Annotated in this window: 51 protein-coding genes; 34 read left to right on the top strand and 17 right to left on the bottom strand. The window is 62.2% G+C overall.

Annotated elements, in window-relative coordinates; all coding sequences use genetic code 11:
* Nucleotides 1-205 precede the first annotated feature (205 nt).
* From rhtA to B348_RS0103850, 4 genes are all read left to right on the top strand, one after another.
* A complete protein-coding gene (gene rhtA, locus B348_RS0103865; RefSeq protein WP_017734844.1) occupies nucleotides 206-1,093 on the top strand; it encodes a threonine/homoserine exporter RhtA in 888 nt (295 codons plus the stop codon).
* A 164-nt stretch (nucleotides 1,094-1,257) separates the two neighbouring features.
* Nucleotides 1,258-1,539: a hypothetical protein gene (locus tag B348_RS0103860; RefSeq protein ID WP_016980214.1), complete on the top strand. Its 282-nt coding sequence runs from the start codon at nucleotides 1,258-1,260 to the stop codon at nucleotides 1,537-1,539.
* Between the two features lie 111 nt (nucleotides 1,540-1,650).
* On the top strand, nucleotides 1,651-2,382 hold the full coding sequence (locus tag B348_RS0103855; RefSeq protein ID WP_017734843.1) for an SDR family oxidoreductase: 732 nt from the start codon (nucleotides 1,651-1,653) through the stop codon (nucleotides 2,380-2,382).
* 32 nt (nucleotides 2,383-2,414) lie between these two features.
* Complete coding sequence (locus B348_RS0103850; RefSeq protein WP_017734842.1) at nucleotides 2,415-3,008, top strand: 2-hydroxychromene-2-carboxylate isomerase; 594 nt, start codon at nucleotides 2,415-2,417, stop codon at nucleotides 3,006-3,008.
* Here the strand turns inward: B348_RS0103850 and B348_RS0103845 are convergent.
* From B348_RS0103845 to B348_RS0103835, 3 genes are all read right to left on the bottom strand, one after another.
* Nucleotides 3,001-4,809, bottom strand: a complete 1,809-nt coding sequence (locus tag B348_RS0103845) for an aminopeptidase P family protein (RefSeq protein WP_017734841.1) — start codon at nucleotides 4,807-4,809, stop codon at nucleotides 3,001-3,003. The two genes, B348_RS0103850 and B348_RS0103845, sit on opposite strands and share 8 nt — an antisense overlap.
* Nucleotides 4,810-4,858: 49 nt before the next feature.
* Nucleotides 4,859-6,019 carry a cysteine desulfurase family protein gene (locus B348_RS0103840; protein WP_026136531.1) on the bottom strand — a complete coding sequence of 387 codons (1,161 nt, stop codon included), beginning with the start codon at nucleotides 6,017-6,019 and terminating at the stop codon, nucleotides 4,859-4,861.
* A gap of 228 nt (nucleotides 6,020-6,247) precedes the next feature.
* Entirely contained in the window at nucleotides 6,248-6,517 is a 270-nt protein-coding gene (locus B348_RS0103835; protein WP_026136530.1) for a hypothetical protein, read from the bottom strand.
* 398 nt (nucleotides 6,518-6,915) lie between these two features.
* Here B348_RS0103835 and msuE point away from each other — a divergent pair, with 398 nt between their 5' ends.
* The 4 genes from msuE (at nucleotide 6,916) to B348_RS0103815 (ending at nucleotide 11,097) form a co-directional block, all read left to right on the top strand.
* Nucleotides 6,916-7,479: an FMN reductase gene (gene msuE, locus B348_RS0103830; protein WP_017734838.1), complete on the top strand. Its 564-nt coding sequence runs from the start codon at nucleotides 6,916-6,918 to the stop codon at nucleotides 7,477-7,479.
* A gap of 9 nt (nucleotides 7,480-7,488) precedes the next feature.
* Nucleotides 7,489-8,631, top strand: coding sequence for an FMNH2-dependent alkanesulfonate monooxygenase (ssuD, locus tag B348_RS0103825; protein WP_017734837.1), 1,143 nt, complete (start codon nucleotides 7,489-7,491; stop codon nucleotides 8,629-8,631).
* A 162-nt stretch (nucleotides 8,632-8,793) separates the two neighbouring features.
* Nucleotides 8,794-9,981 carry an acyl-CoA dehydrogenase family protein gene (locus B348_RS0103820; protein ID WP_017734836.1) on the top strand — a complete coding sequence of 396 codons (1,188 nt, stop codon included), beginning with the start codon at nucleotides 8,794-8,796 and terminating at the stop codon, nucleotides 9,979-9,981.
* Between the two features lie 12 nt (nucleotides 9,982-9,993).
* Entirely contained in the window at nucleotides 9,994-11,097 is a 1,104-nt protein-coding gene (locus B348_RS0103815) for a sigma-54-dependent Fis family transcriptional regulator (protein ID WP_017734835.1), read from the top strand.
* On the opposite strand, the gene B348_RS0103810 is transcribed toward B348_RS0103815, so the two are convergent.
* Nucleotides 11,086-11,451 (bottom strand): antibiotic biosynthesis monooxygenase, encoded by a 366-nt coding sequence (locus B348_RS0103810; protein WP_017734834.1) that lies wholly within the window; start codon nucleotides 11,449-11,451, stop codon nucleotides 11,086-11,088. The two genes, B348_RS0103815 and B348_RS0103810, sit on opposite strands and share 12 nt — an antisense overlap.
* Before the next feature lie 100 nt (nucleotides 11,452-11,551).
* Here B348_RS0103810 and soxR point away from each other — a divergent pair, with 100 nt between their 5' ends.
* From soxR to B348_RS0103790, 4 genes are all read left to right on the top strand, one after another.
* Entirely contained in the window at nucleotides 11,552-12,001 is a 450-nt protein-coding gene (soxR, locus tag B348_RS0103805; RefSeq protein ID WP_017734833.1) for a redox-sensitive transcriptional activator SoxR, read from the top strand.
* A gap of 74 nt (nucleotides 12,002-12,075) precedes the next feature.
* Entirely contained in the window at nucleotides 12,076-12,537 is a 462-nt protein-coding gene (locus B348_RS0103800) for a VOC family protein (RefSeq protein WP_017734832.1), read from the top strand.
* A gap of 247 nt (nucleotides 12,538-12,784) precedes the next feature.
* Nucleotides 12,785-13,660 (top strand): alpha/beta fold hydrolase, encoded by an 876-nt coding sequence (locus B348_RS0103795; RefSeq protein ID WP_017734831.1) that lies wholly within the window; start codon nucleotides 12,785-12,787, stop codon nucleotides 13,658-13,660.
* Between the two features lie 39 nt (nucleotides 13,661-13,699).
* Nucleotides 13,700-14,614 (top strand): LysR substrate-binding domain-containing protein, encoded by a 915-nt coding sequence (locus B348_RS0103790; protein WP_017734830.1) that lies wholly within the window; start codon nucleotides 13,700-13,702, stop codon nucleotides 14,612-14,614.
* A 135-nt stretch (nucleotides 14,615-14,749) separates the two neighbouring features.
* Here the strand turns inward: B348_RS0103790 and leuD are convergent, their stop codons facing one another.
* Together leuD and leuC are read right to left on the bottom strand one after the other, a co-directional pair.
* The gene (gene leuD / locus B348_RS0103785; RefSeq protein ID WP_017734829.1) at nucleotides 14,750-15,364 is read right to left on the bottom strand and encodes a 3-isopropylmalate dehydratase small subunit; all 615 of its coding nucleotides are present in this window, start codon (nucleotides 15,362-15,364) and stop codon (nucleotides 14,750-14,752) included.
* Entirely contained in the window at nucleotides 15,361-16,788 is a 1,428-nt protein-coding gene (leuC, locus tag B348_RS0103780) for a 3-isopropylmalate dehydratase large subunit (protein WP_017734828.1), read from the bottom strand. Before leuC ends, leuD begins: the two co-directional genes overlap by 4 nt.
* A gap of 253 nt (nucleotides 16,789-17,041) precedes the next feature.
* On the opposite strand from leuC, the gene B348_RS0103775 reads away from it, so the two are divergent.
* Genes B348_RS0103775 through B348_RS0103740 form a run of 8 tightly spaced genes read left to right on the top strand, consistent with a single transcriptional unit; the run spans nucleotide 17,042 to nucleotide 23,189 of the window.
* Entirely contained in the window at nucleotides 17,042-18,244 is a 1,203-nt protein-coding gene (locus tag B348_RS0103775) for a PepSY domain-containing protein (protein WP_017734827.1), read from the top strand.
* On the top strand, nucleotides 18,241-18,777 hold the full coding sequence (locus B348_RS0103770) for a hypothetical protein (RefSeq protein ID WP_017734826.1): 537 nt from the start codon (nucleotides 18,241-18,243) through the stop codon (nucleotides 18,775-18,777). The genes B348_RS0103775 and B348_RS0103770 overlap by 4 nt, the downstream gene beginning before the upstream one ends.
* Complete coding sequence (locus B348_RS0103765; RefSeq protein WP_017734825.1) at nucleotides 18,774-19,094, top strand: hypothetical protein; 321 nt, start codon at nucleotides 18,774-18,776, stop codon at nucleotides 19,092-19,094. Before B348_RS0103770 ends, B348_RS0103765 begins: the two co-directional genes overlap by 4 nt.
* Nucleotides 19,091-19,651 carry a DUF6162 family protein gene (locus B348_RS0103760; protein ID WP_017734824.1) on the top strand — a complete coding sequence of 187 codons (561 nt, stop codon included), beginning with the start codon at nucleotides 19,091-19,093 and terminating at the stop codon, nucleotides 19,649-19,651. The genes B348_RS0103765 and B348_RS0103760 overlap by 4 nt, the downstream gene beginning before the upstream one ends.
* Before the next feature lie 19 nt (nucleotides 19,652-19,670).
* Nucleotides 19,671-20,591: a metal ABC transporter substrate-binding protein gene (locus B348_RS0103755; protein WP_026136528.1), complete on the top strand. Its 921-nt coding sequence runs from the start codon at nucleotides 19,671-19,673 to the stop codon at nucleotides 20,589-20,591.
* Entirely contained in the window at nucleotides 20,588-21,334 is a 747-nt protein-coding gene (locus B348_RS0103750; RefSeq protein ID WP_017734822.1) for a metal ABC transporter ATP-binding protein, read from the top strand. Before B348_RS0103755 ends, B348_RS0103750 begins: the two co-directional genes overlap by 4 nt.
* Nucleotides 21,331-22,230 carry a metal ABC transporter permease gene (locus B348_RS0103745; RefSeq protein WP_017734821.1) on the top strand — a complete coding sequence of 300 codons (900 nt, stop codon included), beginning with the start codon at nucleotides 21,331-21,333 and terminating at the stop codon, nucleotides 22,228-22,230. The genes B348_RS0103750 and B348_RS0103745 overlap by 4 nt, the downstream gene beginning before the upstream one ends.
* Nucleotides 22,230-23,189 carry a metal ABC transporter solute-binding protein, Zn/Mn family gene (locus B348_RS0103740; protein WP_017734820.1) on the top strand — a complete coding sequence of 320 codons (960 nt, stop codon included), beginning with the start codon at nucleotides 22,230-22,232 and terminating at the stop codon, nucleotides 23,187-23,189. Before B348_RS0103745 ends, B348_RS0103740 begins: the two co-directional genes overlap by 1 nt.
* 16 nt (nucleotides 23,190-23,205) lie before the next feature.
* On the opposite strand, the gene B348_RS0103735 is transcribed toward B348_RS0103740, so the two are convergent.
* Nucleotides 23,206-23,919 carry a UTRA domain-containing protein gene (locus B348_RS0103735; protein WP_017734819.1) on the bottom strand — a complete coding sequence of 238 codons (714 nt, stop codon included), beginning with the start codon at nucleotides 23,917-23,919 and terminating at the stop codon, nucleotides 23,206-23,208.
* A gap of 352 nt (nucleotides 23,920-24,271) precedes the next feature.
* On the opposite strand from B348_RS0103735, the gene B348_RS0103730 reads away from it, so the two are divergent.
* The 6 genes from B348_RS0103730 to B348_RS0103705 all read left to right on the top strand — a co-directional run bounded on the left by B348_RS0103730 (nucleotide 24,272) and on the right by B348_RS0103705 (nucleotide 29,616).
* Nucleotides 24,272-25,348 carry an ABC transporter substrate-binding protein gene (locus B348_RS0103730; RefSeq protein WP_017734818.1) on the top strand — a complete coding sequence of 359 codons (1,077 nt, stop codon included), beginning with the start codon at nucleotides 24,272-24,274 and terminating at the stop codon, nucleotides 25,346-25,348.
* A 171-nt stretch (nucleotides 25,349-25,519) separates the two neighbouring features.
* Nucleotides 25,520-26,326, top strand: coding sequence for an alkaline phosphatase family protein (locus B348_RS0103725; protein ID WP_017734817.1), 807 nt, complete (start codon nucleotides 25,520-25,522; stop codon nucleotides 26,324-26,326).
* A complete protein-coding gene (locus tag B348_RS0103720) occupies nucleotides 26,323-27,159 on the top strand; it encodes an ABC transporter permease subunit (protein WP_017734816.1) in 837 nt (278 codons plus the stop codon). Before B348_RS0103725 ends, B348_RS0103720 begins: the two co-directional genes overlap by 4 nt.
* Complete coding sequence (locus B348_RS0103715; RefSeq protein WP_017734815.1) at nucleotides 27,146-27,946, top strand: ABC transporter permease; 801 nt, start codon at nucleotides 27,146-27,148, stop codon at nucleotides 27,944-27,946. The genes B348_RS0103720 and B348_RS0103715 overlap by 14 nt, the downstream gene beginning before the upstream one ends.
* On the top strand, nucleotides 27,943-28,932 hold the full coding sequence (locus tag B348_RS0103710; RefSeq protein ID WP_017734814.1) for an ABC transporter ATP-binding protein: 990 nt from the start codon (nucleotides 27,943-27,945) through the stop codon (nucleotides 28,930-28,932). The genes B348_RS0103715 and B348_RS0103710 overlap by 4 nt, the downstream gene beginning before the upstream one ends.
* A 30-nt stretch (nucleotides 28,933-28,962) precedes the next feature.
* Nucleotides 28,963-29,616: an HAD family phosphatase gene (locus tag B348_RS0103705; RefSeq protein ID WP_017734813.1), complete on the top strand. Its 654-nt coding sequence runs from the start codon at nucleotides 28,963-28,965 to the stop codon at nucleotides 29,614-29,616.
* Nucleotides 29,617-29,761: 145 nt separating this feature from the next.
* Here B348_RS0103705 and B348_RS0103700 read toward each other — a convergent pair whose 3' ends face one another.
* The gene (locus tag B348_RS0103700; protein ID WP_017734812.1) at nucleotides 29,762-30,724 is read right to left on the bottom strand and encodes a zinc-binding dehydrogenase; all 963 of its coding nucleotides are present in this window, start codon (nucleotides 30,722-30,724) and stop codon (nucleotides 29,762-29,764) included.
* 138 nt (nucleotides 30,725-30,862) lie between these two features.
* On the opposite strand from B348_RS0103700, the gene B348_RS0103695 reads away from it, so the two are divergent.
* Nucleotides 30,863-32,944 (top strand): carboxy terminal-processing peptidase, encoded by a 2,082-nt coding sequence (locus tag B348_RS0103695; RefSeq protein WP_177325310.1) that lies wholly within the window; start codon nucleotides 30,863-30,865, stop codon nucleotides 32,942-32,944.
* Nucleotides 32,945-33,062: 118 nt separating this feature from the next.
* A complete protein-coding gene (locus B348_RS0103690) occupies nucleotides 33,063-34,829 on the top strand; it encodes a bifunctional diguanylate cyclase/phosphodiesterase (protein WP_017734810.1) in 1,767 nt (588 codons plus the stop codon).
* Here B348_RS0103690 and B348_RS0103685 read toward each other — a convergent pair.
* The 4 genes from B348_RS0103685 to B348_RS0103670 all read right to left on the bottom strand — a co-directional run bounded on the left by B348_RS0103685 (nucleotide 34,826) and on the right by B348_RS0103670 (nucleotide 37,162).
* Nucleotides 34,826-35,197 (bottom strand): hypothetical protein, encoded by a 372-nt coding sequence (locus B348_RS0103685; protein ID WP_005786715.1) that lies wholly within the window; start codon nucleotides 35,195-35,197, stop codon nucleotides 34,826-34,828. The genes B348_RS0103690 and B348_RS0103685 overlap by 4 nt on opposite strands.
* Nucleotides 35,194-35,535, bottom strand: coding sequence for a helix-turn-helix transcriptional regulator (locus tag B348_RS0103680; protein ID WP_026136526.1), 342 nt, complete (start codon nucleotides 35,533-35,535; stop codon nucleotides 35,194-35,196). Before B348_RS0103680 ends, B348_RS0103685 begins: the two co-directional genes overlap by 4 nt.
* 93 nt (nucleotides 35,536-35,628) lie before the next feature.
* A complete protein-coding gene (locus B348_RS0103675; RefSeq protein ID WP_017734808.1) occupies nucleotides 35,629-36,087 on the bottom strand; it encodes a YkvA family protein in 459 nt (152 codons plus the stop codon).
* 334 nt (nucleotides 36,088-36,421) lie between these two features.
* Complete coding sequence (locus B348_RS0103670) at nucleotides 36,422-37,162, bottom strand: FKBP-type peptidyl-prolyl cis-trans isomerase (RefSeq protein ID WP_017734807.1); 741 nt, start codon at nucleotides 37,160-37,162, stop codon at nucleotides 36,422-36,424.
* Nucleotides 37,163-37,408: 246 nt separating this feature from the next.
* Here B348_RS0103670 and B348_RS0103665 point away from each other — a divergent pair, with 246 nt between their 5' ends.
* Both B348_RS0103665 and B348_RS0103660 read left to right on the top strand, forming a co-directional pair.
* Nucleotides 37,409-39,217, top strand: a complete 1,809-nt coding sequence (locus B348_RS0103665; RefSeq protein WP_017734806.1) for a di-heme-cytochrome C peroxidase — start codon at nucleotides 37,409-37,411, stop codon at nucleotides 39,215-39,217.
* Nucleotides 39,214-40,380 (top strand): catalase family protein, encoded by a 1,167-nt coding sequence (locus tag B348_RS0103660; RefSeq protein ID WP_017734805.1) that lies wholly within the window; start codon nucleotides 39,214-39,216, stop codon nucleotides 40,378-40,380. Before B348_RS0103665 ends, B348_RS0103660 begins: the two co-directional genes overlap by 4 nt.
* Here the strand turns inward: B348_RS0103660 and B348_RS0103655 are convergent.
* Nucleotides 40,377-41,270, bottom strand: coding sequence for a LysR family transcriptional regulator (locus tag B348_RS0103655; protein ID WP_017734804.1), 894 nt, complete (start codon nucleotides 41,268-41,270; stop codon nucleotides 40,377-40,379). The two genes, B348_RS0103660 and B348_RS0103655, sit on opposite strands and share 4 nt — an antisense overlap.
* Nucleotides 41,271-41,383: 113 nt before the next feature.
* Between B348_RS0103655 and B348_RS0103650 the strand changes: the two genes are divergently transcribed.
* On the top strand, nucleotides 41,384-42,886 hold the full coding sequence (locus B348_RS0103650) for an MFS transporter (RefSeq protein ID WP_017734803.1): 1,503 nt from the start codon (nucleotides 41,384-41,386) through the stop codon (nucleotides 42,884-42,886).
* Nucleotides 42,887-43,083: 197 nt separating this feature from the next.
* On the opposite strand, the gene B348_RS0103640 is transcribed toward B348_RS0103650, so the two are convergent.
* The 4 genes from B348_RS0103640 to B348_RS0103625 form a co-directional block, all read right to left on the bottom strand.
* Nucleotides 43,084-44,355: an MFS transporter gene (locus tag B348_RS0103640; RefSeq protein ID WP_017734801.1), complete on the bottom strand. Its 1,272-nt coding sequence runs from the start codon at nucleotides 44,353-44,355 to the stop codon at nucleotides 43,084-43,086.
* Complete coding sequence (locus tag B348_RS01000000129690) at nucleotides 44,352-45,296, bottom strand: LysR substrate-binding domain-containing protein (RefSeq protein ID WP_017734800.1); 945 nt, start codon at nucleotides 45,294-45,296, stop codon at nucleotides 44,352-44,354. The genes B348_RS0103640 and B348_RS01000000129690 overlap by 4 nt, the downstream gene beginning before the upstream one ends.
* An 83-nt stretch (nucleotides 45,297-45,379) precedes the next feature.
* Nucleotides 45,380-47,389 carry a CocE/NonD family hydrolase gene (locus B348_RS0103630; RefSeq protein ID WP_017734799.1) on the bottom strand — a complete coding sequence of 670 codons (2,010 nt, stop codon included), beginning with the start codon at nucleotides 47,387-47,389 and terminating at the stop codon, nucleotides 45,380-45,382.
* A gap of 84 nt (nucleotides 47,390-47,473) precedes the next feature.
* Nucleotides 47,474-49,057: a BCCT family transporter gene (locus B348_RS0103625; protein WP_017734798.1), complete on the bottom strand. Its 1,584-nt coding sequence runs from the start codon at nucleotides 49,055-49,057 to the stop codon at nucleotides 47,474-47,476.
* A 335-nt stretch (nucleotides 49,058-49,392) separates the two neighbouring features.
* On the opposite strand from B348_RS0103625, the gene B348_RS0103620 reads away from it, so the two are divergent.
* The 3 genes from B348_RS0103620 (at nucleotide 49,393) to B348_RS0103610 (ending at nucleotide 53,381) form a co-directional block, all read left to right on the top strand.
* Nucleotides 49,393-49,902 carry a sigma-70 family RNA polymerase sigma factor gene (locus B348_RS0103620; RefSeq protein WP_017734797.1) on the top strand — a complete coding sequence of 170 codons (510 nt, stop codon included), beginning with the start codon at nucleotides 49,393-49,395 and terminating at the stop codon, nucleotides 49,900-49,902.
* Entirely contained in the window at nucleotides 49,872-50,852 is a 981-nt protein-coding gene (locus tag B348_RS0103615) for a FecR domain-containing protein (protein ID WP_256204073.1), read from the top strand. The genes B348_RS0103620 and B348_RS0103615 overlap by 31 nt, the downstream gene beginning before the upstream one ends.
* Nucleotides 50,853-51,026: 174 nt before the next feature.
* The gene (locus B348_RS0103610) at nucleotides 51,027-53,381 is read left to right on the top strand and encodes a TonB-dependent siderophore receptor (RefSeq protein WP_256204072.1); all 2,355 of its coding nucleotides are present in this window, start codon (nucleotides 51,027-51,029) and stop codon (nucleotides 53,379-53,381) included.
* Nucleotides 53,382-53,437: the final 56 nt, after the last annotated feature.

Raw genomic sequence — 53,437 nt, 5'->3', positions numbered from 1 at the left:
GCCGGAAGTGGGGCGAATTATAGACATCCAGAATCTGCCGTCAACCGTTAATTTGGTTTTTCTATCAAACAAGCCAAAAAAGCCGAGCTCCCTCTATATAGAAGGACCAAACCAAGATAATTGAGCAATATATTGCTCAACCACAAACAGTTAAGCATCATAGCGTCCAATGTTTCTCTACATACGACCTCGGACGAACACCCCAATGACCACCTCCCCCCGCAGCCTGGCCTCGGCATTGTTTCCTGTCGGCCTGCTGTTGATCGCCATGGCGTCTATTCAATCCGGCGCCTCACTGGCCAAAAGCATGTTTCCTATTGTCGGAGCACAGGGCACCACAACCCTGCGTCTGGTTTTCGCCAGTGTGATCATGCTGCTTCTATTGCGGCCATGGCGCGCCAAGCTGACAGCAAAGTCGCTGCGCACCGTAGTCATCTACGGTATCGCGTTGGGTGGCATGAACTTTCTCTTCTATATGTCGCTGCGCACTGTCCCGCTGGGTATCGCCGTAGCGCTAGAGTTCACCGGGCCGCTCGCCGTAGCCATCTACGCATCGCGACGAGCCGTCGACTTCCTGTGGATTGGCCTGGCAATCATCGGCCTGCTGCTGTTGATCCCCATGGGAGAGGCCAGCCACGGCATCGACTTGATCGGCGCCGCCTATGCGCTGGGCGCTGGCGTCTGCTGGGCCCTCTATATCCTGTTCGGCCAAAAAGCCGGCAACGACAACGGCGTCCAGACCGCCGCATTGGGTGTGATGATCGCCGCCTTGTTTATCGCGCCAATCGGTATCGTCCATGCCGGCGCCGCATTGCTCACTCCCGCCCTGATCCCCGTCGCCATCGGCGTTGCCATTCTGTCCACGGCCTTGCCCTACACCCTGGAGATGGTCGCATTGACTCGCCTCCCCGCCCGCACCTTCGGCACCCTCATGAGTATTGAACCCGCATTCGGCGCACTCTCTGGCCTATTATTCCTGCAAGAACACCTGTCCCTGGCACAATGGCTGGCGATCACTTGCATCATCCTGGCCTCCGTCGGTGCCACGCTGACAATGCGCAACGAATCAAAGCCACTGGTTGCGGCGGATTGAGGCATCTTTGCAGGTAGCTCTGGTATTTGCCGCTCATTTAGGCCATGTTTAAGCCGTAAACGAATGTCATTCATGGAGATTTTCGACAGGGACAGCGCGAACGCTACACTCGAGAGCGAGTAGAGCCAGCTTCAAGTATTGCGAAGTGGCTATTAAGGATAGGAATGAAGCGAATTTTGATACTGTTAATGGTCATGGCCATTGCTGGCTGTGCCGCGACCACCAAGACAGAAGTAAAACGGGGCAAAAAAGGGCTGCATATCAACTGTTCGGGCCTGTCGTCCTCCTGGGACCAGTGCTACACCAGCGCTACCAACTCCTGCGGCGCCAAAGGCTACCGGGTTATCGCCAAGTCCGGTGACAACTCCGAGGAACCAGGGGACTACCCCTTCGGCCTCAACCCTGCCGGCTACACCAGTCGCAGTATGATCGTCATTTGCAAATAGTCGCCCGAGCAGTCCACCACCGACTGCTCGCATTTAATTCCCGCGACAAACCCGGCCCTTCGCGGCGCTGCGTCTAGACTCCTGCTCGACTATCGAGCCAACGGAGTTCCCATGACGCACAACAAGAAAATCGTATTGGTAGTGGGCGCCGGTGATGCCACCGGTGGCGCCATTGCCAAGCGCTTTGCCCGCGAAGGCTATGTCGCCTGTGTCACCCGCCGCAGCGCCGACAAATTGCAGCCCCTGGTAGACAGCATCCGATCTGCGGGCGGCGAAGCCCATGGCTTTGCCTGCGATGCACGCAAGGAAGATGACGTGATCGCGTTGGTCGACCAGATCGAAACCGAGCTGGGCCCCATTGAAGCGTTCGTCTTCAACATCGGCGCCAACGTCCCCTGCAGCATCCTCGAAGAAACCGCGCGCAAATATTTCAAGATCTGGGAGATGGCCTGCTTCTCCGGGTTCCTCAATGCACGCGAAGTCGCCAAGCGCATGGTCACCCGCAATCGAGGCACGATCCTGTTCACCGGTGCTACCGCAGGATTACGGGGCGGCGCGGGCTTTGCCGCGTTCGCCGGGGCCAAGCACGGCATTCGCGCGCTCGCACAGAGCATGGCGAGGGAACTGGGCCCGAGGAGTATCCACGTCGCCCATGTGGTGGTCGATGGCGCCATCGACACCGACTTCATTCGCGACAATTTCCCGCAGAAATACGCCCTCAAGGATCAGGACGGCATTCTCAACCCCGAGCACATTGCCGACAACTATTGGTACCTGCACAGCCAGCCACGCGACGCCTGGACGTTTGAACTGGATCTGCGCCCCTGGAATGAACCCTGGTAAGCCCCCATAACAATAAGCAGAGAGCATCAGCCATGCCTAAAACCCTGGAGTTCTTCTTCGACCTCGGCAGCCCCGCCAGCTATCTGGCATACACCCAACTGCCGGCACTGTGCGCCGAAACCGCAGCTCAACTGGTGTACCAACCCATGTTATTGGGCGGGGTATTCAAAGCCACCGGCAATGCCTCCCCCATCACCGTCCCTGCAAAGGGTCGCTACATGTTCGACGACCTTGCTCGATACGCCCAGCGCTACCAGGTAACCCTCAAGTTCAACCCGCACTTCCCGATCAATACCCTGGTGCTGATGCGTGCAGTCACCGGTGTCCAAATGCGTCAGCCTGAGCGCTTCGAGGCTTTTGTCGACTGCCTGTTCCGCGCCCTCTGGGTCGAAGGCCTTCACTTGGGCGATCCCGCCGTCGTTGCCAAAGTACTGACCGAGCACGGCTTTGACCCTGAGGAGGTCCTGGCTCTCGCCAATGACGAAAGCGTAAAGACCGCCCTCAAGGACAAGACCGAACAAGCCGTTCAACGCGGCGTGTTCGGCGCCCCCAGCCTGTTTGTAGGCAATCAGCTGTTCTTCGGTCAGGACCGTCTGGAGTTTGTGCGCGAAGCCTTGATCAAATAGCCGCCGTACGCACCTGCAACCACTCAAGCGCAGCGCCGTTGAGCAACGGGCTCAGGCGCTCGCGCACTTCAGCGTGGTAAGCGTTGAACCACTCACGCTCGTCCGCCGTCAGCAGCGACGGTACCAGGCAGCGGGTGTCGATCGGGCACAAGGTCAGGGTTTCAAACTTGAGGAACTCACCAAACTCGGTCTTGCCCGCTTCACGGTTCAACACCAGGTTCTCGATACGCACCCCCCAACGCCCCGGACGGTAAGTACCCGGCTCGATCGACGTGATCATGCCCGGCTGCATCGCCGTTTGCGGCGCGGCCACGGCCTGGTAGGCGATCACCTGCGGGCCTTCATGCACATTCAGGAAATAACCTACACCGTGGCCTGTGCCATGGCCGTAGTCCACACCCTCGGCCCAGATCGGCGCGCGGGCGATGGCGTCCAGCAACGGCGACAGGATGCCCTTGGGGAAATGCGCACGGGACAAGGCAATCACCCCCTTGAGCACCCGCGTGCAATCGCGCTTCTGCTCGTCACTCGGCGTACCGACCGGCACCATCCGCGTGATGTCCGTGGTACCGCCCAGGTACTGGCCACCCGAGTCGATCAGCAACAAGCCATCACCCTCGATCAGCGCATGCTCTTCTTCGGTGGCATGGTAATGCGGCATCGCCCCGTTGGCGTTGTACGCAGCGATGGTATTGAAACTCAGCGACACATAACCCGGACGACGGGTACGCGCAGCGGTCAGGTGCTCATCAATAGTCAGCTCGGTGATACGTTCACGGCCCAACGCACTGTCCAGCCAGGCGAAAAACTCACACAACGCCGCGCCGTCCTGCTCCATGGCCTGACGGATGTGTTCCGCGTCCGCCAGGCTCTTGCGCGATTTGGCCAGCGTGGTCGGGTTCAGCCCTTCCACGAGCTTGACGCCGCTATCAAGGTTCTCCAGCAGGCCCGCCGTGACGCGTGCCGGATCGACCTGCACACTGGCGCCCGCTGGCACCGCGCGCAATGCATCCGCCACTTCGCTGTAATCACGCAGGGTGACACCGTCCTGCTCCAGCACTGCGCGTAGCGCTGCATCGACTTTGCTCAGCGCTACAAACAACGTGGCCTGCTGTTGATTGATCAACGCGAAGGACACAAACACCGGGTTAAACGACACATCGGCGCCACGCAGGTTGAACAGCCATGCGATGTCATCCAGGGTGGCGATAAAGTGCCAGTCGGCCCCCTTCTCTTGCAGGCTGGCGCGCAGTGCGGCGAGCTTCTCGCCACGGCTGACGGTGGCCTGCGGCGGCAGGTGTTGATAGATCGGCTGGTTGGGCAACGTCGGACGGTCTTGCCAGACCTCGTTCAGCAGATCGATATCGGTACGCAGGCGTGCAGCGCGTTCCGCGAGTTTGCCACCGAGCGTACGCGCCGAAGCCACGGCCATTACCGCGCCATCCACCGCCACCACACCCCCTTCCGGTGTTTGCTCGGCCAGCCATTCCAGCGGCCCAGGTTGGCCCGGCTGCAGCTTCACCAACTCGATACCGCTGCCCTTGAGTTCCTTGGTTGCCTGTTCCCAATAGCGGCTATCTGCCCAAACGCCGGCGAAATCCGCAGTGACAATCAGCGTACCCACCGAGCCATGAAACCCCGACAACCATTGGCGCCCCTGCCAGTAGCCCGGCAAATACTCGGACAAGTGCGGGTCGGCCGACGGCACCAGCAGGGCATGAATGCCCTCGCGGCGCATCAGTTCGCGGGTCTGCGCCAGGCGCTGGGGAACCGTTCCATGGGTCAAGGGCTGCGTACTCATTGTGTCTCCTGCTAACCACGAATAATTATTATGTGTTGCGAAAAAGGGATCAGACCGCCCAGAACGCCGGTGCGCTGGCCAATGCCGCCTTGATCAACTGCGCGGCCTGGTCGATATCCTGCTCGGTGGTAAACCGGCCTAGGCTCAAGCGAATGGTACGGCCGGCACTGCGCGCGTCATGCCCCAACGCCAGCAGCACGTGGGACGGTGCATTGCTTGCCGAATTGCACGCCGAGGTCGCCGAAAACGCGAGCCCCGCGCTCAACGCCGCCGCATTGAATTCGCCCTCGGCGAACGTGAGGCTCAGGGTATGGGGAATACGTTGCGTCGCGCTGCCATTGAGGCGCACACCCGGCACCGCTGCCAGCTGGTCCAGCAGGCGCTGGCGCAAGGCTACGATGACGGCCTTTTCTTCAACAAAAGCTGCCGCCGCCAGGGCGAACGCCGTGCCCATGCCCGCAATCTGATGGGTCGCCAGGGTACCGGAGCGCAAACCACCTTCGTGACCGCCGCCGTGGATCTGCGCCAACACCTTCTGCTGCGCCCGCGGCCCGACATACAACGCGCCGATGCCCTTGGGGCCGTACAGTTTGTGCGCGGAAAACGACATCAAATCCACCGGCCATTGCGCCAGGTCGATTGCCACCTTGCCCGCCCCTTGCGCGGCATCCACATGCAACAACGCGCCATGCTCACGCACCCGCGCGCCAATGCCCGGAATGTCGTTGAGGGTCCCCAGTTCGTTGTTTACCAGCATCAACGACACCAGGAAGGTGTCTTCACGCAACGCTTCGCTCACCGCATCGGCGGTGATCAGCCCATCGGCGTCCGGCACCAGATAAGTCACGGCCACGCCGGCTTCCTGCAATTGCCGCGCGGTGTCCAGCGTGGCCTTGTGCTCGATCTGGCTGGTGATGATATGCCCACCCGCCACACCCCGCGCCTGGGCCACGCCCTTGATGGCGAGGTTGTTGGATTCGGTGGCACCGGACGTCCAGACGATCTGCTCAGCCTGGGCGCCCACCAACTCGGCCACCTGGCGGCGCGCCTGTTCAACCGTTTGCCGGGCCGCTTGGCCGAACGCGTGGGAACTGGACGCAGGGTTGCCGAAATTGGCGTTGAAACCCAGACACTCAACCATGACCTGGATAACCCGCTCATCCACCGGCGTGGTGGCGGCGTAGTCGAAATACAACGGACGTTTATTCATGAAAGACTCGCAGAGCAGGTTCCCGAGAGCAGCGTCTCAGGGGCATCGACCGGGACAGAGGTCGTCAGGTTTAACCGATCAAATGCCATTAAAAAAGGACCACTTTAGGTAAATGTGCGTAGGAACGCTCCTGAAATTCAGCTTAACAGGCTGAAGTCGTGCCATGGAAAACAAAAAGCCCGAGATTCCTTAAGGAGAACCTCGGGCTCTTCATGGCCAATACCGCCCTCAACTGGGACGACCATGCAGGGTCACGCTGCGTTCGGCGTTCATCTCGCCCCTGCGATCAAAGCCGAAAGGCTTCTGTGGCTGGCCAGTCAGTGCGGCGCGCTGCTGTTGGTATTCATCAAACGACAAACCACGACGGCTCAACGCCTCAAGGGCCAACTGTGTGCTTTCGTCTGCCGTGTAAGGGCGCAACTCAGGTGACGGATGGGTCGCACAGCCAGCGAGGACGGCGGTGACAAGCAACAAGCAAACAGCAAGGAATCGGTTCATGGCGGCGGCTCTGCGAAGTAGGTTTCGAGTCAATGAACACAGGCTACTCCCGCACCTTCACAGAGAAAAATCACCTCCCGTGATAGTCGCTATCAGCCATCGAAGCACCTCTGATAGCTGCCGCTATATATTTCCATATGATCTATAAATATGGAAATACGTTCATTTACGGAATAAATATAACCTTCTATAAATGGCCACACACCACACCGGAACTGTTCGCCACGCAACTGTTGCCCAGGCAACAGCCATTCAACAATTCACCACGCAGGCAACACCCGCTTTTTCAGCTACGAGCCCACAGCCCACGCCAATCAAGGCTCGTCGTCATTGGTACAGCTCTTGCTCAACACGTTGCACCGATTTGCTACGAACCCCTGTTGAAAAAGGAACTGTTCATGACCCGTCACCTGAATGTCGTTGCCCTCTCCGGCGGAACCTGGCGCCCGTCCCGTACCCTCGTCTTGACCCAAGCGGTGCTGGCTGAACTGGCCACGTTGCTGCCGATCCAGACCACCTTGATCGAACTGGGCGACATTGCCCGGCCATTAGGCGGCGCCCTGTCCCGTGATGAATTACCCGCCGACGTCGAAGCCCAACTGTTGGCCATCGAACAGGCCGACCTGCTGATCGTCGCCGCGCCGGTCTATCGCGGTTCCTACCCAGGGTTGCTCAAGCACCTTTTCGACCTGGTCGGCCTCAACGCCTTGATCAACACCCCAGTGCTGCTCGCCGCAACCGGCGGCAGCGAACGCCACGCACTGGTCCTCGATCACCAGCTGCGCCCGCTGTTCAGCTTCTTCCAGGCGCTGACCTTGCCGATCGGCGTATACGCCACCGAAGCCGACTTCACCGATTACCAAATAACCAGTGAGCCCTTGAAGGGCCGTATCCGCCTTGCGGCAGAACGCGCTGCACCGTTGTTTGCAGCGCACTCCCCCTCTCTGCTGAAAATCGCTTAAGGATTTGTCATGGATGTTTTCTGGTTTCTACCGACCCACGGCGACGGTCATTACCTGGGCACCACGCAAGGTGCGCGGCCTGTCACCCTCAACTATCTGAAGCAAGTCGCACAAGCCGCTGACAGCCTCGGTTACTACGGCCTGCTGATTCCTACCGGGCGCTCGTGCGAAGACTCCTGGGTCATCGCCTCGGCGCTGGTGCCACTTACCGAACGCCTGCGTTACCTGGTGGCGATCCGTCCGGGCATCATTTCGCCCACCGTTAGCGCACGCATGGCCGCCACCCTGGACCGCCTGTCCAACGGCCGGCTGCTGATCAACGTGGTCACCGGCGGCGACCCCGACGAAAACCGTGGCGACGGCAGTTTCCTCGATCACAGCGAACGCTACGAAGTCTCCGACGAATTCCTCCAGATCTGGCGCCGCGTGTTGCAGGGCGAATCGGTAGATTTCGAAGGCAAACACCTGCGGGTGCAGAACGCCAAGGCCCTTTACCCACCGGTGCAGAAGCCGTATCCGCCGCTGTACTTCGGCGGTTCCTCAGACGCCGCCCACGACCTCGCCGCCGAACAGGTGGATGTGTACCTGACCTGGGGCGAGCCGCCCGCCGCCGTCGCAGCAAAACTCGCCGATGTGCGTGAGCGCGCCGCCCGTCACGGCCGCACGGTGAAATTCGGCATTCGCCTGCATGTGATCGTGCGCGAGACCGAGGAAGACGCCTGGAAAGCCGCCGACAAACTGATCGAACACATCAGCGATGAAACCATCGCCGCGGCGCAAAAATCCTTCTCGCGTTTTGATTCCGAAGGCCAGCGCCGCATGGCCGCGCTGCATGACGGGCGCCGCGACAACCTGGAGATCGCCCCCAACCTGTGGGCCGGTGTCGGCCTGGTGCGCGGCGGCGCCGGCACCGCGCTGGTGGGCAACCCGCAGCAAGTGGCCGCGCGCATCCAGGAATACGCTGACCTGGGGATCGAAAGCTTCATTTTCTCCGGTTACCCGCACCTGGAAGAGGCCTATCGGTTTGCCGAGCTGGTGTTCCCCCTGTTGCCGGAGCCGTACGCCAGCCTGGCCGGGCGCGGTATCACCAACCTCACCGGACCGTTTGGCGAAATGATTGCCAACGATGTGTTGCCCACGACAAAAGCCTGAGGGCAGTGAGATCGGCTTTATGTGGGAGCGGGCTTGCCCGCGATACAGGCACCTCGGTATGTCAGTTAGACCGAGGTGAGGCTATCGCAGGCAAGCCAGCTCCCACACAAGCCCGCCCCCACATTTGGGCTTCATTGCCAGATAAAAAATGAGGAACACCGCGTGACAGCCAAACCCCACAGCGTCCTGCCCTCCCCCTTGCAGACCGCCAAACTGCTGGCCGCCGAATTCGCCCTCAGCGCCGTCGAACGCGACGAGCGCGGCGGCACGCCCAAAGCCGAACGTGATGCCTTGCGTCACAGCGGCCTGCTGGCCCTGAGCATTCCCACCCAATACGGCGGCCTCGGCGCACGCTGGAGCGACACCCTGGGTATCGTGCGCGAATTCGCCAAGGTCGACAGTTCCATCGCCCACGTCTTCGGCTTCCATCACCTGATGCTGGCCACCGTGCGCCTGTTTTCGCGCCCGGACCAATGGCAACCCTGGTTCGAACAGACCGCGCGCAAGAACTGGTTCTGGGGCAACGCTCTCAACCCACTGGACACGCGTACGGTGGTCAAGGACTTCGGTGGCTGGCGCGAATTCTCCGGCAAAAAGAGCTTCTGCTCCGGCGCCAGCGACTCGGAGATGCTCATCGCCTCCGCGGTGGACGAAAGCGCCGGCGGCAAGCTGCTGATCGCCGCCATCCCCAGCGGGCGCAGCGGCATCACCCTGCACAATGACTGGAACAACATCGGCCAGCGCCAGACCGACAGCGGCAGCGCCAGCTTCGAGCGGGTGCGCGTCGAAGAATCGGAGTTGCTGCTCGACCCGGGCCCACTGAGCACGCCGTTTGCCTGCCTGCGCCCGTTGATCGCCCAGTTGACCTTCACGCATATGTTTCTCGGGATTGCCGAAGGCGCCTTTGAGGAAGCGCGCAACTACACCCTTACCGAAACCCGCGCCTGGCATAAATCCTCCGCCACCGACGTGCGCAACGACCCCTACGTGCTGCATCACTATGGCGAGTTCTGGGTGGCGCTGGAAGGCGTACGCCTGTTGGTCGAACGCGCCGCCGACTTGCTTGACCAGGCGTGGGCCAAGGGCCCCAACCTCAGCGAGCACGAGCGCGGCCAACTGGCGATTGCCATCGCCACCGCCAAAGTCGCCGCCACCCGTCAGGGCCTGGAGTTGTGCAGCCGCCTGTTCGAAGTCACCGGTGCGCGCTCTACCCACGCGTCGCTACGCCTGGATCGGCACTGGCGCAACCTGCGCACCCAGAGCCTGCACGATCCGCTGGACTACAAGCTCCACGAACTGGGGGACTGGGCGTTGAACCACTCCCTGCCCATTCCGACGTTCTACTCCTGAGAAGAGGTGCCCATGCAGCTATTAACCCTACCGCCCTCGCCCGCCCTTGCGACCTCGATTCGCGCCACCGCCCAGGTCTTCGAAGACCCGAAATCCCAGGCGCTGCTCGACCACATCCAGCAAGTCGCGCCCAGCGAAGCCAGCGTGTTGATCATCGGCGAGACCGGCACCGGTAAAGAGTTGGTGGCGCGGCATATCCACAACCTCAGCGCGCGGCGCAACCGGCCATTCGTGGCGGTGAACTGCGGGGCGTTCTCCGAATCCCTGGTAGAGGCCGAACTGTTCGGCCACGAAAAAGGCGCCTTCACCGGCGCCCTCAGCGCCAAGGCCGGCTGGTTCGAGGAGGCGGACGGCGGCACCTTGTTTCTCGATGAGATCGGCGACTTGCCGATGGCGATCCAGGTCAAACTGCTGCGCGTCCTACAGGAACGCGAAGTGGTACGCCTGGGTTCACGCAAGAGCATTCCGATTGATGTGCGCGTACTCGCCGCAACCAATGTGCAATTGGAGAAGGCGATCAATGCCGGGCATTTTCGCGAAGACCTGTATTACCGCCTCGACGTGGTCAGCCTGGAGCTCAGCCCGCTGCGCGAGCGCCCCGGCGATATCCTGCCGCTGACCCGGCATTTCATCGAAGCCTACAGCCAACGCCTCGGCTACGGCCCGATCACCATCAGCCGCGAGGCCGAGCACAAGCTGAAAAGCTACAGCTGGCCGGGCAATATCCGCGAGCTGGAAAACGTGATTCACCACACCCTGCTGATCTGCCGCAACGGCGTGATCGAACGGGACGACCTGCGCCTGTCCAACCTGCGCATCGAGCGCCAGGACGACAGCGGGCACGGCACCGACAACAGCGCCGCCGCGTTGCTGGAGCGTGCCTTCCAGAAACTCTTCGAAGAACAGGCCGGTGCCCTGCATGAAAAAGTCGAAGATGCGCTGCTGCGTGCCGCCTACCGCTTCAGCCATTACAACCAGGTCCACACCGCCAACCTGCTGGGCCTGAGCCGCAACGTCACGCGCACGCGGCTGATCAAGATCGGCGAACTGGCGGTGAACAAGCGTCGCCCCGGCGAAAACCTGCAAGGCGAACGCATGTTGCACTTATCCATCTAGACGGCAGTGCAAGGCATTGTCATGGCTGCGCTCGAAACTGCGCAGCACCTGGAACGAACCGAAGGTCACGGCCGTGGCCTGGTGGGCGCGGATCAGCGTCCAGAAATCTTCCTCGCCATGCTCAAAGCATTTAAACGCCGCCTCGCCGTCCTCACGGGAGCGCCATTGCAGGTAATTGAGCACCCGCCGCCCATCGTCGCTGACCTGCACACTCGCATTGATAAAACCGCCATGGCCTTGCGCCAGGCGCTCGCTTTGGGTGCTCAACGCAGCCACCAGGGCGCCTTGCTGGCGGGGTTCGATCTGAAATTCGATCAATTGAGTGAAGCTGCGATTCTTCTCTGATACCTGCATGAACACTCCCCTTTCTCTGTAGGCAGAATCTTGCGATCCGATGCCACGCAGGGTAAAACCTCTAGTTAAGTCAAGGTCAAGCACTGTTAGGGGTTTTTGCATGATCAACAAGGAACTCACCGTCGGCCAATTGGCGGCGCGCAGCGGTGTAGCGGTGACGGCGCTGCATTTCTACGAGAACAAGGGACTGATCAAAAGTAATCGCAACGCGGGCAATCAGCGGCGCTATCCACGTGACGTGTTGCGGCGCGTGGTGGTGATCAAGATCGCCCAGCGCCTGGGCATACCCCTGGCGACGATTGGCGAGGCGCTGCAAACACTGCCGGATGGGCGCACGCCGACGGCCAAGGATTGGGAACGCCTGTCGGCGCTGTGGCGCGAGGATCTGGATGAGCGCATCAACAAGTTGTTGCTGCTGCGCGACAAGCTCAATGGTTGTATCGGCTGTGGCTGTTTGTCGTTGGAGGCGTGCCCGCTGCGCAATCAGGATGATCAGTTGGGAGAGCGTGGGCCAGGGGCACAGTTGCTGGAGCCCACCACACAACCCTGAAAGGTGGCTGCCTTGGAGACGTGACCTATAGTGAAAAAGCCGTCCCTCCAAAACCACCACCCAAGGAGAACGAAATGAGCGTCAAGCCTATCCCCGAGGGCTTTCACAGTATTACGCCGTACCTGGGCGTTGAAAAAGCCGCCGAAGCGATCGAGTTCTACAAAAAAGCCTTCGATGCCATCCAAGTCATGCGCCTGGACATGCCCGACGGCAAGGTCGGCCACGCCGAGTTACGCATCGGCGACTCGCCGATCATGCTCGGCTCGCCCTGCGATGAAAGTGCCTTCGGCAGCCCGCGCGACGGGCATACCAGTGTCGGTATCCACCTCTATGTCAACGATGTGGATGCGCAGTACAAACAAGCCATCGCCGCGGGTGGCACCGTGATCTCAGAACCCAAGGATCAGTTCTACGGCGACCGCTCCGGCACGCTGAAAGACCCGTTCGGCCATGTGTGGTTCATGGCCACGCACAAAGAGGAGCTGACTGAAGCGCAGATTCGCCAGCGTGCCGAAGCGATGTTCCAACAGAGTTAAGGACTGACACACATCCAATGTGGGAGCGGGCTTGCCCGCGATAGCGGTCTGCCTGTGACGAATACCTCGCCTGACACTCCGTAATCGCGGGCAAGCCCGCTCCCACACCAGCCGGTTCCCATGCCGGATCTTCATTGGTTGAAAGACCCTTCCTACACACTTCATGAACCCCCCCTCCACGCTTTACCCCTTGCCACCTACACCCACTGATTCCACGATGCAGACCATTCTCACAAGGGGTCATTCCATGTTCGCCGGCTTCCAGAAAGACCATTGCCACGTCAACGGCGTCGACATCAGCTACCGCAAAGGCGGCACGGGCCCCGGCCTGCTCCTGCTGCACGGGCATCCGCAAACCCACGTGATCTGGCACAAAGTCGCCGAGCAGTTGGCCCGACACTTCACCGTGGTCGCCGCCGACCTGCGCGGGTATGGCGACAGCAGCAAACCGCCAGCCGACGATCATCACGCCAACTACTCGAAACGGGAAATGGCCCGGGACAGCGTCGAACTGATGCGCACCCTCGGCTTCAACAGCTTCTCGGTACTGGCCCACGACCGTGGCGCCCGCGTCGCCCATCGCCTGGCCCTGGACCACGCTGGCGCCGTGCAACGCATGGTGTTGCTGGACATCGCACCGACGCTGGCGATGTACGCGCAAACAGACGAAGCCTTTGCCCGCGCCTACTGGCACTGGTTCTTCCTGATCCGCCCGGCGCCGTTGCCGGAAGCCTTGATCGAGAGCAACCCCGAGCTGTACTTGCGCAGCGTGATGGGCAGTCGCAGCGCCGGGTTCAAGCCGTTCACCGATGAGGCTTTCGCCGAATACCTGCGCTGCATCAAGCTGCCGGGCGCTGCCAACGGCATCTGCGAGGACTACCGCGCATCGGCGGGCATTGACCTTGCGCACGACCAGTCGGATATCGACGCGGGCAAACACCTCGACCTGCCGCTGCTGGTGCTGTGGGGCGCCGAAGGCACGGTCGGGCGCTGTTTCGAGCCGCTCAAGGAATGGCAGCAAGTCGCCACCAACGTGCGCGGCAAAGCCCTGCCCGCCGGTCACTACCTCGCCGAGGAAGCCCCCGAGTTGTTGTTGGGCGAAGTCCTGGCCTTTCTGCGCTGAGTGCTATTCTGGCGGCTCATGCCGCCACGTCTGCTTGCGATGACCCATAAGAAAGATACCGTGCCCCTCCCCGAAGACCTGCGGGTATTCCTCACCGTGATCCGCAAGGCGGGCTTCGCGGCCGCCGCCGATGAGCTGGGGCTGTCGCCGGCGTATGTGAGCAAGCGCATCCAGATCCTCGAATCCACCCTGGCCACGCGCCTGTTGCACCGCACCAGCCGGCGCATCGCCGTGACCGAAGACGGCGAACGGGTACAGCGCTGGGCGGTGCGCATCCTCGAAGACTTCCAGCAACTGTCCGATGAACTGTCCGACGCCCACGACAGCCCGCGCGGGCACCTGCACCTGTGCAGCAGCTTCGGCTTTGGCCGCAACCATGTGGCCCCCGCCGTGTCCTTGCTGGCGCAACAGTACCCGGACCTGGAAATCCGCCTGGACCTGTTCGACCGCGTGGTGGATATCGTCAACGAAGGCTTCGACCTGGAGATCCGCGTCGGCGATGACATCCCCGGCCAGCATATCGGCCGGCGCCTGGTGAGCAATCGACGGGTGCTGTGCGCCGCGCCCTCGTATTTAGAGCGCCGAGGCACACCACAACAGTTGGGTGACCTGGAGCAACACGATTGCCTGGTAATCAAGGAACGCGACAACGCGTTTGGCATCTGGAACCTGGAGAGCCGCGGCGCGCCGGCCAGCGTGCGCGTGCGTGGGCCGTTGTCGTCGAACAATGGCGAGATCGTGTTGCAGTGGGCCCTGGATGGGCGCGGCGTGTTGCTGCGTTCGCTGTGGGATGTGCAGCCATTGCTGGAGCAAGGCACGCTGGTGCAGGTGCTGCATGACTATTCCCAGAGCGCCAACGTGTGGGCGGTGTACCCGACACGGTTGGCGCACTCCGGGAAGTTGCGGGCGTGTGTGGAGTTTTTGCAGGAGCACTTCAAGCAGCTCTCCATCTAACCCAGCTCCCAACTTGGAATGAGTACTCATGTGGGAGCTGGCTTGCCTGCGATAGCGGTCTGTCAGTCACAGATTTGCAAGCTGATCCACCGCAATCGCAGGCAAGCCAGCTCCCACAATTTGTACTGAGGTGTGTCAGTTGAGCCAGGGGTTGGCTTGCAGGTGTCGGTGCTCGAAGGCCTTGATCTGTTCACTGCGCTGCAAGGTGCTGCCTATCGCATCCAACCCCAACAACAGCGCAGTCTTGCGCAAGGTGTCGATCTGGAACGGGATCACTTGCCCATCCACCAACTGAATCTCTTGTGCTTCCAAGTCCACACTGATCTGCGCCCCGTCCGCCCGGCTGACCGTCTGCCCCAGCCCCTGTAACACCGCCTCGTCCAAGGTAATCAACAACACCCCATTCCGCTGGCAGTTGTCATAAAAAATCCCGGCAAAACTGCTGCCGATCAGCGCCCGAATCCCCATCTGCTGCAACCCCCACACCGCATGCTCGCGGCTGGAGCCACAGCCGAAGTTCGGCCCCACCACCATAAAGCTCGCCCCTTGCCAGCCCGGCTGGTTCAGCACGAACCCAGGGTTCAGCTCACCGCTGGCCAGAAAGCGCAAATCAAAGAACAACCCACGATCCAGCCCACTTCGGTCGATGCCCTTGAGAAACTGCTTGGGCATGATCACGTCGGTGTCGATATTCGCCGCCAGCATCGGCGCGGCCTTGCCGGTGACGTGGGTAAAGGGTTGCAGGCTCATGAACGGTCTCCAAAGTGGCGGATGTCGGTGAGACGGCCGGTGATGGCGGCAGCGGCGACCATCGCCGGACTCATCAGGTGGGTGCGTGCGCCCGCGCCCTGGCGGCCTTCGAAATTGCGGTTGGTGCTGGAGGCGCAGCGGTCGCCGGGGGCCAGCACGTCGTCGTTCATCGCCAGGCACATCGAGCAGCCCGACTGGCGCCATTCAAAGCCGGCGTCGATAAAGATCGCCGCCAGCCCTTCGGCCTCGGCCTGGTCGCGTACTTCGGTGGAGCCGGGCACGATCATCGCCCGCACATGCGTGGCCACCTGTTTGCCGCGCACCACGCGGGCGGCGTCGCGCAGGTCTTCGATGCGTGCGTTGGTGCAGGAGCCGATAAACGCATGGCTGATGACGATGTCACTCAGCGCCATGCCGGGCTCCAGGCCCATGTAGTCGAGGGCACGACGCATGTCCTGGCGCAGGATCAGGTCACTGACCGCCTGCGGGTCCGGCACGCGGGCGCCGATGGGCGCGGCCTGGTCGGGGCTGGTGCCCCAGGTGACCATGGGTTGCAGGGTGGTGGCGTCAAGGTGCACTTCGCGGTCGAACACCGCGTCGGCGTCCGAATGCAGTTGGCGCCAGCCCGCCAACGCCTGCTCCCACAGCGCGCCCTGCGGCGCACGTGGCTTGTCCTTGAGGTAGGCGAAGACCTTTTCATCCGGCGCCATGAACGCGCCCCGCGCACCGGCCTCCACTGCCATGTTGCAGATGGTCATGCGCGCCTCGACGCTCAGCGCATCAATGGTCGAGCCACGGAATTCGATGGCGTAACCCGTGGCACCGGACGCGCCGATCCTGCCGATCCTGCCGATCAGCGCCATGATCACATCCTTGGACGTCAGGCCCGGCGCCAGCGCGCCATCCACCGTCACGCGCATCGCCTTCAAACGCTTGTAGACCAGGGTCTGCGAGGCCAGCAGGTGCTCGATTTCGGAGGTGCCGATACCAAAACCGAACGCGCCGAGGGCGCCATAGGTGGTGGTGTGGCTGTCACCGGCAGCGATCACCATGCCCGGCAGGATAAAGCCCTGCTCCGGGGCGATCACATGCTCGATGCCTTGGCGCTTGTCGAGGATGTCCAGCAGTTCGATGCCAAAGTCCCGGCAATTCTCCGCCAGGTATGACACCTGCCGTGCACCGCCCGCGTCGGGCATCGCCGCAATGCGTGTAGGCGTGGTGGGGTTTACATGGTCAACCACTGCCAGCGCCGTGCCGGGGCGCCACACCGTGCGCCCGGCTTCACGCAGGCCACTGAACGCCTGGGGGCTGGTGTATTCGTTGATCACCTGGCGGTCTATATAAAGCAGCACATGGCCCTGGTCATCCAGGGCGCACACCGTGTGGGCGTCGATATGTTTGTCGTAGAGGGTTCTGGCGGTCATTTTTCTTCGGGCTCACGCAACGGTATGCGCCCATCCTACGGAGCCCGGCGCCCCTATCAACGGCGCCTGGGTGAAGGCTGGGAACATGTTTCGTGTTCGATCGGGGGGCGCAGAAACATTTACTTTCATTTCCGGGTTAGGGATTTCCGATTCTCATCCGTCTTAACTTAGATACAGCCCGTCGCGTCAGCAAAAGCTACGACCGGCCTTTCCCGGGCCTCCATCGCCCCCTCCGCTCAAGACCCGCATCCCCATGTCGAAGAAGTCACGTTCAAAACTCTGGTTTCTCGTACATAGCTGGCTGGCATTGCCCATCTGGTTTTTTGTACTGATCGTCTGTGTCACCGGCACCTTGGCGGTGGTCAGCCAGGAGATCGTCTGGCTGGCCAACCCGGACATCCGCGCAAGCAAGCCGTCGGATGATGCCGAACCGCTGAGCTACGACCAGGTGATCGCCGCCATCAAGCGCGATGAACCTGCGGTGTTCGTCCAGTCGATCAGCCGCCCTGACGAATCCCATTTCGCCCTCAGCGTCGACCTCAGCTACCCCGACGGGCGCTCCGTCGAGGTGTACGTCAACCCCTACACCGGCGCGATCCAGGGCATCAGCCCGTCCTTCAACTTCCAGGCCTTTACCCGTGCCCTGCATGGCTGGTGGCTGGTGCCGTTCACCAATGGCTACAGCTGGGGCTGGTACCTGGTGTCGGCGCTGGGCATTCCGCTGCTGGCGTCGCTGGTGACCGGGCTGGTGGTGTACAAGAAATTCTGGAAAGGCTTCCTGCGCCCCACCCTGCGTGTGCGCCACGGTGCGCGGATCTTCTGGGGCGACTTCCACCGCCTGAGCGGTATCTGGTCGATCTGGTTCATCCTGGTGATCGCCGTCACCGGCATCTGGTTCCTGATCCGCGCGATCCTGGGGGACAACCAGATTTCCATCTCCACCGAGCCGGTGATCCCGGTGATCGCCCGGGAGAAGGTGCCGATGTCGCAACCCGGCGTGCCGGCGCCGATGATTCCGGTGGACGAGGCGATCAAGATCGCCACCCAGCGCATCCCGGGGCTGGAGGCGAGTTTCGTCAGCCTGCCGCTGAATGCCTACAGCCACTTGCAGATTGGCGGCCGCGGCTGGTACCCGCTGATGTACCAGACCGCACAGATCAACCCGTATGACGGCGAGGTCGCTGCGGCGCACTTGCTCTCCGACCGCTCCAAACTGGAGTTCGTCACCGAATCCATGCGCCCGCTGCACACCGGTGATTTTGGCGGCCTGTGGATCAAGCTGATCTGGGCCTTTTTCGGCCTGATCATGAGCATGATGGTGTTGAGCGGCCTGCTGATCTGGACCAAACGCACCGCCCTGGCCACCCTCAATGCCCTCAAGCGCGAAGCCAAGACCCAGCGCGCGCCGGCGGCCACCCCGGCCATGCAGACTGAAACCTCGGAGGCCCACCCATGAGCAAAGTCGTTGCTGCACCGCCTTCGCCGCTGCGGGCCTTTTGGCTGAAATGGCGTTTTCACATCAATGTCCTGCTGTTGCTGGTGCCCCTGGGTTTCATGCCCAAGTACTTTGCCGACGCCGCGTTGTTCCGTGGCGACACCGGCATCGGCGAACGCGTGGCCGGTGACGTGCAGGTCGGGCCCTGGAGCCTGACCCTCGCCGAGTTTCGCAACGAAGCCCCGCGCCCCGACCCGGCCGGGCCGATGAAATTCTTCAACGCCGCCCTGTGCGACACCTGCGCCGAGCAGGTCAAGGCCACCTACCTGCGTATCGGCAAGCCCCGCAGCCTGCGCGCCGCCGGGGTGATCTTCTTTGGCACGCCGTACCGCATGGGCGCCGCCCTGCCGATCCCGGAACGCACCCCGGCCGACGCCGAAGTGTGGGTCACCATGGAAGGCTGGGACGGCAGCATGCACCAGGGTTCCATCCCGCTGAGCCAGGCCTCGCCTGCCACTATTGCCTGGCTGAACAAGCAAGGAGTTAAACCATGACTTTGATGCGCACCTGCGCGGCCCTGTTGATCGGTGCCGGCTTCAGCACCCTGGCCCTGGCCCACAACCCGATGTGCGAATGCAAGGAAATCCCCGGCGAGCAGATCCAGTGCACTGGCGGCTTTTCCGACGGCAGCGGCGCCCCCGGCGTGACCCTGGATGTGATCGGCTACGACGAAACCATCCTGGTGCCCGGCAAGCTCGGCCAGGACTCGACCCTGACCTTCAAGAAGCCGTCCGCCGAGTTCTATGTGCTGTTTGATGCGGGCCCCGGCCACGTGGTGGAAATCGACCAAGCGGACATCCAGCCGCAATGACCACCACACAAGTTGTCCGCCCCGCCGGCGCCGGCCACGAAACCCTCTACGTCCTGCTGCTGTGCCTGATCATCCTGGCCGTGGCCGGTTCAGTCATCGCGCTGCACGGCGAAACCCAGGAAGTCGCCGCCGTGCCCAGCCACCAGCTGGATGCGCGCCGCGACCTGAGCGCCGCCGAGCAAGGGATCTATGCGGACCTGCGGGTGACCCTGGATGAAATCCAGTTGTTGCAGCAGGAGCAGAGCAGCCTGCCGACACCGGCGCAACTGGCCGAAGAAGGCTTCGCGCCTTTCGCCCAGGACGCCAGTTCGGTCAGCCGTGGCGACCATCGCTGGCAGGTGCTGGAGCCTTCGTCCTACCTGGGCCTGAGCCAGGTGCCGAGCACCGCCGGCTCGCTGCTGATGCGCGTGCACGGTGCCGAGCCGGATGTGTGGCTCAACCGCAGCGCCAACCTGAGCGCCCCCGCCGACCTCACTGACCAGGCGCTGATCGCAGCCGGCTGGCAACAAGTGGTCACGCAATTCGATGCCGGCGTGACGCGCCAGCACCGTCACTGAACGAGAAGACCGAGTGCCCATGTCTATTTCATCTCCCCTGTTGCGTCTGTTGCTGGTCGGCCTGTGCAGCCTGATGCTCGCCCCGCTGGCCAATGCCGAGGCGGCTAAACGCCTGCGTATCGGCATCACCCTGCACCCGTACTACAGCTATGTGAGCAATATCGTCGGCGACAAGGCCGAGGTGGTGCCGTTGATTCCTGCCGGTTTCAACCCCCATGCCTACGAGCCGCGCGCCGATGACATCAAGCGTATCGGCAGCCTCGACGTGATCGTGCTCAATGGCGTCGGCCACGACGATTTCGCCGACCGCATGATCGCCACCAGCGAGCGCCCGGACATCCCGGTGATCGAAGCCAACGCCAACGTGCCGCTGCTCGCGGCCACCGGCAATGCGGCGCGCGGCGCGGGCAAGGTGGTCAACCCGCACACCTTCCTGTCGATCAGCGCGTCGATCGCCCAGGTCAACAACATCGCCCGCGAACTGGGCAAGCTCGACCCGGACAACGCCAAGACCTACACCCAGAACGCCCGCGCCTACGGCAAACGCCTGCGCCAGATGCGCGCCGACGCCCTGGCCAAACTGACCAGCGCGCCCAACCCGGACCTGCGCGTGGCCACCGTACACGCGGCCTACGACTACCTGCTGCGCGAGTTCGGCCTGGAAGTAACCGCCGTGGTCGACCCGGCCCACGGCATCGAGCCGAGCCCGAGCCAATTGAAAAAGACCATCGATGAACTGCGCGCCCTGGACGTGAAGGTGATCTTCTCGGAGATGGATTTCCCGTCGACCTACGTCGAGACCATCCAGCGTGAATCCGGGGTCAAGCTGTACCCCCTGTCGCATATTTCCTACGGCGAATACTCGCCCGAGAAGTACGAAGTGGAAATGACCGGCAACCTCAACACCGTGGTGCGGGCGATCCAGGAGTCGGGGGCATGACGGCGGCCGAACACCTGACAGTGGCCAGCGTCGGCCCGACGCTCGAGTTCGACAAGGTCTCGCTGACCCTGGGCCGCACGGTGATCCTCGATGGCGTGAGTTTCCAGGTGCAACCGGGCAGCATCCACGCGCTGGTCGGCCCCAACGGCGGCGGCAAAAGCTCGCTGATCAAGACGCTGCTGGGGCAAACGCCGCACCAGGGGCAGTTGCGCCTGCACTGGCCGAACAGCGTGGGCACCGTGGGTTATGTGCCCCAGGCCTTGGAGTTCGACCGGGGCCTGCCGATGACCGTGGATGATTTCATGGCTGCCATGTGCCAGCGCCGCCCGGCGTTTCTTGGCCTGTCCAAACATTACGCCGGCGCGATTGGCGATGCGCTGGAACGCGTCGGCATGCAGGACAAGCGCAAGCGCCGCATGGGCGCGCTGTCCGGTGGTGAACGCCAGCGTGTGCTGCTGGCGCAGGGTTTGATCCCGGCGCCGCAATTGCTGGTGCTGGACGAACCGATGTCGGCCCTCGACGAGGCCGGCATCCAGGTGTTCGAACGCCTGCTCAATGACTGGCGCCTGGCCGGCATCACCGTGCTGTGGATCGAACACGACCTGGAGGCCGTGGGCCGCCTGGCCGACCGCGTCACCGGCCTCAACCGCCGCGTGCTGTTCGACGCCACGCCAGAAGAGGCGCTGACCCCGGATCGCCTGCTGACCCTGTTCTCCACCCACCCTCGGAGCCCGGCGCAATGAGTTATGAAGCCTTTCGCTTGATGGTCCAGGGCTGGGCCTCTTCCGGGTACCTGCCGGAAGCGCTGGCCTATGGTTTTGTCGTCAACGCCTTGCTCGCCGGCTTGCTGATCGGCCCGGTATTGGGCGGCCTGGGTACGCTGGTGGTGGTCAAGCGCTTTGCGTTTTTCTCCGAAGCGGTTGGCCATGCGGCGCTGACCGGCGTGGCCGTGGGCATCCTGCTCGGCGAACCCTACACCGGGCCGTACGGCGCGCTGTTTGGCTACTGCCTGCTGTTCGGCATCCTGCTCAACTACCTGCGCAACCGCACCGGCCTGGCGCCGGACACCTTGATCGGCGTATTCCTCTCGGTGTCCCTGGCATTGGGCGCGAGCCTGCTGCTGATCCTCGCGGGCAAGATCAACGTACACATCCTCGAAAACGTGCTGTTTGGCTCGGTGTTGACGGTCAACGGCAACGACCTGCTGGTGCTGGCGATTGTCGGTTCACTGGTCATGGCCCTGGCGTTGCCGTTGTACAACCGCATCATGCTCGCCAGCTTCAACCCGCAACTGGCGGCCGTGCGTGGCGTGGCGGTGAAGACCCTGGATTATCTGTTCGTGATCCTGGTGACACTGATCACCGTGGCAGCGGTCAAAGTGATCGGCGCAATCCTCGTCGGCGCCCTGCTGGTGATTCCGGCCGCAGCGGCGCGTTTGTTGAGCCAGTCGCTGAAGGGGTTCTTCTGGATTTCGGTGCTGATCGCCACCGTCAGCACCCTGTGCGGCATCCTGCTGCCGATCATCTTCGACCTGCCGATCCCGTCCGGTGCCGCGATCATCCTGATGGCCGGTATCGCCTTCGCCCTCGCCGCCATCGCGCGCGGCATCGTGCCCAGCCTCAAAGGGAATCTTGGATAATGCGCCCTGTCTTTCGCCCACTGGCCTTGGCCATCGCTTGCTTGATCAGCACCTCGGCGTTGGCCGTGGATGGTTTCGCGGCCAATGATTTCAAAACCAATCATGGCCTCGGCCATGCCGCGCTGAGCAAGGCCAAGTCGATCAAGCCGGTCAAAGTGCTGGCCTCGCTGCCGATCACCTATGGCTTGGCCGAGGTGTTGCTCAAAGGCACCGACGTGCAACTCGAACGCGCCGCACCGGCGAATCTGCCCGGTTCGCGGCAGGTCTCCTATTTCACCGGCCGTGGCGCCCCGGCGCTGAGCAAGCTGGCCGAAGACGCCGACGCCGCCATCGGCCTGCGCTCGCTGTGGGCGGACGACCCGCTGTACCCGGTGGCGCGGCGCAGCAACATCCGCATCGTCGAAATCGACGCCGCCCGCCCGGTGGACGGCGGCCTGCCGGGCATCGCCGTGCAGCCCGGCGTGGCCGATGGCTTGAACAGCCAACCGTGGCAATCGAGCAACAACCTCGGGCGCATGGCCGATGTGCTGGCCGCCGACCTCAGCCGCCTGGCACCTGGCGCCAAACCGCAGATCGATGCCAACCTCGCCGCCCTCAAGCAACGCCTGCTCAAACTCAGTGCCGACAGCGAAGCGCGGCTGGCCAAGGCCGACAACCTCAGCGTGGTCAGCCTGAGCGATCACTTTGCCTACCTGGTCAGCAGCTTGAACCTGGAAGTCGTCAGCACCGATGCACGGCCGGACGCCGAGTGGACGCCCGAAGCGTTGCAGAAACTCAGTGCCGAGCTGAAAGACAACGATGTGGCGGTGGTGCTGCACCATCGCCAGCCAAGTGAGGCGGTAAAAGCGGCGGTTGCGGCTGGCGGTTCGCAGCTGTTGGTGTTGAATGTGGATGGCGCGGACCCAGTGGCAGAGCTGGAAACCAATGTGGATCAGGTGATCAAGGCACTCACACCCTAAACCCTCGCCACAGGGGTCACACCACATCCACGCCGACGTGGATCGCATCATGCCGCCAGAACTCCAGGTCGCAGTCGATCAAGCGCTGGTGCTGGTCATAATTGACCCGGGCGATGCGCAAGCCCGGGCTGCCCACCGACACGCGCAACGTCGCGGCCGCCTCCACCGGCAGTGACGTCGGCACGATTTCAAAGCGCACCCGCCCGTAGTGCAGGTCGTACTTGCGGGCATACAGCTCGGTCATCGACTGGTTCAGGTCGCAGTCCAGGATCCCCGGAAAATACTGCGGGTTCAGGTAGTGCTCCACATACAACACCAGGCGCCCGTCGATCCGCCGGCCCCGGCAGATCTGGATCACACTGGACAACGCCGGCAACTGCAACCACGCACACACCGCCGCCGACGCCGGCTGCAAGCGCGCCGAGATCACTTCGGTGGACGCCACGCGCCCCTGGTCGCTGACCATGGCGTGAAAGTGGCTACGCTGCATCAGGTTGTAGGCCAGCCGTGGCGGCGAGACAAACCAGCCACGGCGCTCTTCGCGATAGATCTGGCCCTGGGCCTCCAGTTGTAACAAGGCTTCCCGCACGGTAATCCGGGTGGTACCAAACAACTCGCTGAGCTTGCGCTCGGCCGGGAGTTTGCTGGCGGGCGGCAACAGGCCGTGGTCGATCTGCTCTTGCAGCGCCAGGCCGATGGATGTCACCGCCTTGATTGCCTCATCACGCATCAACGTTACCTATCTGGACTAGACCAGCACCGTTCGGGTGCATAAACCGCGCTGTATTCGGGCTGTTGCGGTTGCCTGCCAGCCTAGGCATTGCAGATGACCGACAGATGACAGTCCGTGTCGCCCCCGCGCAGAACACCCTGCAATACATCGGCCAAGTCCAATCAATGCGGGCACTTGGGCATGGTCTACGCTCAGACAGCGAGTCGCGACATCCGCGATTTAAAAACGACATCGACATGAAACTGTCATCCACCGGGCCTAGATTGGCTCAGGTATTGCTGACCTAGACCAATACCACCGCAAACGTTCATAAAAAACGCCGCGTTGAAAACGCCCAAAGGAGCTTCGGATGAAACAGCTTTTCCTGGCATCACTGTTAGGCTCGACCATTGCCATGTGCACCGCCGCCATGGCCGCTGATACCGATCTAAAAACCTTGGAAGCCGCCGCGAAAGCGGAAGGCGCCGTCAACAGCGTCGGCATGCCCGATGACTGGGCCAACTGGAAAGGCACCTGGGAAGACCTGGCCAAGACCTACGGCCTCAAGCACATCGACACCGACATGAGCTCGGCCCAGGAAATCGCCAAGTTCAAGGCTGAAAAAGACAACGCCAGCGCCGACATCGGCGACGTCGGTGCGGCCTTCGGCCCGATTGCGGTGAAGCAGGACGTCACCCAGCCGTACAAACCGTCCACCTGGGCCCAGGTGCCGGATTGGGCAAAAGACAAAGACGGTCACTGGGCCCTGGCCTACACCGGCACCATCGCCTTCATCATCAACAAGAAGCTGCTGCACGGATCCGAAGTGCCTACCAGCTGGGCCGACCTGCAAAACGGCAAGTACAAAGTCTCCATCGGTGACGTAGGCACTGCGGCCCAGGCGGCCAACGGTGTACTGGCAGCGGCCATCGCCAACAAAGGCGACGAGAAGAACATCGCACCTGGTTTGCAGTTCTTCACCAAGATTGCCCAGCAAGGCCGTCTTGGCGTGAACAACCCGACCATTCAAACAATGGAAAAAGGCGAAGTCGAAGTGGGCATCGTCTGGGACTTCAACGGCCTCAGTTACAAAGCCAAGATGGCCAACCCGGATGACTACGTGGTGCTGATCCCGTCGGATGGCTCGGTGAAATCCGGCTACACCACCATCATCAACAAACACGCCAAGCACCCGAACGCCGCCAAGCTGACCCGCGAATACATCTTCAGCGATGCCGGCCAACTCAACCTGGCGAAGGGCAATGCGCGCCCGATCCGCGCCGAAACCGACCTGAAACTGCCGGCCGATATCGCCAAGAACCTGATCCCGGGCGAGCAGTACACCAAGGCCAACCCGCAGCCGATCAAGGATGCCGATGCCTGGGAAGCGACCTCCAAGAAGCTGCCACAACTGTGGAACGAGCAAGTCATCGTAGAGATGAAGTAACAGACCTGAAATGCGGTCAGTGTGGGAGCTGGCTTGCCTGCGATAGCGGTGTATCAGTCGACATAAATGCTGAATGTCAGACCGCTATCGCAGGCAAGCCAGCTCCCACAAGTTGATCCGGTTGTGTCAGAGAGATTGAGTCAAGCCTACTGTTGCGGAGCACCTCCCCCCATGAAGCACAATGTCATCCTTGTCGTGCTCGACGGCCTGAATTTCGAGGTTGCCCGGCACGCCATGGGGCACTTGCAGGCCTATGTCGGCGCAGGACGCGCAGCCCTCTACAAGCTGGAATGTGAACTGCCCGCCCTGTCCCGCCCGCTGTATGAATGCATCCTCACCGGCGTGCCACCGATCCACAGCGGCATCGTGCACAACAATGTCTCGCGCCTGTCCAACCAGCGCAGCATTTTCCATTACGCCACCGACGCCGGCCTCACCACGGCGGCGGCGGCTTACCACTGGGTCAGCGAGTTGTATAACCGCACGCCCTTCGTCGCCGCCCGTGATCGTCATACCGACGACAAGGCGCTGGCGATCCAGCACGGGCATTTCTACTGGAATGACCACTACCCGGACTCCCACCTGTTTGCCGACGCCGAAAGCCTGCGCCGCACACACACGCCGAACTTCCTCGTGGTGCACCCGATGAACATCGACGACGCCGGCCACAAGCACGGCCTCGACACCGCGCAATACCGCAACAGCGCGCGCTCGGCCGACATCATCCTGGCCGACTACCTGCAAGCCTGGCTCGACGCCGGCTACCAGGTGCTGGTCACCGCCGACCATGGCATGAACAACGACCGCTCCCACAATGGCCTGTTGCCGGAGGAACGCGAAGTCCCGCTGTTTGTCCTCGGCGACGCGTTCAGCCTGGACGCCGGGGCCGCGCCGAAACAGACCGAACTCTGCGGCACTGTCTGCGAACTGCTGGGCGTGCCCCACGACAAACCGGTGTGCCGGGAGTTGTTGAAATGACCCGTGGCAAATGGCTGGCGCTGTTGTGCCTGGTGCCTTTCGCGTTGTTCTTTATCGTGTTCGAAATCGCTCCGCTGGCGTGGGTACTGATCAACAGCCTGCAAACCGAAGAGGCCGGCTGGGGCCTGGAAAACTTCGTGCGCATCTTCAGCTCGAAGTTCTACCTGCAAGCGATCCAGTACAGCCTGGAGATCAGTTTCTACTCCAGCGTCTTCGGCATCATCATCGCTACCCTCGGCAGCTACTCGCTGCGCCGGGTCGATTCGCCGCTGCGCAACTTCGTCACCGCCTTTGCCAACATGACCAGCAACTTCGCCGGTGTGCCCCTGGCCTTCGCGTTCATCATCCTGCTGGGCTTCAACGGCAGCATCACCATCATGCTGAAACAGGCGGGGATCATTCAGGACTTCAACCTGTACTCCAAGACCGGCTTGATCATCCTCTATACCTACTTCCAGATTCCGCTGGGCGTGCTGTTGCTCTACCCGGCCTTTGATGCGTTGCGCGAGGACTGGCGGGAGTCGGCCGCGCTGCTCGGTGCGAGTGGCTGGCAGTTCTGGCGCCATATCGGCTTGCCGGTGCTCACGCCGGCCTTGCTCGGCACCTTTGTGATCCTGCTGGCCAATGCCCTCGGCGCCTACGCCACGGTGTACGCGTTGACCACCGGCAACTTCAACGTGCTGCCGATCCGCATCGCGGGCCTGGTGTCCGGCGACGTGTCCCTCGACCCGAACATGGCCAGCGCCCTGGCCGTGGTGCTGGTGGCGCTGATGACCGTGGTCACCGTGGTCCATCAACTGCTGCTCAAGAGGAGCTACCATGTCTCGCGCTGAAGCCGGCCCGGCCGCCCTCTACCATCGGGTGGTGGTGTGGCTGTTGTTTGCAATCCTCGTGCTGCCCTTGGTGGGCACCTTCGTTTATTCCATCGCCAGTAGCTGGTCGGCAACCATCCTGCCCGCCGGCTTTACCGTGAAATGGTACGTGCAACTGTGGAGCGACCCGCGCTTCCTGATGGCCTTCGGGCAGTCGTTGCTGGTGTGCGTGGGGGCGCTGATCCTGTCGGTGGTGCTGATCCTGCCGCTGCTGTTCGTGGTGCACTACCACTTCCCCAAGCTCGACGCGCTGATGAACATCCTGATCCTGCTGCCCTTCGCGGTGCCGCCAGTGGTGTCGTCGGTAGGCCTGTTGCAACTGTACGGTTCCGGGCCGTTGGCGATGGTGGGCACGCCATGGATCCTCATCGGTTGCTACTTCACCGTGGCGTTGCCGTTCATGTACCGGGCGATCACCAACAACCTGCAGGCCATCAACCTGCGCGACCTGATGGACGCCTCCCAACTGCTCGGCGCCAGCACCTGGCAGGCGGCGATCTTCGTCGTGCTGCCGAACCTGCGCAAAGGCCTGATGGTGGCGCTGCTGCTGTCGTTCTCGTTCCTGTTCGGTGAGTTCGTGTTTGCCAACATTCTGGTAGGCACCCGCTACGAAACCCTGCAGGTGTACCTCAACAACATGCGCAACAGCAGCGGCCACTTCACCAGCGCCGTCGTGATTTCCTACTTCTTCTTTGTGCTGGTGCTGACCTGGGCCGCCAATATCTTGAACAAGGACAAAAGCCAATGAGCTTCGTCAGCGTCCAACACCTGCAAAAAGGCTACGCCGGCACCCCGGTGTTCAGTGATATCAACTGCGAGATCGCCAAGGGCGAGTTCGTCACCCTGCTCGGCCCGTCCGGTTGCGGCAAGTCCACGCTGCTGCGTTGCATCGCCGGGCTGACCTCGGTGGACAGTGGGAAAATCCTGCTGGATGGCCAGGACATCGTCCCGCTGAGCCCGCAGAAACGTCACATCGGCATGGTGTTCCAGAGCTATGCCCTGTTCCCCAACATGACCGTGGAACAAAACGTCGCCTTTGGCCTGCGCATGCAGAAGGTCAACGCCGACGACAGCCATCAGCGCGTGCAGGAAGTGCTGCAACTGGTGGAACTCAAGGACCTCGCCAGCCGCTACCCGCACCAGATGTCCGGCGGCCAGTGCCAGCGCGTGGCCCTCGCCCGTTCCCTGGTGACGCGCCCGCGCCTGCTGTTGCTGGATGAACCGCTGTCGGCGCTGGATGCACGGATTCGCAAGCACCTGCGTGAACAGATCCGCCAGATCCAGCGCGAGCTGGGGCTGACCACGATCTTTGTGACCCATGACCAGGAAGAAGCCCTGACCATGTCCGACCGCATCTTCCTGATGAACCAGGGCAAGATCGTGCAGAGCGGCGATGCCGAGACGCTGTACACCGCGCCAGTGGACGTGTTCGCGGCCGGTTTTATCGGCAACTACAATCTACTGGACGCCGACAAGGCCAGCCTGCTGCTGCAACGCCCGATCAACAGCCGTATCGCGATTCGCCCGGAAGCCATCGAACTGAGCCGCAACGGCGAGCTGGACGCCCTGGTGCGCAGCCACAGCCTGTTGGGCAACGTGATCCGCTATCGCATCGAAGCGCGCGGCGTGGAACTGGTGGTGGACGTGCTCAACCGCTCGGCCGACGACCTGCACCCGGACGGGCAACGCCTGGCACTTTCCATCGACCCAAGCGCCCTGTGTGAAGTAGCCTGACGCAACGTTTTATTTCAGAGAGCATGACGGATGGCATTGGTAATTTTCGATCTGGACGACACCCTTATCCACGGCGACTGCGCCACCCTGTGGAGTGAGCAGATGGGCCGCCTGGGCTGGGTGGACCCGGAATCGTTCATGCGCAAGAACAGTGAGCTGATGGCCGCCTACAGCCGGGGCGAACTCAAGATGGAAGACTTCATGGATTTCAGCCTGGAGCCGATGATCGGCCGCACCCCGGCGGAAATCGAACACCTGGTAGAGCCCTGGGTCGAGGACGTGATCGAGCCGCTGATCTACAGCGATGCCACCAAGACCATCGCCCGCCATCGGGCCAATGGCGACCGGGTCCTGGTGATCTCGGCATCAGGCGTCCATCTGGTCAAGCCGATTGCGGCGCGGATCGGCATTGATGAAGTGCTGGGGATTGAACTGGACGTCAGCCATGGCGTGTACAGCGGGCGTACCGTGGGGGTGCTGACTTACCGTGAAGGCAAGATCACGCGTTTGCTGGAATGGTTGGCGCAGGAAGGTGAGACGTTGGAGGGGGCGTATTTCTATTCGGATTCGCGCAATGACTTGCCGTTGCTGTTGAAGGTGGATCATCCGCAGGTGGTGAACCCCGACCCCGTATTGCGTGCCCATGCCGAGCAAGCCGGCTGGCCAATCCACCACTGGATCTGATCACCCTCCCCCTTGAATTGAAAACCCAATCAACTGTGGGAGCTGGCTTGCCTGCGATAGCGGTGTGTCAGATGAAGAATTCTTCACTGATGGACCGCTATCGCAGGCAAGCCAGCTCCCACATTGACTGCATTTCAAGTTGAAATCAGGTCAGGCTTTCATCGACCACCAACACAAGCTTCCCGGAAATCTGGTTGGTCGCCAGCTCGGCAAACGCCGCCTCGGCATCCTTGATCGGGAAGGTCTTGGCCAATTGCGGGCTCAGGCGCCCTTCAACAAACAACGGCCACACATGCTGGCTCAAGTCACTGAACAGGTCCGCCTTGAACTGATCGCTGCGGCTACGCAAGGTCGAGCCCAGTAACTGCACGCGCTTGCCCAGCACCTGCGCCAGGTCGAGCTTGGCCTCGCGCCCCCCCATCAAACCGATCAACACCCAACGACCGTCCAGGGCGAGCAGCTTGAGGTCCAGCGCCGCATAGTCGCCACCCACCGGGTCGAGGATCACATCGAACGGCCCGAAATCCCGCAGCCCTTCAATCCCATCGGTACGCACCACCCCGCCCTGGGCGCCCAGGGCCTCGCAGTAGGCCAGGCGCTCGGTCGAGCCGACGCTGACCCAGCACGGACTGCCAAACGCCTTGCACAGCTGGATCGCCGCCGAGCCCACGCCACTGGCGCCGGCATGCAGCAACACTTTCTCACCCGGCTTGAGGCCCGCCAGCTGGAACAGATTCAGCCACGCCGTGCTGTACACCTCCGGCAACGCCGCCGCTTCGAGCAGCGACAAGCCTTCCGGCACCGGCAGCACATGGCGTGCGTCCACCACCACTTCTTCGGCCATGCCGCCGCCGGCCAGCAGCGCGCAGACACGGTCACCGACTTGCCAGGACGAGCCCGCGCCCACTTCGCTGATCACCCCGGAACACTCCAGGCCCAACACGGCGCTGGCACCCGCAGGCGGCGGATACAGCCCCGCACGCTGTAATAAATCGGCGCGATTGAGGCCCGCTGCCGCCACACGAATGCGAACTTGGCCTACATCACAGGTAGGACTGGGTTCTTCCAACCACGCCACGTGACCGTCAACGCCTTGCAATGCTTTCACAGTGCCTCCATAGTGAGTCTGGACTGAGCCCGTAGCTGTATCGCCGGGCTTTTTGCATTATGCGACCGGACCATATGGAACCGGCTCCCTCAAAGACGGCCTAATATGCGTTATCAATTGCCCCCGCGTCGAATCAGCATGAAGCATTTGTTCCCCAGCACCGCACTCGCTCTTTTCATTGGTCTCGGCTTCGCGTCGATGTCGACCAATACGTTCGCAGCCAACAGCTGGGACAACCTTCAGCCGGATCGCGATGAGGTGATTGCCAGCCTTAACGTTGTCGAGTTGCTCAAGCGCCATCACTACAGCAAGCCGCCGCTCGACGACGCTCGCTCAGTGATCATCTACGACAGCTACCTCAAGCTGCTGGACCCGTCGCGCAGCTACTTCCTGGCCAGCGATATCGCTGAGTTCGACAAGTGGAAGACGCAGTTCGACGACTTCCTCAAGAGCGGCGACCTGCAACCCGGCTTCACCATCTACAAGCGTTACCTGGACCGCGTCAAAGCGCGTCTGGACTTCGCCCTGGCTGAGCTGAACAAAGGCGTCGACAAGCTCGACTTCACCGAGAAGGAAACCCTTCTGGTGGACCGCAAGGACGCCCCTTGGCTGACCAGCACCGCCGCCCTCGACGACCTGTGGCGCAAACGCGTCAAGGACGAGGTGCTGCGCCTGAAGATCGCCGGCAAAGAGCCCAAGGCGATCCAGGAACTGCTGACCAAGCGCTACAAGAATCAACTGGCGCGCCTGGACCAGACCCGTGCCGAAGATATCTTCCAGGCTTACATCAACACCTTCGCGATGTCCTACGACCCGCACACCAATTATCTGTCGCCGGATAACGCGGAAAATTTTGATATCAACATGAGTCTGTCCCTGGAAGGCATCGGTGCCGTCCTGCAAAGCGACAATGACCAGGTGAAGATCGTGCGCCTGGTGCCGGCAGGTCCGGCGGACAAGACCAAGCAGGTCGCCCCGGCTGACAAGATCATCGGTGTGGCCCAGGCCGACAAAGAGATGGTCGATGTGGTCGGCTGGCGCCTGGACGAAGTGGTCAAGCTGATCCGTGGGCCGAAAGGCAGCGTGGTGCGCCTGGAAGTGATTCCGCACACCAATGCACCCAACGACCAGACCAGCAAGATCGTGTCCATCACCCGTGAAGCGGTGAAGCTCGAAGACCAGGCCGTGCAGAAGAAAGTCCTCAACCTCAAGCAGGATGGCAAGGACTACAAGCTGGGCGTGATTGAGATCCCGGCCTTCTACCTGGACTTCAAGGCCTTCCGCGCTGGCGACCCGGACTACAAGTCCACCACCCGCGATGTGAAGAAAATCCTGACAGAACTGCAGAAGGAAAAAGTCGACGGCGTGGTCATCGACCTGCGCAACAACGGCGGCGGTTCCCTGCAGGAAGCCACCGAGCTGACCAGCCTGTTTATCGACAAGGGTCCAACCGTGTTGGTACGCAACGCGGACGGCCGTGTCGATGTGCTGGAAGACGAGAACCCGGGTGCCTTCTACAAAGGCCCGATGGCGTTGCTGGTCAACCGTCTCTCGGCCTCGGCTTCGGAGATTTTCGCCGGTGCCATGCAGGATTATCACCGCGCGCTGATCATCGGCGGCCAGACCTTCGGCAAAGGCACCGTGCAGACCATCCAGCCGCTGAACCATGGCGAGCTGAAGCTGACCCTTGCCAAGTTCTACCGGGTTTCCGGGCAGAGCACCCAGCACCAGGGCGTGCTGCCGGACATCGATTTCCCGTCGATCATCGACACCAAGGAAATCGGCGAAAGCGCCCTGCCGGAAGCCATGCCGTGGGACACCATCCGCCCGGCAATCAAGCCGGCGTCGGACCCGTTCAAACCGTTCCTGGCACAGTTGAAGGCTGACCACGAGACGCGCTCCGCCAAGGATGCCGAGTTCGTGTTTATCCGCGACAAGCTGGCCCTGGCCAAGAAGCTGATGGAAGAAAAATCCGTGAGCCTCAACGAAGTGGATCGTCGCAAGCAGCATGCCGACATCGAAAATCAACAGCTGGTGCTGGAAAACGCGCGCCGCAAGGCCAAGGGCGAAGACCCGCTCAAAGAGCTGAAGAAAGAAGATGAAGACGCGCTGCCAACCGAGGCGGACAAAACCAAGCCGGAAGACGACGCCTACATGGCGGAGACAGGCCGGATCCTGCTGGACTACCTGAAGATCAGCAAACAGGTGGCCAAGCAGTAAATGATGGCAATTTAATGTGACCGCTCCCCGAGCTGTCATCATATAGACATCATTCTGTCGTGAAATAAAGGACCGCTGGCTTACCGCCCGCGGTCCTTTTTTTTCGATCGAGATCGCCATGACCATGACCGAACAGCTGAATGCATTGGGCTCAATCCTGGCTCAAGGCAGTTTGCACAGCCTGTTCCAACCGATCATCTGTCTGTCCGAACGGCGCATCCTTGGCTATGAAGCCCTCAGCCGCGGCCCATCCAACAGCCCGCTGCACTCCCCCGTCGCATTGTTCTCGGTGGCCAACCAGGCGGGGCGCCTCAGCGAACTGGAAATGGCCTGCCGCGAAAGTGCGTGCCGGCGCTTCAGCGACCAGAAGCTGCCGGGCATGCTGTTCCTCAATGTCTCGCCGGAATCCCTGATGGAGACCGCGCACCAGCCGGGGCGCACCCTGCAATTGCTGCGCGACTATGGCATTGCGCCAAGCCAGGTGGTGATCGAACTCACCGAGCAGACCCCCACCGACGATTTCGACCTGCTGCAAACCGCGCTGCATCACTACCGCAACATGGGTTTTTCGATTGCCCTGGATGACCTCGGCGCCGGCTATTCCAGCCTGCGCCTGTGGTCGGAGCTGCGCCCGGATTACGTGAAGATCGACCGGCACTTTATCGACGGCATTCACCAGGATGCGCTCAAGCGCGAGTTTGTCGGCTCGATCCTGCAAATCGCCAAGGCGTCGCGTGCCCAGGTGATTGCCGAAGGTATCGAGTTGCCGGAGGAGCTGGCGGTGTTGACCGAGATGGGCGTGGACCTGGTGCAAGGCTATCTGCTCTGTCGTCCCCAGGAACATCCGCCGCAGGAAGCGCGCCTGATGCTGCCCAAGCCCGACAATACCAACGCAGCCCTGAGCGACGAAGGCAGCGACCTCAGCGCCCTGCTCAACGAACAGCCGGCCGTGGATCAGGACACCGCCACCGCCCAGGTCCTGGAAGCCTTCCGCCGCCAGGCCAACCTCAACTCGCTGGCGGTGCTGGACGGGCGCGGCCACCCGGTGGGCATCGTCCATCGGCATTCGCTGTCGGATGCGCTGCTCAAGCCGTTCGCTACCGACCTGTTTGCGCGCAAGCCCATCAGCCGCTTGATGAGCAATGACTTTCTCGCCGTGGAATTGAGCCAGTCGCTGCAACAGGTCAGCCGCCTGCTGACCAGCCGCGCGCGGCAGCGTATCGAAGAAGACTTCATCATCACCCTCAATGGCGATTACCTGGGCCTGGGCCGGGTGATCGACGTGCTCAAGCTGATCACCGAGCTGAAAATCCAGCAGGCGCGCTACGCCAACCCGCTGACCTTGCTACCCGGCAACGTGCCGATCCAGCAGTGCCTGACGCGGCTGCTGCAACAGCAGCGGGAATCGGTGATCTGCTACGTGGATATCGACAGCTTCAAGCCGTTCAACGATATCTACGGCTATGGGCGTGGGGATGAGGTGTTGCTGTGCCTGGCGCAGTGCCTGAACGACCGGGTCGATCCCAGCCGCGACTTTGTCGGGCATATCGGTGGCGATGACTTCTTGCTGGTGCTGGGGCCGCAGGATTGGCGCAAGCGCCTCAATCAACTGCTGGATGACTTCCACACCCAATGCCGGCGTTTCTACCGCGCCGAGCACCTGGACGCCGGTTGCTTCGTGGCACTGAACCGCCAGGGCGTGCGCCAGGAGTTTGCCTTGCTGTCACTGTCCATCGGCGTCGTGCATTTGTATCCACAGGCCTGTGGACAACTCGATGCCAGCCAGTTGGCAGAGTTGGCGTCGCAGGCCAAACACCATGCCAAGGACGTGGCCGGCTACAGCATCCACGTGATCGACAGCATGGACGCAGTGCCGCAGGTTTAGGCCTCGGCCGATTCCGGGTACTCGTACTCGAACACCCGCACCACTTCCGACGCGTGCCAGGACGCGGCGGCCACGCCGTCGGACGGCCCGCTGAAGCGCCCCAGGCGCTCCACGCACTCAAAAAAACCGGTGCGCGGCAGGCGGCTCGCGCCTTGGCTGATCACCAGGGAACTGCGCAACGGCTGCTCGGCCTTGGCGTCCAGCGCCGCCAGGTGTTCCAGCGCCGCAGCCAGGGTTTGCATGGCCGGCGTGGGGAACTGCAAGCGCTCCAGCAACGCGCGGTACGTCAGCAGATGGCGCTGGCGGCGCGCCTGGTCCAGTTCGTTGAGTAACCCATCCCAGTGTTGACGGCTGATACGTAGGCTCAAGATTCATCCCTCCAACCTGCAACGCCCAATTCCCAGGCCAGGCTGCGGCGGATCGCGGCATCCGGCTGGCGTTCACCACTTTCGATCAATCCAAGGTACGACGGGCTGATGCCCACGGTGCGGGCCAGCGTCTCAATCGCCAGGCCCTTGGCTTCGCGCAAGCCGCGCAGGTCTGCGAGCGGGCGCAAGTCCTGGGCCGGTGCGGCTTGGGCAGGAGAAACAGGAGGAGGTGTGACGGGTTGTTGCTGACCGGCAGCTTTTAGCAGCGCCTGGTACTGGTCCCATGGCAACACCGCGTATTCGGGTGCGCCATCGCGTGAAATTATCTGAATATCCATGACTGCCCCGTAGGATAACAACACTTACTAAGTAAGCTCTTTCCTTAGGAGTGTAATCCTAACAGTCACAAAGGTCGTAGGGGGATATAACCATCATTGGTTTTTTTGCGGGTTTTCCCTGGCCAGCAGCGCCGGCGTCGCAGGCAGCCGCTCAACCACCGCGAGCTTTTCCGGGCGCTGCGCCTCACGCCAGGCACGAAAGGCGCTCAGTTCGCCGTCCAGGGTCTTCATGACCCATGCCAGCACGGCAATGTCGTCGAGCATGCCAAACATCGGGATAAAGTCCGGGATCGCATCGATCGGGCTGAGGAAATACATCAACCCCGCCACCACCGAGATCAGCGCCTTCGGGCTGATGGCCCGGTATTCGCCACGCCAGTAGGCCAGGCACAAGGCCTGGAGCAACTTGAGATCATCCTTGAGCTTGCCCAGGCGATTGCCCTGGCTTGAGCCCTTGGCGGCGACCGCGAAGAGCAGCGTAGGCAAACGCCCACGGCCCAGCAGACGTGCGGCCATGGGCAGGAAGCGGGTGAAATTGAAGGGTGGTTTCATCGGTCACTCCAGTTCCAGGCCAACAGAAATGTTATCCACACAAATTGTGGATAACCTTGTGAACAGAGCCTGTTTTGCAGGCTGAAACGCCCGTACTACAAGGCTTTCAGTCAGATCGGGCATTTTTTGCGCACATAAAAAAAACCCAATATTTCATTGACTTGATGTTGCTGTGCGGCTACCCACACCGGGACGTTATATCAGACTGTTGCCTGCTACAGACGTTCGCTCGGATCTGTGGGAGCTGGCTTGCCAGCTCCCACAGGTATAAATATGCACCTCCCAGAAACAACAACGCCCCGTCGAGACGGGGCGTTGTGTGTTCAGGCGCCGATTACTTCTTGGCGGCTGGTGCAGCAGGTGCCTCAGGGGCTTCAGCCTTGGCTGGGTCCTTGATGGCCAGCAATTCCAGGTCGAACACCAGCACGGAGTTGGCTGGAATCGCCGGGCTCGGGCTCTGCTCGCCGTAGGCCAGGTCGGACGGAATGTACAACTCGACCTTCTCGCCCACGTGCATCAGTTGCAGGCCTTCGACCCAACCCGGGATCACACCGCTGACCGGCAGGTCAATCGGGCTACCGCGATCCACGGAGCTGTCAAAGGTGGTGCCGTTGGTGAGCTTGCCGGTGTAGTGAACAGTCACCACGTCAGTCGGCTTAGGCTGTGCGCCGTCGGCTTTCTTGGTGATCTTGTACTGCAGACCGGAAGCGGTGGTGACGACGCCGTCTTTCTTGGCGTTGTCTTCGAGGAACTTCTTGCCGGCGGCTGCCGACTCCTGGCTCATCTTGGTCATGCGTTCTTCAGCACGCTTTTGCAGTGCGGCAAACGCTTCAACCAGTTCGTCGTCTTTGAGCTTCTGCTCTTTCTTGCCGACGGCGTCTTCGATGCCTTGGGCTACCGCTTTGGAGTCCAGGTCATCCATGCCTTCTTGAGCCAGGCTCTTGCCCATGTTCAGGCCGATGCCGTAGGAAGCTTTCTGCGCCGGGGTTTTCAGCTCTACGCTGGTCTGCGAATCACAACCCGCAAGTACCAGGCTAACCAGGGCCACCGCCGCCGCCAACCGATGCTGTTTCATGCTATTTCCTTGTTCATGCGCCAAAAGGGCATTCGAATAAAGTCGCGAGCTTATCAGGCGGCCACGACCAATGGCTACCGGCATGTGAGCCACAAACTTGCGATAAGTTCACGTGTTTAAAAGCATTTTCATTCATGATGAGGGCCCGCGAAGGATCGCGGGACCGCCTGTTCCGGGCTCATGGCCACTTGCCGCACCTGTGGCGTAGTGGCATAACAACGCGACAACTCGACAAGGATAGTTATCTTGCGCATTTTTTCCCGTGTTTTCCTGCTGATACTCGCAGCACTGGGGCTGATCCTGGCCGTGGTGCTCTATTACATCGTCAACCCCAAGCTGCCGGACTACGTGGCCGTGCAGCAGGTGCACTACGGCGAGCAATGGAGTGCCGCCGACCGCCAGACCTACTACTTCACGCCCCAGGGCACCCAGGTCAAGGGCCTGCACTACGACTGGTTCACCGCCCTTGAGCTGCCGTTTTCCGAACAGCGTTTCGCCACGCCCGAGTACCTGGCGCGCTTCGGCTTCCTGGTGGACCCCAAGCAAGTCGCCACCGCGCAAAACCCCGGCAACCTGCCGGTAGGTTTCGCCCGTCACCAGAACGCCGGCAACCGTGCCGAATTCCTGGACATCACCTGCGCCGCGTGCCACACCGGCGAGTTGCATTTCAACGGCCAGGCCCTGCGCATCGACGGCGGTTCGGCCCAGCATGTGCTGCCGTCCAGCGTACCGACCCTGCGTGGTGGCAGCTTCGGCCAGGCCCTCGTCGCCAGCCTTACCGCCACCTACTACAACCCGTGGAAATTCGAGCGTTTCGCCCGCCAGGTCTTGGGCGACCGCTACGACGCCGAGCACAGCCAACTGCGCGAGGACTTCAAGCAGTCGCTGAACACCTTCCTCAAAGTCGCCTGGAACGACACGCACCGCGGCCTCTACCCCACCCAGGAAGGCCCCGGCCGAACCGACGCGTTCGGCCGCATCGCCAATGCCAGCTTCGGCGACGCGATCTCCCCGGATAACTATCGCATCGCCAACGCACCGGTGGATTACCCACAGCTGTGGGACATCTGGACCTTCGACTGGGTGCAATGGAACGGCTCGGCCCAGCAGCCCATGGCGCGCAACATCGGCGAAGCCCTCGGCGTCGGTGCCACCCTGAGCTTTTTCGACAGCGCGGGCCAACCCCTGCAAGGTGATGCGCGCTACCCGTCCAGCGTACGCGTGCGTGACCTCAACCTGATCGAAGAAACCCTGCAACGCCTCAAGCCGCCGGCCTGGCCCGAAGACCTGTTCGGCGCAGTAGACAAACCCCTCGCTGCCCAGGGCCGCGCACTCTTCGCAGAAAACTGCGCCGGCTGCCATGTGCCCAGCGTCACCGAGGAAAACGGCCGCCCGGTACAGCAGCTGAAAATGCTCCCGGTGGACTACATCGGCACCGACCCCGGCACCGCCAACAACATCGCCGACCAACGCTACGACCTCAGCGCCCTGCAATGGGACCCGGCCGAACTGGCCCAGCTGAATGTGCAGTTGCACCCCACGCCAACCGAACCCCTGGACCTGAAAAAAATGTCCGTGGCCAAGGGCCTGGCCTACGTCACTGCATTCGTCGAGGAGCACGCCTACCGCGCCGCCGGCGTCACTCCCGCCGAGCGTCCGCGCCTGGACGGCTACGGCCTGCCCATCGGCGTGCGCGAACTGCGCGCCTACAAGGCCCGGCCACTGGCCGGTGTGTGGGCCACGCCGCCGTTCCTGCACAACGGTTCGGTGCCGACGATCTACCAATTGCTGTCGCCCCAGGACGAACGCAGCACCACCTTCTATAAAGGCACCTTCGACTACGACCCGCGCCACCTCGGCTTTCAGACCGGCGCGTTCAAGAACGCCTTCCTGTTCGATACCAACATCACCGGCAACCACAACAGCGGCCACGAATTCCGTGCTGGCCAGCGTGGCAATGGCGTCATCGGCCGTGGCTTGCTGCCGCAGGAACGCTGGGCGCTGCTGGAATACCTCAAAGTACTGGGCGGCCCGCTGGAGCAACAACTGCCATGATGATTCGATCCCCCTACGACCGCCCTTCCCTGCTCGCACGCCTGTGGCTGCGCATCGGCGCCTTTCTCGGCAAGACCCTCCTGTGGCTGGTGGGCCTCGGCCTGCTCGGCTGGCTCGGCGCCACCGCCTGGTATGCCTGGCAGCACAGTGGCCCGGTATCGCCGGATGAGCAGATTCCGGCAGGCGAAGCCGCCATGACCCAAGGCATCATCCAGACAGCCGTGCGCATCGTTGACCAGCACCGTGAAGGCACGCGCTACCTGCGCGATGCCCACGCCAAGGCCCATGGCTGCGTGAAGGCCGAAGTCAGCGTGCTGGCGGACCTCGACCCGGCGCTGCGCCAAGGCGTGTTCGCCGAACCGGGCAAGACCTGGCAGGCGACGATGCGCTTGTCCAACGGCAACGCCTACCCGCAGTTCGACAGCATTCGCGATGCGCGCGGCATGGCGCTCAAGCTGCTGGATGTGCCGGGCAAGCAACTGCTGGCCGACCAGCAAAACCGCAGCGAACAAGACTTCGTGATGTTCAGCCACCCGAACTTTTTTGTCAGCGACGTGGCGGAATACGCGCAGAACATCGGCGCCCAGGCGGATGGCAAAAAGGTCCTGGCGTTCTTCCCCAAGGTCGACCCGCGCAGCTGGCAAGTGCGTCACCTGTTTATCGCCCTGGCCACCCTGGCGCCAGCCCCGGCCAGCCCGACGCAGACCACGTATTTTTCCGTCTCGCCCTACAAGTTCGGCGCAGCGAATGCCAAGTTCCGCGTCGCACCTGATGCGCAAAACTGCCCGCAGTACGTGCTGCCGAAACAGAACCAGGACCTGCCGAACTTCCTGCGCAGCGCGTTGACTCAGCAACTGTCCACCGACCGCGTCGCGGCCTGTTTTGTGTTGCAGATCCAGCGGCAGAACCCGCAGAAATTCATGCCGATCGAAGACACCAGCATCGAATGGAAAGAAAGCGACGCGCCCTACGAAACCGTGGCGAAAATTCGCATCCCGGCGCAGGACTTCGACACCCCCGAGCAGAACCTGGCGTGTGACAACCAGTCCTTCAACCCGTGGTTCGGCGTGGCGGAGCACCGTCCCATCGGCGGTATCAATCGCCTGCGCAGAGCGGTGTACGAGGCCGTCAGTGATTACCGCCACAGCCGCAACGCGCCTTAGCTTGAGGGGAACAGGCGCTCGGCAATAAAGTCCACGAACACGCGGATTTTCGGCGACAGGTGACGGCTGGACGGCCACAACGCCCAGAACTGTCCCCTATCGCCGCACTGCTCATCCAGCACGCTGTGCAGGCGCCCCTGGGCCAAGGCCTCGCGGGCGAGAAAATCCGGGACAAAGGCGATGCCGTGCCCGTCGACGGCGGCCATGAGCATGGCTTCCATGTTGTTCAGGGTCATCGCCGTGGGCAGGCGCAGCCCGGTGAATGCGGGGTCGGCGGCCAGGGTCCAGTCCATGATTTTGCCGGTGGTGGCAAACCGGTAACGCAGGCAGGCGTGGTGCTCCAGATCCTTCACCACCAGCGGCCGGCCATGGCGCTGGAAATATTCCGGCGAGGCACATAGCAGAAACCTGAACGGCCCGAGCCGACGCGCCATCAGCTTCGAATCCGCCAGGCCGCCGCTGCGGATCGCCACATCGATGCCCTCCTCGATCACGTCCACCAGCAGGTCGTTGAAATCCAGCTCCAGCTCAACCTCCGGGTAGGCGCTGCGGAACGCCGCCATGTGCGGCATGAGGAAGCGATAGCCAATGGTGGGCAAACTCACCCGCAACTTGCCACGGGGTTGCTGGACCACATGGGAGAGCATGGCCTGCGCGTCCTGCAAGTCGTCGAGGATTTTCCGACAACGCTCGTAAAACAATTGCCCCTCCGCCGTCAGACTGACTTTGCGCGTACTGCGCTGCAGCAACCGCACATTCAGCGACGCTTCCAGCTTGGCGACGTTTTTACCGACTGCCGACGCCGAAATCCCCAGGCTCCGCGCCGCCGCGACAAAACTGAGGGCCTCTGCCGTTTTAACGAAGGAAATCACACCACCCAGGCTGTCCATTGATCCATTACATCCTTTTTGTCCGCTATCAGTGGAAGGTAAGCCTGTTTATCTACGATTGCATCCCGAATAGATTAATCAGGACTTCAACTGGACGATAAAGGACGGCTGCCATGCACCTCCATCGCTACACCATCCTCGCGGCGATTTGCCTGGCCGCACTGGTCTTGCCGATGAGTTTTACCGGCGGCGCCGTGGCCACGCCGTTCATTGGCCGGGCCTTTGATGCCACGCCCACTGAACTGGCGTGGATCACCAATGCGTTCATGCTCAGTTTCGGCAGCCTGCTGATGGCCGCCGGCACCCTTGCCGACCGTTATGGGCGCAAGCGCTTGTTCATCGGCGGCATGGGCTTGTTTGCCGGCGTCTCCCTGTTGCTGGCGGTGGCGCCCACGGTGTTCTGGCTGGACCTGCTGCGCGGCGCCCAAGGCATCGCCGCCGCTGCCGCCTTGGCGGGCGGGACGGCCGCGCTGGCGCAGGAGTTCGACGGCCATGCGCGCACGCGGGCGTTCAGCGTGTTGGGCACCACGTTTGGCGTCGGCCTCGCGTTTGGTCCGCTGCTGTCGGGTGTGTTGATCGAGTGGATGGGCTGGCGCGGGATCTTTCTGTTTACCGCATTGCTGGCGCTGGTGTCCCTGGTGTTTGCCGTGCCGAACCTGCGGGAAAGCCGTAACCCGCACGCACAACACCTGGACACACCCGGCGTACTGGCGTTTTCGGGTCTGTTGATTGCCTTCACCAGTGCCGTGATTCTCGCGCCTGGGCACGGCTGGAACGCGCCGTTGATCCAGGCATTGCTCGTTGTGTCGGGGTTGCTTGCCGCAGTGTTTGCGTGGGTGGAAACCCGTGCCAAGCAGCCCATGCTGGAGCTGCGGCTGTTGCGTTTTCCGCGCTTTGTCGGCGTGCAGATCCTGCCGATCGGCACCTGCTACTGCTTTATCGTGTTGGTGGTGTTGCTGCCGATCCGCTTTATCGGCGTCGAAGGCCTCAGCGCCTTTGACGCGGGGCTGCGCATGCTCGCTTTGTCAGCCCCCATGCTGCTGGTGCCGATGCTGGCGGCGTCGTTGACCCGTTGGGTGTCGGCCGGGCGCCTGTGCACCGTAGGATTTTTGCTGGCCGCCGCTGGCCTTTATCGGTTGAGCATCCTGCCCGCCGACGCACACGGTCAACTGATCGCCGCCTTGCTGCTGATCGGCTTGGGCACAGCAGTGCCGTGGGGCTTGATGGACGGCCTGTCGATCAGCGTGGTACCCAAGGAGCAAGCAGGCATGGCAGCGGGAATTTTCAACACCACCCGCGTGGCCAGCGAAGGGGTGGCGCTGGCGGTTACCGTGGCGGTATTGAGTGCGCTGGTGGCGCGTCACCTGAGCCTCGACAGCAGGCTGTCGCCAGAAGAACTGTCACGGGCGGCACAACATCTGGTCATGGGTGATCTGCAACAGACCGGGCAAATTCCCATAGCGAAACTGCGTACGGCCTACAACGCAGGGTTCAATACCTTGTTGCAAGTGCTGGCCGTGTTCACCGCGCTGACGGCCGTGATCGTCTATCTCTTCCTCGGCCGCCAACAGCCTGAACCGCGTAAAGACTGCGTAACAATCAACCCGGCGCCGTAAGGATTGCGTCGCCTCTATTGAGGCGCTTTCGCCGCACCTCTACGGTGAATGCCTACCCCATCACGTAGGAATTCACCGTGGAAAGTTCAACCCTCGGCATGCTCGTACTGACCCTCATCGCCGTGTTCGGCACCGCCGCTTTTTGCTTCGAGCACCTGGCCACGCGCCAACCGCGCAAGAAAAAAGCCAAGTAGCCGTCAGGCCTTGGTAGCGGGCGCCGGTTCGCTGATCACCAGTTCCTCAGGGATCTCATCCACCCGTGGATCCAGCACCGCGCCCATCGGGTGTTCAGGCATGGCCACGTGATGCAACGGCGCGCCTTCGACGAGGTATTCGCCGGTGACTTTCTTCGGCTGCACGCGCCAGATCAGCAGTAGCGCGCAGGCCGAAAACAGCATGTAGAACGCGCCGTGGCCGTAGCTGTTCATCAACGCACCGCTGAGCATCGGCCCCAGGCTGGCACCGATGCCGTGGGTGGCCAGCAGCATCGCGCTCAGCGGCACACGTCGCGGTTGCTCGACGTTGTCATTGGCCAGCGCCACCGCCAACGGGTAGAGGGTGAACAGCAGCAAGCCGCTGAGAAAACCGAACACCAGCAGCAGTGCATAGGGCAACTGCACCAGGCCCCACAGCGGAATCACCACCAGCCCCAAGGCCAGGGCGCACGCACGAATCAAGCGCGAGCGATCGATGCGATCCGACAGCCAGCCGATGGGCCACTGGCCGCACAACCCGGCAAAAATCGACACCGCAACAAAGGTACTCGCCTCGGCGGTGCTCAAGCCGTTGCGCGTGGCAAACACCGGGGCCAGCGCATAAAACGCGCCGACCATCAGGCCGGTGACAAACACCGTGGTCAGCGCCTGGGGCACCCGTCGCCAGAAAAACCCCACTTCCAGCGGCGCCGCCACCAGCTTGGCCGGGTGCAGGCGCTTGGTCATGGTCACCGGCAACAGGCACGCGGCAAAGCAGATCGCGACGATGAGCAGCGGCTTGAAGTCCAGCTCCGGGCGCCAGACCAGCACGCCCTGCCCCAGCATCAGGCCCAGCGACACCGCCACCATGTAACCGGCAAACACCGCGCCGCGCTGGTTGTTTTCCGCCTGCTCGTTGAGCCAGCTTTCGATGACCATGTACTGGTTCATCATCACCAGGCCCATGACAAACCGCAGCGCCAGCCAAAATTCCAGCTGCTCGAACAGCACATGCAACAACACGATGATGGTGGCGACGCCGGCGCACGCCACATACGAACGCACATGCCCGACCCCGGCAATCATGCGGTGGCCGAACTTGGCGCCACACACCATGCCACCGTAATACGCCGCCGTCAGCGCACCGATCCAGACCTCGTTGATACCCTCGCTGCTCAGGCGCAGGCCGATAAAACTGAAAAACAGACCGTTGCCGGTGAGCATCAGAATGGTCGCGCTGTACAGCGCGGGAAAGGTCAGGAATGTCAGGTTCATGAGGGCTCAGGGGGAGTGTTCAGGCGGCTGGCATGGGCCAGCAACCATTGGCGAAAACTGCGCGCCGCCGACGGCGGGTTGCGGTGATGGGGTTGCATCAGGTGCAGGCGGCCACGGCTGTGCATGGTGTGGGGCAAGGCCATTTGCAGGCGCCCGGCGTCCAGTTCGCCGGCGAGCAGGCTCTTCCAGCCGAGGGCCACGCCGTGGCCCATCACCGCCGACTGCATCAACAGTTGATAGCTGTTGGTGCGCAGCGCATGGCGCGGGGTGTGATAGTGGGCGTCGGCGTCGGCGCACCAGTCGGTCCAGGTCAGCCAGTCGTGGTAGTGGTCTTCGACGATCAGCAACGTGTGGGCGTGCAGCAGGTGTTGCACGTCGTGAATCGGACCGTGGCGCTCTATATAAGCGGGGCTGCACACGGTGATGACCTGTTCGCTGTCGAACACCGGCGACAGCTCCAGGCCGTGGGGCGCGGGCAGTTCGTCGAGGTGGTAGAACAGGCCCAGGTCATATTCGCTGACATCCAGGTGGCTGGGGCTTTCGCTGCACAGGATGCGGATGTCCAGGTCCGGGTGTTCGCGCTGGAAGTCCGGCAGCAAGCCGGCCAGCCAGATCGAGCTGATGGTCGGCGTGCTGGCCAGGGTCAACTGGCGGTCGGCACCGCGCCGGCGCAACTCGGCGGATTCACGGTCGAGTTCGCGCAACAGGCGCTGGATCGTGCGGAAGTAACGCACCCCGGCCGGCGTGAGGCTAAGGCCCTGGGCCAGGCGATAAAACAGCGGGCGGGCGAGGTCTTCTTCCAGGCGTTTGACCTGGCGGCTGACCGCGCTTTGAGTCAGGTTCAGTTCATGGGCGGCCTGGGTAAAGCTCAAATGGCGGGCGGCCGCTTCGAAGGTCTGCAAGCAATTGAGCGGAGGAAGATCGACGTTTCGGCGCGACATGAAAGAATCCAATGGCAGAGACAGGCCCGGGTTGCCCCGGGCCCGCAGAGATCACGTGGGCAAGCATCCTGCCAGTTGCCCACTCACAGCGCGACCCTGGCCACGCGTTTGCTCCACTGGCGGCGGTGTTCCAACTGGCCATTTTCCCACGCGGTCTGCTCGGCTTCGACGTAGAACCACTCGGCATCGGCGCTCACGCTCAGGCGGCTTTCCACCTCAACGTTCCATTCATCGCGACCCACCCGATAGTGCCACTCGATATCGGCGCGGGTCGACAACGGGTCCCACGGCAAGGTGCGGTATTGCTCGGTGCAACGCTGGTCCACCGCCAAACCGTGGTCGGTAAAACGCACCGAACCCAGGTCGTCTTCGATCTTCACGCAGACCTCGCCACTGCCCACGTCTTCGATCAAGGTGCGCTTCGGCGCTGCGGCACGCAGCACTTCCATGGCGACCGGTGTGGCGGCTTGCGGCGCTTCGAAAGGGCATTCAACCGCTTCGCCGGTAAACACCGGCAGTTGCAGGCGTTGCAGGCCGGGCAACAAGGTCAGGGTGGTCAGCTCGCGGCTCGGCCACAGCAACGGGAAACTCGCGGTGCTCAGGGCCAGGCGCAAACGGTAGCCGGCCGGCAGGCGCATGCCCATATGGTCGAGGTTTAACTGCACGTCCATCGGTGCACCGGGGACTACGGGTGATACGTGGGAAAAGTCCTCACGAAGCGTGAGATTGAGCACGCCGTAACTGATCTGCGTGACTTGCCCGTCCGGTGCAATGGCATTCAGCCGAGCGACTAATTGCCCACACGCGGTGTCACTGGCCAGGCGCAATGTCAGGCGCGCATCGCCGAGCAACGCGAGGGGTTCGCTCAGTGGCTGGGAGTCGAAGCACAGCGAATTCGCATCATCCCGGCGCTGATCCGTCGGGCCGTCGGGGCCAAACCAGATGGCGCAGTATTCGCCCTGGTGCAGGCCGGTGGTCAACGGCGAGCAGATGCTGCGCGCGGCGGCCAAGGGTGCTGCGCCGAGGTTGAGACCGTCAGCACTCAGGCTGAAATCGGTCCACTGTACCTGCGCATCAGGCCACCCCGCCGTCTGCACCCAGATACCTGGCCGCTCGGCATAACTGCCCTGTGGCGGTAGAACATCCTGTAGGTAAAAGGTGCAGGCTGCGTCATCCATCACCCCATTATCGATGCCCTTCAGCCAGTGATCCCACCAGCGCTTGGCCTCTTGCAGGAAGCCAATGGCCGGATTCGGCACGGCGAAGTGTGGGTATTTGTGAATCCACGGGCCGATCATGGCTTTCTTCGGCCCCGGCAGGTGCTCCATCAGCCGTGAGACCGTGTTGCGGTAGGCATCACCCCAACCGCCCACCGCATAAACTGCCGCCTTGATCTGCGAATAGTCCTCGCACACCGAACCGTGGCGCCAGTAGTCATCGCGGGTCTGGTGTTGCAGCCAGGTTTCGGCGAGCAGCGGCATGGCGTCCAGGCGTTGCTGCCAGAGGGTTTTCCATGCATCGCCGACCAGCAGCGGATCGGGCACGGCAGCGCTGAAGTTGAGCATGGTCGCGGCCCAACCGAAGTTCTCCATCAGCAGGTTGCCGCCCTTGTAATGGATGTCGTCGGCGAAGCGGTCATCGGTGGAACACAGGGTGATGATCGCCTTCAGCGCCTCGGGCTGGCGCGCCGCGACTTGCAGGCCGTTGAAGCCGCCCCAGGAAATACCCATCATGCCGACGTTGCCGTCGCACCAGGCTTGCTGGCACAGCCAATCGATCACTTCGAGGGCGTCGTCCTGCTCCTGCAACAGGTATTCGTCGGCCATCAACCCTTGGGATTCGCCGTTGCCGCGCATGTCCACACGCACGCACACATAGCCTTGCCCGGCCATCCACGGGTGGGTCAGCGCATCACGCACGGCGGTGCCATCGCGCTTGCGGTACGGCAGGTATTCGAGGATCGCCGGGAAGGTTTGCAGGCCGGCGACTTCCGGCAGCCAGATGCGCGCGGCCAGTTGGGTGCCGTCCTTCAGCGGGATCAGGCAGTGTTCGATTTCACGGACCTTGTAGGCAAATTCGGTAACGATTTCCATCGGTAACTCCAAACTTTTGTTGCAAACAAACGGCTCCCCCGCGCTCTCGGGGGAGCGCGTGGGGAGACACACAGGTTTGAGGATTTAGCGGGCGAACTCGGCGACCGGGCTGGCGCCGCGCAGCGCGGGATCGGTGGCCGGCTTGAGGTGTTTCACATCGAGCAGCGCCGGGTTTTTCAGCCAGAAGATCAGCGAGGTACTGGCCAGCAGCACCAGGATCATCCCCGGCAGACCGCCGAGATTGGAGAGCATCTTCACCCCGTCGATGCCGATAAACGACACCATCACCCACGACACCGTGCCGATGATCACGCCCCAGACAATCTTCAACATCGGGTTGCCGTCGAGGTCGGAGTCGGCGGTCACGCCCTTGCTGCACAGGTTGGCGATCACGTCGGTGCTGGAGTCCGCCGCAGTGACAAACGAGATGAAGGCGACAAACAGCAGGAACGCGATCATCAGCCCGCTGGCCGGCAGTTGCTGGAACATCTGGTACAGCACGTGCTCCACGCCCTGCTCGTTGAGCACGCGGTTGAGGCTGCCGTCGCCGAGCGCATCGAAGTACAGGCTGGTGCCGGAGAAGATGCAGATCCACACCGCCGTGAACAGCGCCGGGAACAGCATGTTGATATGGATGAATTCACGCACGGTATAGCCACGGCCGATCTTGCCGAGGAACAGCGCACTCACTGGCGCCCAGGCAAACCACACCGACCAGTAGAACACTGTCCAGCTCTGCGGCCAGGTGTCGCCACTGGCGGCGCCGGTGAACAAGCTGCGGCTGAAGAAGGTGTCGAGGTACACGCCGAGGGATTCGACGCCGAGGCTGAACATGTACAGGGTTGGCCCGCACAGCAGCACGAACAAACCGAGGGCGAGCATGATCCAGGTGTTGAACGAGGACAGCATCACGATGCCTTTTTGCAGGCCGCTGGCGGCCGAGGCGACAAAGGTGATGACGATGATTGCGATGATGATCGCCAAACGGAACGGCGTGGTTTCGCCGCCGATGTATTGGCTCAGGCCGCCGGCCAGGGTCAGTGCGCCCGTGCCCAGGGACGAGGCCATGCCGGCGACCAGGGCGAACATCGCCAGGGTGTCGATCAGCCCGGCGTAGCGCTTGACCCGCGCCGCGCCCAGCAAGGGTTCGAGCATCGCGCCAATCGAGAAGTTGCTGCGGCGGTTGTAGAACACCAGCGCAAATACCAGGGACGGCACCAGGTAGATGGCGTACGGGGTGATGGTCCAGTGCAGGAACATCGTCGACATCGCAAAGCTCTTCGCCGCCGAGCTGCCCGCTTCAATCGGCAGGCTGGTGGGCGGGCCGTACAGGTGGTAGAGCGGTTCGGCGGTGGTCCAGAACAACACACCAACCGCCAGCGTGGTGCACAGCGCCACCATGAACCAGCGCCATTTGCTCAGCAACGGCTGGGCGTCTTCACCGCCGATGCGCACCTTGCCCAGTGCCGAGAAGTACACGATGGCGGTCAACACCACCATGGCAAACGAGCCGGCGCTGAACAGCCAGGAGAAGTTTTTCAGGATCAGGTTGTTGAGCTGCTTGCTCACCGCAAGGAACGCATTCAGGTCGATGTAGCTGGCGATCACCGCCGCCAGCAGAATCAGGAAAGTTGGCCAGAACACCAACGGACGCAGTGGATATTTCATGGAGTGCCGTTCCCCTTGCAGACTATTTTTTTATCGCCTTGAAAGGCCATTGTTAGAGAGCGGGCACCGCAGCGTCCTGCTGCCGGTAGCTCGCCTGGAAGTCTTCGCGTGGCTATAGATAACCGTTTATGCGGCAAGGGGCGCAATCGACCAATGGGCATGGGGGTATTCCGCCACGTCATGACGCACCAGCACAGTTCAACGGGGTGTAGGCAGTGCACAACGGCAAGGCGTACGCGGGTAAACATTCAGGGGATAGCCTTGCGAGCAAGGCGCAGCCACCGATAGAATGAGATGAGTTCTCACTTGCATTGCTTTGGTCAACAACAAGCCCCATGCCCCTTCCAACCAGTCCTTACCAGAATATCGGCGACCTCTATCGCGACCATCGCGGCTGGTTGGTGGGTTGGTTGCGCCAGCGCCTGGGCAACAGCGCCGACGCGGCGGACTTGACGCAAGATACCTTCATCCGCCTGCTGGGTGCCAAGCCACGGACCCTCGACAGCCCGCGCGCCTACCTGGCCACCGTCGCCAATCACTTGCTGATCAGCCTGTATCGCCGGCGTTCGTTGGAGCAGGCGTGGCTGGAAACCCTGGCCCACCTGCCCGAGCAGAACACCCCCTCGCTGGAAAGCCAGGCGCTGATTCTCGAAGCGCTGCATGAGGTCGACCAGGTGCTTTCGTGCCTGCCGGCCAGGACGCGCCAGGCCTTTCTGATGGCTCAACTTGAGGGTTACAGCCAAGAGGAAATCGCCAGCCACCTGGGTATCCATGTGCGCTCGGTGCAACGCCATCTCGCGCGCGCCTATGAGGAATGCATCATCCTGGCCACAACTTCAGCGTGAGTGCCCAGCCGATTGACCGGCGCATTGCGCGCCAGGCGGCCCGCTGGTTCGTGCGCCTGCAAGGCAACGCCAGCCCGCGTGATCGGGAAGCCTGCGACCACTGGCGCGCCAGCCATGCCGACCACGAGCGCGCCTGGCAATTGGCGGCAGGGTTCCACGCACGCTTCGACGCGATCCCAGCGGATATCGGCATGCCCGCGCTGGGCCGCCCGGCAAGCCTTGATCGGCGCCACACCCTGAAACTACTGACCAGCCTGATCATCGCTGCGCCGCTGGGCACATTCGCCTACCAGGCACTGCCCTGGCGGGAGTGGAGCGCAGACCAACGCACCGTGGCCGGCGAGCGTCGCGAATGCGTGCTGCCGGACGGCACCCGGGTGATGCTCAACACCGCCAGCGCCATGGACATCCGCTTCGACAGCCAGCAGCGCCTGCTGCGCCTGTACGCCGGCGAGATCCTGGTCAGCACCGCCGCCGACCCGCTCAACCGCCCACTCGTGGTGGAAACCGCCGAAGGCCGTTTGCGCCCGGTTGGCACGCGTTTCGACGTGCGCCAGCTCGACGGCAAAACCCGTATCGCAGTGCTGGAAGGGGCGGTGCAGGTCTATCCCGCTCACGCCAAGGATTTCCTGCGCCTGGAAGCGGGCCAGCAGACCGAGTTCAGTCGCGCCCTGATTGCGCCCGTGGCCACGCTGCAACGCAGCAGCAGCGATTGGACCCAAGGCGTACTGCGCGCGGAGAAAATGCGCCTGGCCGACTTTGCCCTCGAGCTCGGCCGCTATCGTCCCGGCCTGCTGCGCTGCGATCCGGCAGTGGCAGACTGGCAGATCTCCGGCACATTTCAGTTACACGACACCGACCTGGCATTGGCCGCCCTGGCCCGCACCCTGCCGGTAGACATCCGCACCCGCAGCCGCTACTGGGTGACCATCGCCGCCCGGGAAAGCTGAATTTCCCGCGTGTGTCGTGTTTTTCAGCCGCCATGCGTCCTCCTCGTAAAACAGCCAACACTCTTCGACGGGGAACACTCAATGCGGCAACCACAGCGGTACGTCCTACCCTTCCACTCCTTAGCCCTGGCAATACGCGGGGCGACCTTGGGCCTGCTGGTTGCAGGCTCGGTGGTGACCAGCCCCCCCCTGCTGGCAGAACCTATCGGCCAGCAGCACGTGCGCCATTACACGATTCCCGCCGGCGCCTTGAGCACGGCGCTGGCCGAGTTCGCCAGCCAGGCCGGCATCACCCTGCCGATCGACCCGGCGCTGGTGGAAGGCAAGCGCAGTACCGGGCTGAATGCCAACACCGGCATCGATGAGGGATTGCGCAGCCTGCTGCGCGGTAGCGGGCTAAATGCGGTCGCCTCCGGGGACGGCTCCTACACGCTGTATCCATTGGGAGATGGGTCAAGCATTGAGCTGGGGGCCACCAGCATCACCGGCCAACAACTGGGCCAGACCACCGAAAACTCCGGCTCCTACACCACGGGCAGCACCAGCACGGCGACCAAATTGCCCATGTCCCTGCGCGAGACTCCCCAGTCGGTGACCGTCATCACCCGCCAGCACATGACTGACCAGGGCCTGGGTTCCATCGCCGAAGTCCTCGGGCAAACCCCTGGCGTGACGGTGATGCACGACGACAGTGAGCGTTACAACTTCTACTCCCGCGGTTTTGCCTTGGACAGTTTTCAGTACGACGGTGTGCCGACGTCAGACTTCACCACCAATACCAACGGCCTGGGCGTGCGCGACATGGCCATCTACGACCGCGTCGAAGTGGTACGCGGCGCCACGGGGTTGATGAGTGGCGTCGGCAGCCCGGCGGGGGTGGTCAACCTGGTCCGCAAACGTCCGACCAAAGACTTCCAGGGCTATGTCTCCGGCAGTGGTGGCACCTGGGATCGCTACCGCACGGAAATGGACCTGTCCGGGCCGTTGTCCGAAAACGGCGCGCTGCGTGGGCGCGTGGTGGCAGCCCATCAGGACAACCATTCATTTATTGATTACTACGCGCAGAAAAAGGACGTGTTCTACGCCATCGGCGAGGCCGATATCACGCCAGACACCACGCTGTACGCCGGCATCGACTACCAGAAAATCGACGCCGACGGCTCCAGTTTTGGCCAGCTGCCGCTGTACAACGCCGATGGCAACCGCGCCAACTTCAAACGCTCGACCAACCCGGCGGCCAAATGGACCTATGCCGACAGCCAAAGCACCAAATACTTTGCCGGCATCGAGCAGCGCTTCGACAATGACTGGCTGTTGCGCGTAGAAGCCAGCCACTGGAAAGGCACCACCGATCAGTTGCAAGGCAACATCGTCGGCTGGGGGCCGTTCCCCGACGAGACGACCCACATTGCCGAACTGCAGCGCAGCCGCGTGACCTACACGATCAACGCCGACTCCGCGGATGCCTACGCGACGGGGCCTTTTTCGCTGCTGGGGCGTACCCATGAGTTGGTGGTGGGTTTGAATGCGAGTAACCGCCGCTCGGACTATCAGTCACTGGACGGTGGCAGCCTCAACGTGAACTACGAGACCTGGGGCAACAACCCGCCTCAGCCGGATGCGTTCACCTTCCAACAGAGCCAGGGCTACAAGATCAAGGAGTCCGGTGGGTACGCGGCATTGCGCCTGAACCCGCTGGACGACTGGCATGTGATCCTCGGCAGCCGGGTCGTCAACTATGAGCGTGAAGGCACCCTGACCTACGGATGGAAGCCCAATGATCCGTCGGACGACAGCGCCAGGAAAACCGGCAAGCTGGTGCCTTATGCAGGCATCGTCTACGACCTCAATGACATCCACTCGCTCTACGTCAGCTACACCGACATCTTCACGCCGCAGTCGTTGTTCGACAAAAACGACAAGGCGCTGGAACCGCTGACGGGGCAAAGCTATGAAGCGGGCCTGAAGTCGGAATATTTCGACGGTGCGCTCAACACCAGTGTCGCCGTGTTCACCATCAAGCAGGACAACCTGGGGGTGGACGACGGCGTTCGCACGGGAGGCCTTACGGCCTACAAGGCCGTCAGCGGCACCACCACCAAAGGGTTTGAAATGCAGCTGTCCGGCCAACTGACGCCGGGTTGGCAGATGCTTGCCGGCTTCACCTACGCCCAACCCCGGGACAAGGACGGCAACCGCATCAACACCAACCTGCCGGAGCGCCAGTTCAAACTGTCCACGGCCTACAAGCTTGAAGGTGCCCTGCGTGACCTGACAGTGGGCGGCAATGTGACGTGGCAGAGTTCAACCTATTCGGCCATCACCTACCCGATGGATGCGCGCGCCGACGAAGGCAGTTTCGCCGTGGTGGGGTTGATGGCGCGCTATGACGTGAGCAAGAACCTCAGCGCGTCGCTGAACCTGAACAACCTCTTCGACCGCGAGTACTACGCCGGCTACGGTCTGTATAGCAGCGCATTCTACGGTGACCCGCGCAATATGACGGTGGGCCTCAAGTACCAGTTCTGAACCTGATACGTCGTGGCGAGGGAGCTTGCTCCCGCTGGAGTGCGAAGCGCTCCCAA

This window comes from Pseudomonas sp. CBZ-4 (assembly GCF_000346755.1).
In the GTDB taxonomy this organism is placed as follows: domain Bacteria; phylum Pseudomonadota; class Gammaproteobacteria; order Pseudomonadales; family Pseudomonadaceae; genus Aquipseudomonas.
Note: the sequence above shows the minus strand (reverse complement) of the source record. Positions and strands in the feature narration are given on the sequence as shown.

Excerpts from the sequence above, each read along its gene's own strand:
- rhtA (WP_017734844.1), top strand. The coding sequence starts at position 206 with ATGACCACCTCCCCCCGCAGCCTGGCCTCGGCATTGTTTCCTGTCGGC.
- B348_RS0103860 (WP_016980214.1), top strand. The coding sequence starts at position 1,258 with ATGAAGCGAATTTTGATACTGTTAATGGTCATGGCCATTGCTGGCTGT.
- B348_RS0103855 (WP_017734843.1), top strand. The coding sequence starts at position 1,651 with ATGACGCACAACAAGAAAATCGTATTGGTAGTGGGCGCCGGTGATGCC.
- B348_RS0103850 (WP_017734842.1), top strand. The coding sequence starts at position 2,415 with ATGCCTAAAACCCTGGAGTTCTTCTTCGACCTCGGCAGCCCCGCCAGC.
- B348_RS0103845 (WP_017734841.1), bottom strand. The coding sequence starts at position 4,809 with ATGAGTACGCAGCCCTTGACCCATGGAACGGTTCCCCAGCGCCTGGCG.
- B348_RS0103840 (WP_026136531.1), bottom strand. The coding sequence starts at position 6,019 with ATGAATAAACGTCCGTTGTATTTCGACTACGCCGCCACCACGCCGGTG.
- B348_RS0103835 (WP_026136530.1), bottom strand. The coding sequence starts at position 6,517 with ATGAACCGATTCCTTGCTGTTTGCTTGTTGCTTGTCACCGCCGTCCTC.
- msuE (WP_017734838.1), top strand. The coding sequence starts at position 6,916 with ATGACCCGTCACCTGAATGTCGTTGCCCTCTCCGGCGGAACCTGGCGC.
- ssuD (WP_017734837.1), top strand. The coding sequence starts at position 7,489 with ATGGATGTTTTCTGGTTTCTACCGACCCACGGCGACGGTCATTACCTG.
- B348_RS0103815 (WP_017734835.1), top strand. The coding sequence starts at position 9,994 with ATGCAGCTATTAACCCTACCGCCCTCGCCCGCCCTTGCGACCTCGATT.
- B348_RS0103810 (WP_017734834.1), bottom strand. The coding sequence starts at position 11,451 with ATGCAGGTATCAGAGAAGAATCGCAGCTTCACTCAATTGATCGAATTT.
- soxR (WP_017734833.1), top strand. The coding sequence starts at position 11,552 with ATGATCAACAAGGAACTCACCGTCGGCCAATTGGCGGCGCGCAGCGGT.
- B348_RS0103800 (WP_017734832.1), top strand. The coding sequence starts at position 12,076 with ATGAGCGTCAAGCCTATCCCCGAGGGCTTTCACAGTATTACGCCGTAC.
- B348_RS0103795 (WP_017734831.1), top strand. The coding sequence starts at position 12,785 with ATGTTCGCCGGCTTCCAGAAAGACCATTGCCACGTCAACGGCGTCGAC.
- B348_RS0103790 (WP_017734830.1), top strand. The coding sequence starts at position 13,700 with ATGACCCATAAGAAAGATACCGTGCCCCTCCCCGAAGACCTGCGGGTA.
- leuD (WP_017734829.1), bottom strand. The coding sequence starts at position 15,364 with ATGAGCCTGCAACCCTTTACCCACGTCACCGGCAAGGCCGCGCCGATG.
- leuC (WP_017734828.1), bottom strand. The coding sequence starts at position 16,788 with ATGACCGCCAGAACCCTCTACGACAAACATATCGACGCCCACACGGTG.
- B348_RS0103775 (WP_017734827.1), top strand. The coding sequence starts at position 17,042 with ATGTCGAAGAAGTCACGTTCAAAACTCTGGTTTCTCGTACATAGCTGG.
- B348_RS0103770 (WP_017734826.1), top strand. The coding sequence starts at position 18,241 with ATGAGCAAAGTCGTTGCTGCACCGCCTTCGCCGCTGCGGGCCTTTTGG.
- B348_RS0103765 (WP_017734825.1), top strand. The coding sequence starts at position 18,774 with ATGACTTTGATGCGCACCTGCGCGGCCCTGTTGATCGGTGCCGGCTTC.
- B348_RS0103760 (WP_017734824.1), top strand. The coding sequence starts at position 19,091 with ATGACCACCACACAAGTTGTCCGCCCCGCCGGCGCCGGCCACGAAACC.
- B348_RS0103755 (WP_026136528.1), top strand. The coding sequence starts at position 19,671 with ATGTCTATTTCATCTCCCCTGTTGCGTCTGTTGCTGGTCGGCCTGTGC.
- B348_RS0103750 (WP_017734822.1), top strand. The coding sequence starts at position 20,588 with ATGACGGCGGCCGAACACCTGACAGTGGCCAGCGTCGGCCCGACGCTC.
- B348_RS0103745 (WP_017734821.1), top strand. The coding sequence starts at position 21,331 with ATGAGTTATGAAGCCTTTCGCTTGATGGTCCAGGGCTGGGCCTCTTCC.
- B348_RS0103740 (WP_017734820.1), top strand. The coding sequence starts at position 22,230 with ATGCGCCCTGTCTTTCGCCCACTGGCCTTGGCCATCGCTTGCTTGATC.
- B348_RS0103735 (WP_017734819.1), bottom strand. The coding sequence starts at position 23,919 with ATGCGTGATGAGGCAATCAAGGCGGTGACATCCATCGGCCTGGCGCTG.
- B348_RS0103730 (WP_017734818.1), top strand. The coding sequence starts at position 24,272 with ATGAAACAGCTTTTCCTGGCATCACTGTTAGGCTCGACCATTGCCATG.
- B348_RS0103725 (WP_017734817.1), top strand. The coding sequence starts at position 25,520 with ATGAAGCACAATGTCATCCTTGTCGTGCTCGACGGCCTGAATTTCGAG.
- B348_RS0103720 (WP_017734816.1), top strand. The coding sequence starts at position 26,323 with ATGACCCGTGGCAAATGGCTGGCGCTGTTGTGCCTGGTGCCTTTCGCG.
- B348_RS0103715 (WP_017734815.1), top strand. The coding sequence starts at position 27,146 with ATGTCTCGCGCTGAAGCCGGCCCGGCCGCCCTCTACCATCGGGTGGTG.
- B348_RS0103710 (WP_017734814.1), top strand. The coding sequence starts at position 27,943 with ATGAGCTTCGTCAGCGTCCAACACCTGCAAAAAGGCTACGCCGGCACC.
- B348_RS0103705 (WP_017734813.1), top strand. The coding sequence starts at position 28,963 with ATGGCATTGGTAATTTTCGATCTGGACGACACCCTTATCCACGGCGAC.
- B348_RS0103695 (WP_177325310.1), top strand. The coding sequence starts at position 30,863 with ATGAAGCATTTGTTCCCCAGCACCGCACTCGCTCTTTTCATTGGTCTC.
- B348_RS0103690 (WP_017734810.1), top strand. The coding sequence starts at position 33,063 with ATGACCATGACCGAACAGCTGAATGCATTGGGCTCAATCCTGGCTCAA.
- B348_RS0103680 (WP_026136526.1), bottom strand. The coding sequence starts at position 35,535 with ATGGATATTCAGATAATTTCACGCGATGGCGCACCCGAATACGCGGTG.
- B348_RS0103675 (WP_017734808.1), bottom strand. The coding sequence starts at position 36,087 with ATGAAACCACCCTTCAATTTCACCCGCTTCCTGCCCATGGCCGCACGT.
- B348_RS0103670 (WP_017734807.1), bottom strand. The coding sequence starts at position 37,162 with ATGAAACAGCATCGGTTGGCGGCGGCGGTGGCCCTGGTTAGCCTGGTA.
- B348_RS0103660 (WP_017734805.1), top strand. The coding sequence starts at position 39,214 with ATGATGATTCGATCCCCCTACGACCGCCCTTCCCTGCTCGCACGCCTG.
- B348_RS0103655 (WP_017734804.1), bottom strand. The coding sequence starts at position 41,270 with ATGGACAGCCTGGGTGGTGTGATTTCCTTCGTTAAAACGGCAGAGGCC.
- B348_RS0103650 (WP_017734803.1), top strand. The coding sequence starts at position 41,384 with ATGCACCTCCATCGCTACACCATCCTCGCGGCGATTTGCCTGGCCGCA.
- B348_RS0103640 (WP_017734801.1), bottom strand. The coding sequence starts at position 44,355 with ATGAACCTGACATTCCTGACCTTTCCCGCGCTGTACAGCGCGACCATT.
- B348_RS01000000129690 (WP_017734800.1), bottom strand. The coding sequence starts at position 45,296 with ATGTCGCGCCGAAACGTCGATCTTCCTCCGCTCAATTGCTTGCAGACC.
- B348_RS0103630 (WP_017734799.1), bottom strand. The coding sequence starts at position 47,389 with ATGGAAATCGTTACCGAATTTGCCTACAAGGTCCGTGAAATCGAACAC.
- B348_RS0103625 (WP_017734798.1), bottom strand. The coding sequence starts at position 49,057 with ATGAAATATCCACTGCGTCCGTTGGTGTTCTGGCCAACTTTCCTGATT.
- B348_RS0103620 (WP_017734797.1), top strand. The coding sequence starts at position 49,393 with ATGCCCCTTCCAACCAGTCCTTACCAGAATATCGGCGACCTCTATCGC.
- B348_RS0103615 (WP_256204073.1), top strand. The coding sequence starts at position 49,872 with ATGCATCATCCTGGCCACAACTTCAGCGTGAGTGCCCAGCCGATTGAC.